A 57,671-nucleotide genomic window follows, 5' to 3' on the forward strand; every position below is an offset into this window, starting at 1 on the left:
ACCCACGTGTTACTCACCCGTCCGCCGCTAACGTCAAAGGAGCAAGCTCCTTATCTGTTCGCTCGACTTGCATGTATTAGGCACGCCGCCAGCGTTCATCCTGAGCCAGGATCAAACTCTCCATAAATGAATTATGATGTTTGATTAGCTCATAAAATACTAATTTGTGTTATCTCTAACACTGTTTTGAACCAACAATTTAATGTTGTGTTCGGAATTAACGTTGACATATTGCAATTCAGTTTTCAATGTTCATTTCTTCATTTAATTAATAGTTGCTTTACAATGTTAACATCTTGCTAGACGCTTTGTCAATAAGAAAATATTATTTTTTAACAATCAATTAACATTACTGTAACAATATTAAATTATTCTTCTTATTAATGCAAGTATATTTTTTACACTTTTTATAATTAATTTAAATAATTTGTTTGCCGTTTTTGACGACTTTTATATAATATCAATTTCATCTAGAAAAGTCAACAACAATTTTAATTTTAATATTTTTGAATTCACGTTTGTAAAATCAAATGTTTGCCACAAGAAACAATTCTACCACCATTCAGAAAAAAAGCAATAGAAAAACGAATAGAAATTAAAATAATTTCTATCCGCTAACAAAAACTCCCTATTTATTAGTCTTTTCAATGATTTGTTGTGCCATAGATTGATATATTTGACCAAGTCTATCATCTGTTTGATATATAGATGGCGCAAAGTCTTTAGGATTCCATGAGGGTTGTTCTAATGGAAGATGTCCTAATAGATCAGTTTGCAGTTCTTCTGCAAGTTTCTCTCCACCGCCAGTACCAAAGACATATTCTTTATTTCCAGTTTCTTTACTTTGGAAATAAGACATATTTTCAATCACGCCTAAAATAGAATGTTCTGTATGTTTCGCCATTGCTCCAGCTCTTGCAGCAACAAAAGCTGCTGTTGGATGTGGTGTAGTTACAATAATTTCTTTACTTGAGGGTAACATAGTATGAACATCCAATGCGATATCCCCTGTGCCAGGTGGTAAATCTAGGATAAGATAATCTAAATCACCCCATCTTACTTCAACAAAAAAGTTTGTGAGCATTTTACCGAGCATTGGCCCTCTCCATATAACTGGTGCATTTTCTTCAACAAAGAATGCCATAGATATCACTTTAACACCGTGACGTTCAACTGGTATAATTTCTTTCCCTTGAACACCTGGCTTCTCATCAATACCCATCATATCAGGAACACTAAAACCATAAATATCTGCGTCAACTAGTCCAACCTTTTTACCTTCTCTTGCTAGAGACACAGCTAGATTGACCGCTACTGTTGATTTACCGACACCACCTTTACCTGAGGCAATTGCAATAAATTCAACCGGATTATCCTTTGATAGCAATCCTTCTATTGTTTGATTTTGTTCTTCCCCTGACCCACGGTATTGTTCTACAACTTCTGGTGGTAATTCTTCAAACCGAATGCCGACTGTATTTGCACCATTTTCTTTAAGTACTTCTACAATTGCCATTTGCAAATCTAATTGCGGTTGTCCACCTAATTGAGCCATAGCTACTTTAACACTTACATGCTCTTTTTCTTCTTTAATACTTACTTCAACAATTCCATCAGTTTCTTTCAATGGTACATCTATTATTGGATCTTTCAATTCTCCAACAAGTTCTTTAACTTGCTCTATCGTTAACACAAAGCGTCCCCCTCTTATTTCATTATCAATTATATTCTAACAAATAAACTTTGACTATGCTTTAAATTATTTATACTTAGTATAAATTTAATACAGTTAATAAAAAAGCAGTTAGCTCAATTTATTCTTAATATAAGAATTATGAACTAGCTGCTTTAATCTAACAATGTTTAAATCAATCAACATATTTACTTACACAACTGTTTTGAGCTGAAGTATATGATGGAAATACTATTTGTGCTTATCATTTAGATTTTTACTATCTGGGTAGAAGATTTCCTTACATATGAACAAAATGCCAATAATTAGGACAATCACCCAAAAATCAATATTGATATACGCATAATGAATATGCACTATAAAATAAAATAGTAAGGTCGTTACCGTAAATGTGATTAAATGATATGTTGTTCCTTGAAAATACGGATTCTCAGGTATTTTTTTCCGAAAGTAATCCATTAAGTTCTCTATAATAAATAAGTTAAAGTAGCCTAACACGATATAACTACCATAATAAATTAAATTATCGTAAAAACTTTTATTATAACCAAAGTACGCCAAATGAAAATATATTAAAATCCTACTCAACCCATATAAGCCAAAACCTAGAAATGTTAAGAATATGGCGCCTGATATTATAAATACAGAAAGTACAATAAGCGTTGTAAACAAATATCTAATATATTTCATTGCTTACTGTCCTCCCTTTCTCCACATATCTATAGTATATGCAAATGATATATTCACCCTTATTATTTATATTACCATTATACCCGACTGGTACAAAAACCATATACGCAAGTAGTAATTTTCACGTAATTTCAACATTAATTTAATGTAAGTACATCACTAATTAGATGTTACTGGCTTCTCCTTATATAAGAATAACCATAACAAAATAAGTGCTATTAGTATAATAAAGCTTAAAATAATAACATTGTGTATTTGAACGCTAATAAAAGTAAACGATAAAGCATACATGTATCCCATAATTGTAGACCCTATTGAGTTGCCTAAACTTTTAGTTAATGTATACAGTGACATCATACGTTTCATGTTTGCAGGAGATGTTTCTTCTTGGGTAATTACACTGTCTTTAGTATAAACTGTTCCGAAACTAACACCAGCTAATAATAGACTAAATCCAACAAATAGTGGAGAGTCCGTTCCAATAAATACTAATATCCCACAAATTATTAATGATGTAAACGCACTGATATATAATGCCTTTCTCGACATTTTCGCTTCTATCTTATCAAGTGAAAAATTTAAAACTAGCCATGCAAACGAAATTGGAAAAATGACAAACCCACTTTGTAATGGTGATAAACCAATATCTTCTTGTAAATAGATCGGCATATACAAATTGTATCCCATCAATATAATTGCATACGCAAAATCAGTAAAGAAAATTAAGACAATCATTTTATTAAATTCTTTTACTGGTACAAATGGTGTTTTGACCCTCTTTTGATTTTTAAATAATATGGTTGCTACTACAATCGCTATAATCAAAGATAATATATTTAAATATAGATTTGACTTATTCATAACTGTAAAAATTATAAAAAAAACAAAAACATAAAATAAAGTTAAACCTTTTATATCTAACTTATTTTTAGCCCTCGTGCTTTCATTCTCAAAATGGAAAGTAAATATAACCAGTATCATTGCTATTATAGCAATCGGAATATTCACAAAGAATAACCAGTGCCAAGTTGCAAATTCTAAAATTCCGCCACCTAGTACTGGACCAATAATACTTGATATCCCCCATACGCTTCCTACAGTACCCATAATTTTATAACGTAATGGGATTTCAAATGCTAATTTAGGTACGATTTGGCTTAAAGCCATCATAACCCCAGCACCTAATCCTTGAATAAAGCGAGACACAATTAATAAAGTAAAAGTGTCACTTAGTCCAGATAGCAAACTTCCTGCCGTGAATAATAACAGTCCTAATAATGTTATGTATATAATTTTAGTGCGTTCTAGTAGTTCACCTACTATTGGATTAGCAATGACTATCGCAATAAAATAAACTGCGAATATGAGTGAAATGGATGATTCTACATTCAAATCCATTTTAATTGTTGGTAAAGCTAAAGAAACAATGGATGTTTCAATAGCAGACATAAACATTATTAAAATAAGCGCAACTACGATACCTAATGATTTTATATTCATGTACTTTTCTCAACTCTCTTATCTTTTTAATTTTATATCCATTTCTACTTAATCATTATTTATTTGTAAGTTCAATATCATTATTTTACTTTTAGTTAAAAAACTGATGATTATCGGAATTAATACTCCATTATATTTACCATTTAAATACACAAATAATTATTTGCTAAAATGACTATTTGTACAAAAATGAGGCTGCAACAAATTAATTGTCTCAGCCTCATCCGTTATATTGGTAATAACTTACTGGCTTCAAAATATAAGCCCCACTACCATATATAAATCTACATAAAATATATAATCGCTATAAAATGGAATACTGACGCAATCACAATAAAGAAATGCCAAATCATATGAAAATATGGTCGATCCTTTTGTGCATAAAACCAAGCACCTATTGTGTATGCAATTCCACCAAATAGTATAAATAGCATAAATGTAAGTGACGTATCAAAAATAATTTTAGGTAAGAACAACACACCAACCCACCCCATTACTAGATACATAATTAAACTTAATTTATGGTTAACATTTTTAGCTAGTGATTTGTATAAAATGCCCCAAATCGTTATTCCCCATAGTACAATCATTGCTGACCAGCCAATCCAACCACCAACTAAAGCTAAACAAATTGGAGTATATGTACCAGCGATTGCAACATAAATCATACTGTGGTCAATTATGCGCAAAATGAATTTATGTGATGATTTGTTTGGCATCGAATGGTAAACCGTTGATGATATAAACATTAAAAATATACTTATAACATAAACAGAAACACTAAATGCCCCCATTACACCAAAGTTTAGAAAACTTAAGATGGCAGCATAAGGTAGCGCACATAACGCTATAAAAGCTGCTACACCGTGGGATACTGCATTTCCTATTTCTTCGCCAAATGTTAAAGGTACAATATCTTTAAATGTTTTAACTACTTTATTATCATCAGCTTTTATTGATTGAGACAACAGTGTAACCACCTTTTTTATATCATATTCATACGTTTTAAATCTGCTCTAGCTGTTTCCACACTATCTTTACCTTCTTTATTTTTGAGTGGGGAAAATTCCTCATCTCTCGGAACTTGTAAAGTAATAAAGCTATTTGCATACTGGAAAATATCAAAATAAAAGAGTTCAAATTTCAACGTTGATTGTTCAATAACACCAAAATCTTCATCTAATTGTTTTAAATTTTTGATTGCTAAATGATATGGTAATTCATTGTCAACGACATTATTAATAAATAAAAGTTTGAAAGAATGGATACCTATATTAGCATTATTAAACTCATTTGCTACCTCTGGGCTTAGTTCTGAATATTCAAGTACGGTGTCCTTGTGTTTTGTATGAACTAATCGACCAACACTTTCGCCATCTTTGGGTTGTATCGATTTTGTAGTAATATCCATACTATTTTGGAATGTGTATCCCGCAAATAATGGATCAAGTACTTTAACTAGTACATTATCGATGTTATTTAAGAAAATGTATTCGACACCATTATCTAACATTTCTTGTAAATACCCAGCCTTTTTAAGCGCTTTAAATACACCGCCATTACCATTTGGTGTTTCTAATATATTATTATCTACATCTAATACTAATTTACCTTCTTCAGATAAAGCTACAATATTATCTTGCATAAAGAAATGTACATGTGATTTATCATAACCAAAATAATTATTTGACTCGAAGAATAATTGTGTTTCTTGATCATTGATTTTACTGGTCATGATATACCAATCAACAAATTCGCCTGTTTGCTCTTTTAATGCTAATAATTGTTTAGCCTGAATCTCAAATAAGCTTACGCCTTCAATTTCGAAAGAACCCTTAGGTCCTTTATACCCCAATCGAGTACCTTGCCCTCCAGCCATAAGTAGTACTGCAAATTTACCTTTACGAATAGCTTCAAATCCAACTTTTTCATATTGCTCAATCTCTTCGTCTGTAAATTCATTTTTTATATCATACTTTACTTCATTAATAGAAGTAACATCATCAATCTCTTTTTTATTTATATATAAATCCTCGTATAAATCTTGAATATCCGTTAAATTTAGTGCATCTAGTTTTTCAGATAGTTGTTCTTTCTCATTTGTGCTCATTAATTTTTCAAACTCAATGAGATGGTCTTGATTAAACTTTTCTAAAGCTTTCTTATCTAGCATGCTCTCTCTCCTTAATATCCAAATATTTAAATAAAAAATATATCTTATTTGCATTACGGATATATAATTTCACTATATGTACTTTATATTATTATGATGCTCAGTACAACCATAATTATAACCAATTCAATAATAACCTATGTATAGACGGTTGAAAAATTACATAAATTGCTCCAATCGACAACGCGCTAGCTAGAGACAAGTCAACTAGACCGCCTGTTTTAAAAACTATTGGAAATTTTACGCTTATTGGAACAGGATAAAATAATTTAACACCTCTTGGGGTTAACATGTCTAGTATAACATGTGAAAGCAAACCAAGAACAATACTACTCAAATAATAATCCGGGGTTTGAATCAAATAAAGTAAAAAGATAATAATTCCTATAAATAAAAGTGAATGTGTAAATGTCCTGTGTCCAAATACTATCCTAATTAAATAACTAATAAGTTTAAATCGTCTACCAATTTTACTTTGTGCGTGACAAATATCAGGTATCAAACTCGAAATAACTGCAAGCGTTATAACTGTAACAGATGTAAACAAATCAGTATGAAAATATTCTAGTGTTAAAGCTCCGACTAATAAGCCGCATGATGCGTGGGTTTTACCTGTCATTTTCACTACTCCTTATCGGATTATATTTTAGCACATTTACGCGTTAAATGCGAACATACTTTCGTAAAAATGAGTATAACCTATTTTAAAAAAGTATCACACAATTACTTGAAAACGTTTGCAGTTTATTGTATGATATAGCTATAAATTAATTAAAGGATGTGTTCGATATATGGCAATGACAGTAAAAAAAGATAACAGTGAAGTAAGAATTCAATGGAGAGTTGCAGACATTAAGATTCCAACAAGTGAAATAAAAAATATTTCACAGGACCAAAATATTCACGAAGTTCCTAAACTTGATAGAAATAAAGTTTCAAGAATTGGTTCTACATTTGGAAAAACAAACCGTGTTATCATCGACACTGATGACCATGAATACATTATATACACTCAAAATGATCAAAAAGTTTATAACGAATTAACTAAATAATTAATTTAAAAATATACTAAGATTAGCTATGAAGAAATCTATGACGACAGATTTCTTCATAGCTATTTTAAATTGTTTTAGAGAAGCTAAAACAATTTAAAATATGTTCCACCCTTAATATGTTTTTATCAAAGATTCAGCTAGTTATTAATATTCCACTAATTAATAAGGTTTCTCAATTATATTAATAAATTATCAATGATATACTGTGAATATATTATGGAAAGAAGGTGCGCTTTATGTATGTAGTTACAAATAGAATTGATGTAAAAAAAGGATTTGCTAAAAAGATGGCTCCAAAATTTACTCAAGGTGGGAAAATACAAGAACTTGACGGCTTTCGTAAAGTAGAAGTCTGGTTGATTGATGATGAGGAAGATTACGACCAAATGTATATAAATACTTGGTGGGAAACTGAAGACGATTTTAAAGCATGGCTTCAAAGCGATGCTTTCAAAGAAGCTCATGAAGGAAAAGCCAAATCAAGCAGCGAAGAATCACCTGTGTTAGGTAATAAAGTTGTCAAAGCTAACGTAATATCAGTATTAGATAATTAATAATAACATTTTAAATGATTATAATTACTATACCATATATAAAAAGGAACGTCCTAGGCACACATAATTGTCCGAGACGTTCCTTTTTCACTTTGAGCTAGCTTTTATTACACTTTTATATTTCTTTTTTATTACATACTTTTTAATTGAAATACAAGTGAGCCATTAACGCTATAATAGGTAAAGCAATGATTGTTCTTATTAAGAATATGATAAAGAGTTTAAAGATACTTACTGGTATTTTAGAACCTAAGATTACCCCACCAACTTCTGATAAGTAAATCAATTGCGTGATACTTAAAGCGCCAACAACAAATAATGTAATATCGTTACCAACACCTTCTATTAAAATTGATGGTAAGAACATATCGGCAAATCCAATCAATACTGTCTCTGATGCTTGAGCTGCTTCAGGTATTTGAAGTAATTCTAAATATGGAACAAATGGTTTTCCAATAATCGCAAATAATGGTGTATACGTTGCTATAATTGTTGCAAGTGTACCAACGCTCATCACTACAGGTAAAATTACAAACCACATGTCGATTACGGTCTTGAAACCTGATTTAAAAAATGCTTTAAAACCAGGTGCATTAATGCCTGTTTCAGTCGCCATATCAAAACCATGACCTAGAGCAGTTTTATTGTCAGGTAACTTCTCTGTTCTCATTTCTTCCGATACTTCTTTAGAGTATTCATCTTTAATAGATCTGAGCGGCCAAATTCTTGGCAAAATTAACGCACATACTACACAAGAGATGATTACAGTCAAATAAAAATAGAAGAAATGCTTTTGCATATGTACAGTGTCGGCAACAACAATGGCAAATGTTAGTGAAACAACACTAAACGTAGTAGCAATGACTGTCGCTTCTCTTCTAGAGTAGAATCCTTCTTGATATTGTCTACTAGTGATTAAAACCCCTACTGTTCCATCACCAATGAATGATGCAAGATTATCAACTGTCGACCGTCCTGGTAATGTAAATAACGGTCTCATAATCGGTCTGAAAATCGGTCCTAATAATTCTAATAATCCGTATTCCATAAGTAACGGTAGAAATAACGCTGCAAAGAAAAAGACAGTTACTAATGTAGGTAGTAGGCTTTCAAATACGAGGCCACCCGTATCTTCGGAATAGATAATGTCAGTACCTACTTTTAAATATGTCATCCAAACAAACACTACTGCTAATATTCTTAAAATCAACCAGACAATCTTTACATTGAATGCATTATTCATTAGCCCCTCTGGTTTAAATTTATTTTTCAATACTGTCGAACATAAAATAGATAATATACCTGATATCGTAATGATAATTACAATGACCAATGGCATTGCATTCCCAATTAGATCTTTTAGTAATCCTGCTAAAAATGCAACAGGTAGTGTTGTTTGTTTTTCACCATCTTCAGTTACAGTAATTGGTACTAAAAATAAAATGATACCAATTAATGACATGATAATGAATTTAAGCTGCCCTCGTGTGCGCTGTGATTTACTATACTGAGTCACTACATTCACCCCTTAGGTGTATTATTTGATATATACTTAAAAAACAACACCAATAATTATAACCTATGATGTATAAATATGTAAATCTATAAATTGTGTCTATTTGTTGTTATTTTTGTATAAAAAAGTAGAGTTAATCCTAATATACGGAATTAACTCTACTTTAAATGAAAGCGTTTACTTTTGCAATTTATAATTATATTTTTCTCAATAAGAATAAAAAGTAAGGTACCCCCACGATTGCTACAACAACACCTACTGGGATGTCGATAGGTGGATGTATTCCTCGAGCTAAACAATCACTTATGGATAATATTAACGCACCTATCAGTCCTGACATAATTGTAATATGGACATGCTTATGTCCAACAATTCTTCTGGCAATATGTGGAGAGATAAGCCCTAAAAAGCTTAATCCACCTACTACTGAAATAGATGCGCCTGCTAAAATAACGGCTAATAGTAACAGTATCATTTTTATTTTTTTCACTTTTGTACCTAAAGCGATTGCAATATCATCACCCAAAGTTAAAATATCGAGTTGATGACAGTAATAAAATATAATCGGTAAAGCTACGATAAACCAAGGTAATATAACTAAAACATTCGACATGCTGTGGCCATATAAACTACCTGTTAACCATACTAAAGCTGTGTTGGCATCTTGAGGGTTACGTATTAATAAATACTGTACCACCGCTGTACATATTGCACCGATTGCTAAACCTATTAATGCTAACTTAGATCCTTTAACATTAAATTTTGCTATTAACAATGTCAGAATCAAACTTACACATAAAGCACCTGCGAATGATCCAAACGGTAAAATAAATAAAGGCGCAGATGGAAACAGCATAATAATGGAAACTGCTGATAAACTCGCTCCTTTAGTTATACCAATAACATCTGGTGAAGCAAGCGCATTTCGTACCACGCCTTGAATAAGTGCACCAGAAATCGCAAGACTGCTTCCCACAATAATTGCGAGAATCATTCTTGGTATGCGATATTCATTTAATATAAAATTATCTTGTGCAAATAAACTTTTAACCGCTTCTATTGGGTTAATCCAAACTGCTCCGATAGACAATGATGCAATTGCTGAGATTAGAATTAATATTACAACGATACCATAACGAAAGGTTAATCTCCCAATCATAGTCTATCAACTCCTCTAACTGTAATGAATAGAAAGTATACTGCTCCTACAAATGAAGTAACAATTCCTACAGGTGATTCAAACGGAAATGCTATTAGACGACTTAAAACATCTGATAACAATAATAAATCTGCTCCGATAATCATTGTTAAAGGCACCATTAACCTGTAATCTGTTCTAATATAATGTTTTACAATATGTGGAACAATGAGTCCTACAAAACCGATTGGACCAGCGATTGAAACGGATGCTCCAGCTAAAATAATAACCAATAAGCCAACAGTAACACGTACAACCTTCACATTTTGTCCCAGTGATGTTGCTAAATCCTCACCTAATTCCATAATAGTTAATTGCTTAGATATAAAAATCGCTCCAATAAATGCCATCACTAACCAAGGAAATACGCCAATAACTTGAGGCCATTGAATACTTGATAAAGAACCTACTAACCAAAACATTACTGTTGAAGTTGCATCTTCATTTAATAATATAATCCCTTGCGTCATACTAGAAAAGAATAAATGAATAGCCATACCAGCTAATGCTAGTTTGATAGGGGTCATCCCTTTAGTGGAACCTGATAGTGTATATACTGTAAGCCCCCCGATAAATGCACCAATAAACGCAAGTATCGTTGAATATGCGGTTAAAGCAGGTACAATCATTGAAATAAATACAATAACAAATGAAGCACCTGAATTAACACCAAATATTTGTGGCGATGCAAGAGGGTTGCGAGTCATCGCTTGCATCAGTAACCCTGAAACACCAAGTGCTGCGCCTATTAAAAGACCAGCAAACATTCTTGGCATGCGTACATTATGTATCAAAAATGTCTGTTTTGTATCGATGTGTTTTACACTGTAATCAATAAAATCTTGGAAAGTAATATGTGAAGCTCCAACGCTAAGATTGAAGTATATAATAACAAAAAGCGCACATACACTCACAATAAATGTGAGTGCAGTACGTTTTTGAGCTTTCTTTTCATTGGATTTTGTTGGGTTAACGCTATGTGATTTAATCATTACCGTTCATCCTACTTTTGTTGTGAGTCTTTTTGCTCATTTTTAGAAATTTCAGCAAGTTGTTTTGCAATTTCTTCGGAAGATATAATACCCCTTGCGCGTGCCCAAGTATTTCTATCAACTACAGATACGCGATATTTTTTAACCGCATCTAAGTCTTGCCAAACTGGATCCTCTTCTTGTTTTTTAAGGTTTGGATCATTTTCGCCTTTATCAGCCATAATAAACATACGACCTGGGTTAATGTCTGAAAGCACTTCTGCGTTTAATTGTAAGTAAGGCCCTTTTAGATACTTAGACAAGTTATCAGTTTTTGTTTTATTTAACGCATTATCAAAACCTAACTCTTTTAAAAGTTCTCCTACATATGTATTTTCAGGATGCGCTAATAAGCCTGATTTTGCAACAACAGATGCCAATACAGGTTGTGATTTATCCATTGTAATCTCTTTACTGTATTTATCCATTAACTCATTATGCTCTTTTAATCTATCTTTACCTTTATCTTCTTTTCCTACTGCTTTTGCAATTGTTTTAAATGCTTCTAAGTTGTCTTTATAATCACTATCGAAGCTAGGAAGCATAATTGTCGGTGCAATTTTTTCTAAATCTTTTTGGATACCTTTATGTCTATTGCTATCTGCAATAATAACATCTGGTTTTTGGTTACTTATTTCTTCTAAGTTAGGTTGTTTACGTGCACCTACTGATTTATAATCCCCAATTTTTTTACGTATAGGTTCAAGAATCCTATCTTTTTTACCATCATCAGCAACGCCAACTGGTTTAACATCTAATGCTGCAAGCGCATCAACAAATGAGAATTCTAATGCTACGACACGTTTAGGGTCTTTAGCAATTTTTGTCTCACCACCATCATGCTTAATCGTTACACCATCTTTGTTGTCCTCACCTTTGCTTGATTTGTCAGAACCTTTATCACTGACACTGCCACATGCAGACAACATTACTACAGTTAAAGTTAAAAACAGGATAGCCATAATTTTATAACTATGTTTCATCGTTTTCACTCCTTAGGATATGTATAATTACATATACAATTCTATTGATAATGATTATCGGTGTCAATAAAAATTTTTAAAATATTTATTGAATTTTAAATCCGATTGGATTTTTCAATGTTAAAGTTGTGGCATAATTTTTCAATAACGTTATCATGAATATAATTTTTATCTAAGTTTGTCATATACATACTTTGCGCCAATGCCTTATAGCCTAAATTAAATTGAAGTTTATCGCCAATTTGATAGTGGTCTTGGTTCAATAAATCAATCATCACATGATCACTAGTTGCACCTATAACTTTAACGTGATGATGATGTGGCTGAATATCTTCTATAAACGTATCTAAGCTACCAATATCAACGATTGCTTGTAAATATTGCTTACCCGATGAAATATCAATACGTGGTTTAATTTCAACTATCTCCGCTTCTAAAATGATAGCGTTTTGGTACAATGACGCTATCGGTTGGTTAGTTGTAGTTTCAACACCTCTAAAAAGTGTTTCTCCTACACGTAACTCATTAATCTTACCCATATCTTGATATAACATTTGAGATATCATACTAGAATTTCCACCCGAGATTATTTTAAATCTCATATGTGTTTCTAATTCAACTGATTCTACAAATTGATTAATTAAAGACACATCTTCTTCTGTTGGAATAATTGATTGGAAGCACATAAAGTTAAATGCTAATCCAACCACACTTACATGATGCATCGACAGTATTTCATTAATAAACTCTACAACATCATATGTTAAAACACCTTCTCTTGAATCTTTCCAATCCACCATAAGTAATATATGATGTTTTACTTGTTGCTTTTGAGCTATTTCATTCAATCTGCGAATCGTCGCTATTTCTGTTTGTATACTTATATCACTATATCTAACTACATCTTCCAGTTCATGTTGACTTGCTGTTCTAATCATCATATAAGTTAAATCATAATCTTTACTCTTATTAATGTTATCAATACGTGCATCAGCAAAATGTGTTATACCAATACGTTTCAATGTCTCAACAATTTTTCTATCGCCGCCTACGCATTTAATAACTGGTGTAAATTGCATATGATTCTCTTGAAAAATAGACAATAATACTTGTGCATTATATTGTATTTTGGACAAATTTATCTTTATTTCAGCCATCTATTACACCTCTTTATATATAGGATTCCTCAAATCAATGGTCACATATTGTTTCACTTTACTTTCCATTCTCATACGTAAGAGTGCTTTTACTGTTATCGTCGCACCGAATAGTACTTCCTTTAACTTGTTAGCATGTGGTTTATTAAGATCAATTGCGTGTTCAACTACCTCACCTACTAACTCAAATAATTCGGATTCTTCTACATATTCATATTGTGAAAAATGATGAATGAGCTCTGCAATTTGATTTTGAATAACTGCATGTTGAAACTTGGCTATCACCGCTTCGATATTTTCTGCAATTAAACTCGTGTTAGTAACATCAATATTAGGAATTTTATGTTTTAATGTTGTTAAATCTATCCTTGAACCACCTAAATCTCTAACGATAAATTTCATTTGATAATTTGGTCCTAGATTAACGATTGTATTTTGCATATGTGCTTCCAAAGCAATACCATAATCTTGAATATATGCAATTAATGGATCGATTAATGCTTTACTATAATGCAATATAAATTGTTTAATCGCATCTACCGTTAAACCATCATTTACCCAATTAATATAACTGTCTACAGTTACTTGTTTATCAACAGGATTTTTATTAACTAAACTTGCAGTTACTAGAGTAGTCCCGTTATCTGAAATATAAGGTTGATGTCGTACTATACAAGCCAAATGACGTGCATCATCTGGTTCAGTTTTGGCATGTATACCAAATGGTTCCATAGCAACTTGTAACTTTGGATATATTGCTAACATGTCTTGTAATTCATAGCTCAATTTAGGTCCATCCACCGTTGTCACACTCGACACAGTCCTTACAGCGCTTGTAGCTTGTACATTAACAGGTAACTTAATATGAAACGGCTTATGAATAAGTTGCATAGTTCTAAATGATAAAGTTGCTTTAGATTCAACTTCAAAAGGTGTAGGTAGTAATCTTTTTTCTAATATCCAATCCGCAAATTTATAGACGATAACGTTCTCATATTGCCAAGGGTGTACAAATACTACACTATAATCCTTTAACTCTAAATCATGTGGTGCTAAAAATCCTTTTAATTTATACCGATATTCTGGAATAACTTCATCTACCATATAGTTTGCATCATCTTCCATAGAAGTGATTATACAATCCTCTTTATGAATGAGCATAATTTTTAATGGAATAATCTTTTCAAATTCTGGAGCATATTGTCTCACTTCGTCAGGTGTCAATGGTAGCTTAGTCTTAGATAATGGGTGTGTAGGATGGCCTTCGATAACAAGACTTTCAGAATAATTTAAATCATTTATTTGTTTTGAACCAACCATATGCTGTAACCATGAAAAGAAGTTGATTGTTTCAGGCATTTTTGAAAATTTTAGCGTTGCGTGAATCAACGACTTTCTATGTTTAAAATGTTCATAAGTAAGTGCAAAACCTTCCCTACTAGAAAACAATTCATCTGTTAATCGTTGACTAATAGGCATATTAAAGTGTGATTCTAGGACTTCTAATAGTTGTTCTAAAGTTTGGATCGTTACTTGAACCTTACCCTTGATATAAGAAATCACACCATAAAATTCATAACGCTCCATAGCGCTTTTTCTAATCTTATTTAATTGCAACACTTGGCCTTGATATTGTATTTCAACACAATGATCATATTCATTAAATAACATACCTTGCGGAAATATTTCTTCCTTAATAATTGCGTTAAAAATACGATACTGTACATTTCTATCTGCCAATTGCCATGTCTCATGCATCATACAATACTGCCTCCATTTTTTCTTTGCCTTCTTGTAATTGCACTGAATAACAATGCAATGACAAATGTACTCATTCCCATAATAATAAATGTTTCAATAATACCAATAAGTTCTGCTAAGAAACTCATTAACATGGCACCTAAAGGAATCATACCTCTATCCATCATAATGACACTGAGTATTTTCCCTCTATGTTCAGGTTCTACTCTATGTTGAAAATATATCCTATTTGTCGTTCTCGCCCATTGGCTGAACAAGCCAATAAAAAATAATGTAATAAATAATAAATAGGTGTTGCTACTAATCGTACATAATAAAGATATACCAAAAAGTACAGAACTTATGTAATACATTTTGACCATAGATACTTTTTCCAAAATATTAGGTAATACTATTGTTGCTATAATACCGCCTATCGCACAACAAGTCATAGCACTACCAAATATTGTTACTTGATTAGGGAATGTCTTGTCCGTTAACACCGGTAAAAGTGTAGTATAAGTAAAACCAGTTGCCATAATAAGTAATGATGTCACAAATATTCTTGCGCCTATTTGATTATCTTTAAAGTAATTGATTACGTACTTAAAGCTCACTTCTGGATTTGCTTTTGATAACACATTATGACTAAATGATAACGGTAAGCAAAGTATTAAAGATATGAAATAACACAATGCCTGTACACCAAAACTGATTTGCGCATTATAAGCTGCCATAATAAAACCAGCAATCGCAGGCCCAATTGAACGACATATATTTATAATAAATGAATGATACGATACTGTTTGCGTTGTTGTTAAACGCTGTGTCAAATCTGGCAATACTGCCTGACGTACTGGCGTTTCTATTGCACTCATAATGCCACGACCTAATGAATATAACAAAAATACAATTATCGGTAATTGTGGATTTTGAAATGTTAAAATACATAGTATCGTTGTTAATAAAAATGAGGAGGTTATTGTTAATTTTAATAATTTTCCTCTATCACATCTATCTGCTAAACTTCCCGCCCATACACTTATGAGTAAAATAGGTACGAGTCGGAAAAAATTTATCAGCCCTAGATAAATTGCGTTATGATATAGAGTAAATACATACCAATTTAGCGTGATTTGTCCAATCCAATTCCCTAAGAACAGTAGGAATGAACTAGGAAAAAAATACTTTGCCATAAAATTCCTCCTGTTTTTTAATTGATAATAATTATCATTATCGATATTATGGATTATACAAATATCTTATACGTTTGTAAAATAATTTTTTTAGAGGTGCATTATGAATTACAAAATAAATGACAACAATTTAATTGCAAAACTCACTAATGACGAACAATACGCTTTATCCTATTTACGTTCGGCAGATATAAGATGGGCAAATGCTTTCGAAGACGTATTATTAGAAAGTCGTGATAAAATTTCTCAAAGGTTAATCACTTCTTTACATAGAGAGAATTTAGTTCAGAGCCGAAATCATAGTGAGATTATCAACATAAAAAACTTAAACTTAGATGTTGCAATCAAGCAAACTCTTGTTTTAAAAATAAATTTTCCAGAAGCTAAAAAAACTTTATATGCACCTATTTCAGGACAACATGCTTTTGATAGAATAGATGTTGAAGGTCCATTTTATTTTGAATATAACAACCATTTAGAGCGGATATTACATCCAAATGAAATTTTAAACGCTATTTTAATAGAAGCACCTAACCTTAATAATGATGCTAGTAATCAATTTAAGGATGATATGAATAATAGTGTCGCGAATATGGCTATTTCCTTAAGTTATCAATCAATCACATTGTCTCAAAATAATGAACCATTGTTAGAATTAATTATTAATGCAGAAGATAGTTATTTAAGATCTGAACAAGCAGTTGTTGAAGGTCATCCATTACACCCAGGTGCAAAGCTACGTAAAGGCATGACACCAGAAACGGCTATAGATTATTCTTCAGAGTTTGGGAATCCCATCGCTATGAAATTTATATTAATTCATCAAGATATTGCAAAAGTGCAATCATTAACGAGACCATATAACGACACTGTATTTACATTATTTAATGGTCTATATGAAGCTGTAGCAAAATTATTAACTGATAATCAAATTGAAGACTATTACGTTATGGCTGTGCACCCATGGCAATATAACGCAGTATTAGAAAGTGATTATGCTAATGAGTTAAATGAGCAGCAGCTAATACCATTAGACTTTGATTTAAATTATTACGCCGGTCTGTCATTTAGAACATTAATGCCACAACGCCCAAATATTGAACCGCACATCAAACTATCAACGAATGTACATATTACTGGTGAAATACGTACTCTATCTGAACAAACAACATATAACGGACCACAAGTCACACGTATATTGAATCATATTAAAGCGCATGATCCTTTATTTAACCATATTCAGGCAGACACGATTGATGAAATGGCGGGTATTCATTTTTATAATCCAGAAGATTCGTCATCACAACGAACAGTAAAGAGCGAACAATTAGGTACACTCTTTAGAGAAAATATTTATAATATCAAGGACTCTGATACAATACCGCTCATCCCTTCTAGCTTAGTTGCAAATTACAGCAATAATGATGAAGCGCCTATAGTGACTTTGATCAAAACATACGCTGATAAGTTCAATATTAAAAGTTATGAAGAAGCATGTAGCAATTGGATTGCGCAATATAGCCAAGCATTAATTGATATAGCACTACCTTTATATGTGAAATACGGTATTGCATTAGAAGCACATTTACAAAACTCTATAACTACATTTAATCAAGATGGTTCAATCCATACATTATATATTCGTGATTTTGAAGGGTTGCGTATTGATAAAACTTACTTAAATCAAGCGGGCTACAGCACAGCAGACTTTCATGAAAATTCATTAATTCTTACAGATCAGGCACAGACAGTTTTCAACAAAGTGTTTTATTCTAGTATTCAAAATCATCTCGGTGAACTAATTGTAACCATCGCTCAATCTAGTCAAAGTAATGAATTAGAACAACATATTTGGTCAATCATAAGTGATATCATGTTTGAAAAATTACAAGATATTGCCTCTACAATGAACAATAACGACAGAATTACAAAAATAAAATCCGTTTTATTTGCCCCACAAATTGATTATAAATGTGTTACTACAATGAGATTAGAAGATGAAGCGGATTACTATACTTATATTAAAGTGAATAATCCTTTATATAGAAAGTTGAATTAAACAACAATAAAATTAAGCACTTTTTAGAATACAACTTTTTAATTAACTTGCCAGAGGATATCAAAGAAGCGTGATATAAAGAGTTACTTTGGCGGAAGTCTATGAGTAATATCGCCAACTTTCAAAAATGGAGTACCTGAGTTAACACTCATGTGTATATACTAATAATTTTCATAAATAAAAAATAGTAGTTAAAAAAAGGCCCGAAACATTAACTGTTTCGGACCTTTTTATTTAAATTGAATGGTTATTAATTATTGTAAACCTTTTTCTTCATTGTCTGAGTTTTGGTTTTTTTCATTTTTTTGAGACCATTCTTTTTTAGTCATAACATCTTCAACGCGCATGTTAACTTCAACTACGTCAAGACCAGTAATATATTTAACTTGTTCTTTAACTAAGTCAGTTACTTTACGGAAGATTTTTGGTGCTGATTCGCCATATTCTAATACTACTTTTAAATCAACAGCAGCTTGTTTTTCTCCAACTTCAACGCTAACACCTTGTGTAACATTGTTACTGCTACCAAATGAACTAGAAATATTGTCGACGAATCCGCCTTTCATTTCTAAGATACCGCTAACTTCACGTGCAGCAATACCTGCAATTTTTTCAATCACTTCATCTGAGAACGATAATTTATTAGTAAATTGAGGCTCTTGAGTTTGCTCCTCTTGTCTTCTTTCTTGTTCTTTTTCTTGAACTCCTGTTTGGTTGTCATAAGCTTGTTTAGCTTTATTGTTGTCTACTGCCATATTACATTCTCCTTTACCTTATATAATTTGTTTTAAAATTTTTAACTCCATTAGAATACATACAAGTTAATCGATTAACTCCATCGATTAAGGAAATTTAAAAAGTCTTGCTTACGGTCTTTAGTATACCCAACTCCAATTCCAATCAAACATAATACTAGAATTAAAATTGTACTCCAGAAACCTAAAGTTAAAAATAATATTGCTATGATTAGAAATGCTAAGAAGCCAATAATTCTCCATTTAAACATTTTGAAAAATTCAACAACTTCTTGAGTAGAATCTTGTCCATTTTGGTTATTATTGTTAGCCATGATAACCCTCCCTTACAACACACGTTTGCCTGAGGTTTTTTGATCTCTAACATTAACCTCTAATTTTGATACTGGTAATTCTGTAAAATGCTCGACATTTTGCTTGATGTCATTTCTAATCTCTTCAGTTAAAGAATTAACCTGAACATCACCAGGAACGAAGAAATCTGCTTTTAAAGCAATGTGTGATTTCTTTTTCTTGTTATAAAGTTTTGCAATCACGTTTGGTTGACGTATTTGATCATATTGCGTAAGTGTATCGTATGCAGATTTTTCAACTGCTTTTCTCGATACATAAATATGACCATCTTCGAAATCTTTATATAGTCCGGGTTTTCTATACGTAGGTTTAAACAAGCTGAATACTAATATGAGACCAATAATAATGAGTAACGCTGCTAAACCAATTAGAGTTGGTTCAAACCAGTTAAACTGATTAAAATAGTCTTGATACTGGCTAATTCTAGAATCTTGAATATACATGAAGAGTAAGAATCCAACGATTACTACAATTAATATGCCTAGGATAAAATTCTTAAGTCGTTTCACCTCGTATGACACCTCCTATGCTTTGGTAATATGTACTTGTCATACAAAACTACTACCCTTAAAAAAATTCTTAGAAACATTTTTATTGAATTTAATTTTTAATTTTTATTACAAAACAAATTTGTTAGTCCGCTTTATTGATTATCTTTTATTTCTTGGTCAGCTAGTTCTGGATGATTTGCAATGCGATATTGCAAAAGTTTGTCATCTGGCACGAGCAACTTGTTACTCGGCCTTGGTTTTTCAATTGCTAATGATTTAAAAAGTGAACATATCATAAATATAATGACAATCGAAAATGGTAAAGCAGCAATAATTAATAGGTTCTGTATAGATTGAGTGCCGCCAGTGTATATCATAATCATTGCAAATAAAGCCAATATGATACCCCAACTAACTTTTACAATACCTTTAGGATTGATACTACCTTTAGAACTTAACATGCCTAAAACGTATGTTGCTGAGTCTGCTGAAGTTACAAAGAAAATCATAATCACTATTAATGTCACTATACTTAACAAGAACCCTAATGGGAAATGTTCTAAAGTGGCAAATGTAGCAGTCTCTGTTGCCTCTTTCGCAATGTTTGCAATACCATGTTGTTGTAAATAAATGGCAGATGCTCCGAATACTGCAAAGAATAAGAAACAAACAAGGGCTGGTACAAACAACACTCCTAAAATAAATTCCTTAATTGTTCTACCTCTTGAAACACGTGCAATAAATATACCAACAAATGGGGCCCATGAAATCCACCAAGCCCAATAGAAAATAGTCCATTGTTGTAGCCATTGGAATTTTTCGCCACCTGATTGCGGAATGCGTAAACTCATATTAAAGAAATTTGCAATGTAATCACCAAGTGAATTGGTAAAAGTATTTAATATGGTTAAAGTGGGGCCAACACAAAATAATGCAATGAGTACTAGAAAAGCGAGTATCATATTAATATTACTTAGTGTTTTGATCCCCTTATTAATCCCTGACCAAGCTGACCAAGTAAATAATATCGTTGCTATAACAATAATAATTACTTGAGTTGTAAAATTTGAAGGTATATCAAATAAAAAATTCAATCCTTCATTAATCTGTAATGCCCCAAATCCAAGTGTTGCTGCTACGCCTGTTACAGTAGCAATAATCGCTAATACGTCAATCGAACCACCTATTGGTCCTCTCATCATTTTAGAACCTAATATTGGTGTTAACGTCGCACTTACTAGTCCTGGATACCCTTTGTGAAAATTAAAATAAGCAAATATTAATCCCACAATGCCATAAACTGCCCAAGCATGTACCCCCCAATGAAAAAATGAGAATTGTATAGCATCATTAATTGCAGTTTGCGTACCTGCTTTATGTAAAGGTGTTAACGTAAATGCATGACTGATTGGCTCTGCTGTAGTCCAAAAGACTAATCCTATCCCCATACCAGCACTAAATAACATGGCGAACCATGATTTCAATGAGAATTCTGGGTCCTCTCCATCTTCACCTAATGTAATCGATGAATATCTAGAGAATAATAGATAAACACACACAAGTAATATGACAAGTACCAATAATAAATAGTACCAACCAAAATTTAATGCAATAAAATTTGTAATATTTTGTGTTACTGTTTCTAGTTGTTTTGGCAATATTGCACCATATACAACAAACATAGTACAAATTGATAATGCTACCCAAAATACAACCGTTAATTTGTTTAAACGCATGTCAAAATTACACACTCCCTATACTTTTATGTAACTTACATACCCTATCTCATTACATGTATTCGTAAATTTTATAATATAATGCATATTATAAAATTTATATATATATATTACTTTAAATAAAAAAAGCATCTTCTTAGCCATCATATCATGATGAATTATAGAAGATGCTTCACTTTATATTCAATTTTAAAGTAATAATTTTGTTAGTTTTAATTTTTAAAGTTTAATTACTAGCTTACCAATCATACTTTGATTTTCTAATTTAACATGGGCATCATATAAAGTTTCAACAGTTAAGCCATCTACCACTTCATTCACGGTCGGTTTATATATACCCGCTTCTATTTTTTCAGAAATATCAGTAAGGTAATCACGATGAATTTGCATATCTTCGGTTTCATGAATAGGTCTTGATGACATAAATTCATGAGTAAATGTAATACTCTTTGGTTTCAGCAAGTTTAAATCTTGTTTATTTTTGAAAGCAACAATCGTTGCAATCATTCCTCTTGGTTTTACTAATTCAATCATTTTTTCATAATACATATCCGTATCAAAAGTACAGAAAATGTAATCTACTTCACTAATTTCATATTTCTTAAATTCTTCGGCTAAATCATTCTTATGATTTAACACGATATCTGCACCCATATCTTTAGACCATTGGTGTGTTTCCTCACGCGATGCTGTAGTGATAACATGTAAGCCATAGTGCTTAGCGATTTGTGTGGCTATACTCCCTACACCACCAGCACCATTTATGATTAAAATAGATTTACCTTTATTTTCTTCTGGATTAAATGATATTTTAAAAACATCAAATAGTGTTTCGTAAGCAGTTAAACCGGTTAATGGAAGACTTGCTGCATCCACATTAGATATATTTTTTGGCTTTTTCGCTACTAAACGCTCATCAACAATTTGATAAGATTGATTGGAACCTTGGTATTTAGGCGATCCTGAATAAAAAACTTCATCTCCAATATCAAAGTGACTAACACCATCGCCCACTGCTTCTACCACACCTACCGCATCGAAACCTAAAATTCTTGGCGCTTGTTCAACCTCTGTTTTTCTGATTTTTGTATCTACAGGGTTAACGCTAATTGTTTCAACACGTACTAATAATTCATATTGTTCAGGTTTGGGAGTATCAACAGCAAACTCATAAAATAAATTGCCATCTTCTAGATTAAAACTTTTATCTGCACCTATCGCTTTCATCGTATGCACTCCTTTCTTGATTATACATTATCTGAAACTTGAACAACTTGTTTTCCGAAATTATCGCCTGTAAATAAGTTTCTAAAGGCATTTGGTAAGCTGTCAAAACCTTTTTTAACAGATGTCTTAGTCTTAATTTTATCTTCTTGAACCCACTGTGCAAGTTCTTTACTAGCATTTGGGAAATCATCTGCATAATTAGCAACAATAAATCCTTGCATTAATGCTTGTGATTTAATAATGATTGGCTGGATTCGAGGGCCATATTCAATTTCTGTATTATTATAACCAGAAATTGCACCACAAACTGGGATTCTAGCAAACTGATTAAGATGTTTCATAACTTCATCTGCGATTGTACCGCCTACATTTTCAAAATAGACATCTACGCCGTTCGGTACTGCTTTTGCCAATTGTTCAGCAAAATCATTCGCTTGATAATCTACGCCTGCATCAAAACCTAGTTCTTCGGTTAAATAATTGGTTTTTTCACTACCGCCTGCAATACCAACTACATGTGCGCCTTTTAACTTTGCAATTTGACCTACAACTGAACCAACTGCACCAGATGCAGCTGATACTACAACTGTTTCACCTTCTTGAGGTTGGCCGATTTTTAGTAAACCATGATAAGCAGTCTGCCCAGTCATACCTAAAACACTAAGATATAAATATAAAGGAATATCAGTTTGGCTCACTTTAATAGCATGTTTGGCTTTTATATTAACTATTTTTTGCCAAGGAAACGTGCCGGTAACAATGTCATCTTTTGTAAATCCATCTACATTTGATACAGTAACTCTTCCTACTACATGACCATTCATAGGTTCGTCTAATTGGAATGGGGCTACATATGATTCACTATCATCCATACGACCACGCATGTAAGGATCTACTGATATATATAACGATTCTATTTGAATTTCATCTTGCTTCGGTTCTTCTACTTCCACAGTTTCATATCTAAATACATCATCGGATGGAATGCCTTCAGGTCTTTTTGCTAATACAATTCTTTCTGTGTTCATTATATTACCTCCATTCATTGTTTGACTTTATTCTAAAGGCATACTTTTCATCAATCAATCAAATCGCTTATTCATTATTTCAATTACGTGTTATGCTATTGCTAATTTATAAAACATATCATTCGTTTTATCACGTTAGGAGATTGTACATTGAAACTTAGTATTTTAGATTATGTACCAATATTTGAAGGACGTACCGCTACTCAAGCATTAAACCATGCTGTTGAATTAGCCCAATTAGCTGAAAGGCTAAATTACACACGTTATTGGGTTGCTGAACATCATCAAGTCTTTTCAGTAGCATCTAGTGCCCCCGAAATGATTATGATGTCATTGTTAGAAAATACTAGTTCAATTCAAATTGGAAGCGGGGGTGTTATGTTACCACATTATAGTGCTTATAAAGTGGCTGAAGTATTTAAAACTATGGAAGCTAGACACCCTGGTAGAGTGAACTTAGGTACTGGTCATTCTAAGAGTTATAAGAATGTAAATAAAGCTTTGAATGAGCACAAAACAATACCTGTTGATTATGAGAATCAAATTGATGATCTGATAACTTATTTTAATAGTGACAGTGAGAACAATATAAATCATCGCTATACAGATTTATATGTGATGCCACTTATCGACACTAAGCCAAAAATGTTTGTTTTGGGTACAAGTAAAAAAAGTGCAACTCTCGCTGCTAATACAGGCTTACCTTTTGTTATTGCCAATATGGGGCAAGATAAGGAACAAATTAAATCTGTAATAACTCATTATCGTTCTTCATTCAAAGCACAGTATCCTACAAATCATCCTTATGTCATCATGACTTCTTTTGTAATTACGGCAAATAATAAACATCAACGTCAAGATTTATCTTATGCGTTCCATTTGTGGTTATTGCGTATTGGTTATTTAGACCAACCAAAATTCTATCCCTCTGTGAACTATGTGAAACAAAAATCATTTTCTTCGAGAGAAGTTGAAAAAATGAGTCAACAGAATAATCGAGTTATAGTAGGTTCACCTAAAGAAGTCATCTCCAAATTAAAAGTAATGATGAATGACTTTGATGCTGACGAAATTATGATTCAACCACATGTTTATGGAGAAGGTAACAGAAAACACTTAATTCAATTACTCGCAACAGAGAACTTTGAATATAAATAAAATAGCACTTACACATGTACTATATTTGATGCGTAAGTGCCATTTATCAAATTGTAAAAAACAAGAGCTCTCTTATTGAATAAGCACAATTAACTCAATAAATTAAGTGATATTTTAAATTTATTTGCCCCATAAAAATTGATTCATTTTATCGGTGACATAAGTATTATCATGAAGTTCACTATGATCAGCTTTTTGTCCAATCACTTTAAATTCTTCATAACTACTTACTTTATCATCAACTAAGTACCTTAATGATTTAGATGAAACATTTGTAACTCGATTATCAGAATGTGTGCCATCTTTTATATCACCATAAATATTTAGCACTTTTGCTGTTTCTGGGTATGATGTTTTCATAGGTAACAAATCTTTATATGCTTTTAGCATTTTATTTGGTTTCCCATTTTCATCTAATTTAATATCTAAATCAAGACCATTTATATCAACTTCGCCATTAAAATTACCCGCTAAACTCACTTGTTTATTTAGTTTTGGTAAGTTTTGATTACCTCCATAATTCAGCATGTAATAACTGAAAGATTGATTACCCATAGAATGTGCGACAAAATTAAACTGGTCAAAGTGATATTGGCTCATCATAGCAATAATAACTTGTTGAATCCATTGCGCATTTTTACTTAAATCTTTATTTGTATTATCTTCTAATATAATTTCAATAACTGGATTCTTCGCTTCAGGTGACAATTCCCCCTCAAATGTCACCGTTCCCTTTTCAGAAACTTTTGCTTTAACTACTTCTTGAGTAATATCTTCTTCTATCGCCGAGTCAATTAGGAACTTTATGGAATTCTCTGTCCCACCATAACCATGTAAATAAAATGTAGGTGTATTAGTATACTTATAATTATTTTCTTTATGTTGACTATATGTTTTAAAAGCTGCAATCATAATGATGACAAATAAAATGAATGCAATCAATACTATAGTCAGATATATATTAGGTCTATGTTTACTATTTTTCATATAAATACCTCAAATTTAAAATTATCTTCTATTATTAATTATACTATGACACTTTACAAGATTAGTCATTCATTTTGATACAAATAAATATTATTAAAGTAAAACAAAAAAACTTCCCAAGAAATTGGGAAGTTTTAAACGTTTGTTCAATTGAACACAAATTACTAAGCAACTTGTGTAGCAAACCTGTATGCAAATTGAATTTGCAATAGCTTCGGCAATATTAACGTTTTGAGAATTGTGGTGAACGACGAGCTTTTTTAAGACCTGGTTTTTTACGTTCTTTCATACGAGGATCACGAGTAAGTAATCCAGCGCGTTTTAAAGAACCTCTGTATTCAGGATCAGCTTCTAATAATGCACGTGAAATTCCGTGACGGATTGCTTGAGCTTGTCCAGTAAATCCTCCACCGTGAACGTTAACTAATACATCATAGTTACCTTTAGTTTCTGTTACATCAAATGCTTGGTTAATGTCTAAAATTAATGATTCGAATGGTAAATAACTACGTACATCACGGCCGTTAACAGTAATGTTACCTTCACCTGGTACTAAACGTACACGTGCTACTGAGTTTTTACGACGGCCTGTGCCTTTATATTCAACTTGTGCCAATGTAATTTCCTCCTTTTAATTAACCACGTAACTCGTAGTTTTCTGGTTGTTGTGCAGCGTGTGGATGTTCAGCGCCACCATATACAAATAATTTTTTACCTTGTTTTTCACCTAAACGTGTGCTTGGAAGCATACCTTTAATTGAATTTTCAAGTAAACGTTCTGGGTTGTTAGCTTTTAACTCGCCAGCTGAAACTGATTTGATGCCACCTGGGTGATTTGAGTGACGATAGTACATTTTATCGCGCTCTTTATTACCAGTGAAGTGAATTTTTGAAGCGTTAACGACGATTACATAATCACCTGTATCAACGTGTGGTGTATAAGTTACTTTATTTTTACCGCGTAAAATAGCTGCTACTTCTGATGATAAACGACCAAGTGTTTTACCTTCAGCATCAATAACATACCATTTGCGCTCAATGTTTGATTCATTAGCCATAAATGTTTGACGCATATAATTGTCCTCCTAGAATAAATAAATGTTTCTTAATTTAATAGTTTATACTTGCTAAATCTTAAATTTCATCTATTTTTTTAATAGTTTGTTTCTACGTGCTTCTATATCTTGTAACACAATAAGATTCCGGGGCTTATCGTGGGTGATATAAAACAATACCGTTAGTAATCGTATAATTTTTTTGTCATTTTGTCAACGACATTTAGTAATTTCATATAGATTTTTTTCGATGTAATTTTATATCATTACCAAAATCAGTGGTTAATTCACTTGGCGTTAGATAAATCTTCTCTAAATATAACCCTTCTGCCGGTGCAGTAAACGGTACTTTATTACGATCTTTATCCTCTAATAATTTAGGTATTTCTTCTGGTTGTCGTTTTCCTTTGCCTACTTCAATTAAAAAGGCTATTAACACACGCACCATATTATATAGGAAACCTGAGCCGGTGACAATATAGTCAAAGCCATTTTCTGTTTTTTCTATACGACTTTCGTATAGCGTTCTCACTTTGCTAACAACTTCTGTTTTTTGCGAACAGAACCCTGTAAAATCATGAGTACCTATAAAGTATCGTGCAGCTGTATTCATTTTATCTATATCTAACGTTTCAGCGATATGTGTTTTTAAGCCATTAAGAAACGGATCTTTGTGTTTAGATTGATAAATTTTATATCGGTAAGATTTACCTACACAATCATATCTACAATGAAAATCATCACTAACAAAACTGACATGATTGACATATATATCACCGGGTAATGCTCGATTCATCGCATATTGCCATTGTTGTTCAGGGATGTCCAACTCTGTGTCAAAATGAAAATATTGCTCAATTGCATGTACACCTCTATCTGTTCTACTACTTGGGTGAATTCTCACATCATGCTTATGCATACGCTTTAATATCTTTTCGAATTGTTGTTGTACCGTTCTTCCATTTTGTTGTATTTGAAAACCTAGGAATTGGCTTCCTTGATAAGAAATATTTACTAAAACACGCATGATTTACTACACTCCCATGAATTTTAACACAAATAATACTACTGATATTGGCAATAATAGTAACAGCGTTAAACTGTCTTTCACTTGCCACTGTAGCTTACGATAATTTGTCCTTTGCTTTTTCGTATCATAACCTCTCACTTCCATCGCAATCGCCAAATCTTCAGCGCGTTGGAACGCAGAAATAAATAAAGGAATCAACAAAGGTACAAATGCTTTCACTCTATTAATTATACTACCCGAACTAATTTCAGAACCTCTGGATTTTTGAGCCAATATAATTTTATCTAATTCATTCATCAACGTAGGGATAAACCTTAACGCAATAGACATCATCATACTTAATTGATGTACAGGTATTTTCACTAATTTCAGTGGTGATAGTAGTTTTTCAAAAGCATCCGTTAAATCAATTGGACTTGTACTTAACGTCATAATGGTTGAAATCATAATAATAAACATAAGTCGCAAAACTATATAAATACCTTCTAAAATACCATCTGTATCAATTGAGACAAATCCTAATTCAAATAACCTTGTACCACCTTTGGTTAAGAACAAATGCATTAAAAACGTAAATATTAGAAAAATCCAAATGGGTGTTAAACCTTTAGCTAAAAACCAAAATTTAATTTGTGCTAGTTTCATAAATATAATAATTGAAATAAATAACCATAAATACGTTGTAAAAGAATGCGCAAAAAAGATTAAGATAATAAATATAAAAACAAAAATCAATTTCGCACGTGGATCTAAACGATGTATAATCGTATCTAGTGGAAGGTAACGTCCTATAATAAACTTATCTTTCATCTTGTCGCCACCCCTTATACATTTCAATAAACTCTTCTTCAGTCAAAGCAATTTTATTGAAATAATATTGATGCTTGTCTTCTAAATCACGTTGCAATTTTACAACATCTGGTACATCAAGATGCATTTGATTCACATAATTCGTATCACTAAATAGTTTGCGAGGTGGACAGGATTCTATCAGTTGACCGTGTTGCATAATTTTTATTTCATCCACGTACTTCGCCACATCATTCATTTCATGCGTCACAAGGATAATTGTCTTTTGCTGTTCAACTTGAAGTTTCTTTATCATTTTCATTATCTGTTTTCTACTTTTAGGATCAAGACCCGCTGTAGGTTCATCAAGTATAACAATGTCAGGATCCATTGCTAATATTGATGTAAGAGCTATCTTTCTCATTTGCCCACCAGACATTTGAAATGGTGACTGTTGTAATATATCTCTATTAAATCCAAATTCTATGAGCAAACGAAATGCTCTTTCCTTCACTTCATCTAATGGCATATTAAAGTTTTTTGGGCCAAATAATATCTCGCGTTCTACTGAATCTTCGAACAACTGTGACTCTGGAAATTGAAATACAACACCCACTCGCTTACGAACATCCTTCAAATACTTATCTTTCGTCTTATGACTAATTTCCACATCATTAATTTGAAGCAAACCTTCTGTTGGTTTAAGTAGTCCATTAAAATGCTGAATTAGTGTAGATTTTCCGGAACCTGTTTGACCAATAATTGCATAATACTTTCCTTGTTCAAAAGTCGTTACAATTTCACTTAATGCCTGATGCTCAAATGGTGTTCCTTTTTGATAAACATAACTTACTCGGTTGAAATTAACAGTCATAATTTTTTTACCAACCCTTCATATGTTATGAAATCAACACTACCTAGTAATTGATTATGCATTCGTATAGAGAATGGTAAGTCTAAACCGATTTGAGTGAGTTTATCACCATCACTGAAAATATCGTTTGGTAGTCCCGTTTGATATACCTCTCCTTCATTTAATACAACGAGGTAATCAGCTTCTGCAGCTTCTGATAAATCATGTGTAATAGAAATAATCGTTACGTCTTTTTCTTCTTTTATACGGTGAATTAAATCAATTAAGTCTTTTCTACCAGCAGGGTCTAACATAGATGTCGCTTCGTCCAAAATAATAATATCGGTATCTAATGCAAGTACGCCTGCAATTGCGACACGCTGCTTTTGGCCACCAGAAAGCGATTGTGGTTCATAATTTGCTCTATCTAACATATCTACATCATCTAAAGCTTTAGGCACTATCGCTCTCATATCATCATATGAGATACTATGATTTTCTAGACCAAATGCCACATCAAATTCAACAGTCGATCCTACAAATTGATTCTCTGGATTTTGAAATACAATACCAATATGCTGCCTTAAATAATCCAAATTCTGCTGGCTAACAGCTTCATTTTGAAAATAAATATTACCTTCAAACGGCTTTTCAATGCCTACCATTAATTTAGCAATCGTCGATTTGCCCGAACCATTGTGTCCAACTATGGAAGTCCATTTCCCTTTTGGAATACTAAAAGATACATCTTTCAACGCAAGTGGTTCATCACTATTATATTTAAATGAAACATGCTTAAATTTAATAATATGCTCTTGCGTCTCCATATCTATTGCCTCCAATAACTAGTAAGTCTATTTTTTTATATACCTTATCTATTTTACATGAAAATTTAAATATATACTACCATTAAAGAAGGTCTCAATATTGATTTTAACAGTATCTATATATAAGTATAAGCAACACTCTAAAACTTTGTTTAGCTAGCACTGCTTATGCATTCGCTTATCGAATGTATTCCTTTTTTATTCTGAAGAATTAAGGTTCTGCAGTTCGCTATTGCTTCGCAATTGCATAAGTCCCCCTAAATTCTGAAGAATTAAGGGGGACTAAATAAAAAAGCGCGCACCCCATCATATTTTGAGTTCACGCTTTAAATTTTATTAAGTTTTGATGGGGTACTCTGAGCTAGACAATATTTGTATGTGGCAAACATTATCGTTGCACTCATTTGCTTTATACATAGTAGTTACGTATATTTAAATTAAACTAATTCAATAATTACTGATTCAGCGCCATCGCCGCGACGAGGACCTGCTTTAAGAATACGAGTGTAACCGCCTTGACGTTCTGTATAACGTTCAGCAACTTCACCAAATAATTTTTGTAATGCAGTTTGTGTTGATTCATCATCATTTAAGATTTCAACATTGCGTAAAGTTTTAGCCGCTTGACGACGAGAAGCTAAATCTCCTTTTTTACCTAAAGTGATTAATTTTTCAACCACACTACGTAATTCTTTTGCACGTGCTTCTGTAGTTTCAATGCGTTCGCTAACGATAAGTGAAGTAGCTAAATCGCGTAACATCGCTTTACGTTGATCAGAAGTACGACCTAATTTTCTGTAACCCATGAGTTAACCTCCTTTATATTAATCTTCTTTTCTTAAACCTAAACCTAAATCTTCGAGTTTGTATTTAACTTCTTCTAAAGATTTACGACCTAAATTACGTACTTTCATCATATCTGCTTCAGATTTATCTGCTAATTCTTGAACAGAGTTAATGCCTGCACGTTTTAAACAGTTATAAGAACGCACTGATAAGTCTAATTCTTCAATAGACATTTCGAGTACTTTTTCTTTTTGATCTTCTTCTTTTTCAATCATGATTTCAGCATTTTGCGCTTCATCAGTTAATCCAACGAAGATATTCAGATGTTCAGTTAGGATTTTTGCAGCTAATGAAACAGATTCTTGTGGTGTGATTGAACCATTAGTCCAAACATCCAAAGTTAACTTATCAAAATCACTGCTTTGACCCACACGTGTATTTTCTACAGTATAGTTAACACGTTCTACTGGTGAATAAAGTGAGTCCACTGGAATTACACCAATTGGTAAATCACTAGTTTTATTTTGTTCTGCTAATGCGTAACCTCTACCCTTATTAGCAACTAGACGGATTTTTAAATGTCCACCTTTTGAGACTGTTGCAATTTTAATCTCAGGATTTAAAATTTCAACATCACTATCATGAGTAATGTCACTTGCAGTTACATCGCCTTCATCTTTAACATCAATTTCTAAAGTTTTGTCTTCTTCAGAATAGATTTTTAATGCAAGTTTTTTAATGTTCATAATAATTGTAGAAACATCTTCAACCACATTATCTATTGCTGAAAATTCGTGTAACACGCCTTCGATTTCAATGTACTTAACGGCTGCACCTGGTAATGAAGATAGTAGGATACGACGTAAGGAGTTTCCTAGTGTAGTACCGTAGCCACGTTCTAGTGGTTCAACAACGAACTTACCGAATTTAGCATCATCACTAATTTCAATTGTTTCAATTCTAGGTTTTTCGATTTCAATCATTTACAATATCCTCCTTGATTACGTCGACTTGATATATACTGTATTTCTCAGTGACCTGCGACAATAACAATAAAATTATACGCGACGACGTTTTGGTGGACGACAACCATTATGTGGTACTGGAGTAACGTCACGAATTGCAGTTACTTCTAATCCAGCTGATTGTAATGCACGGATAGCTGATTCACGACCAGGACCAGGGCCTTTTACAGTAACTTCAACAGATTTTAAACCGTGTTCCATCGCTGTTTTTGAAGCAGTTTCAGAAGCCATTTGAGCTGCAAATGGAGTTGATTTTTTTGATCCTTTAAAGCCTAGTGCACCTGCTGATGACCATGATAACGCGTTACCAAATTCATCAGTAATAGTTACGATTGTATTATTGAATGTTGAACGGATGTGAGCCACACCATTTTCAATATTCTTTTTCACTCTACGTTTACGAGATACTTGTTTACGTGCCATTTAAATTTTGCCTCCTTTACCTATTATTTTTTCTTGTTAGCTACAGTTTTAACTGGGCCTTTACGAGTACGAGCATTGTTTTTCGTTTTTTGTCCGCGAACTGGTAATCCACGACGGTGACGGATACCACGGTATGATGAGATTTCCATTAAACGTTTAATGTTTAAGTTTTGCTCACGACGTAAGTCACCTTCTACTTTATAGTTGTCAACTACTTCACGGATACGACCTAATTCATCATCAGTTAAATCTTTAACGCGTGTTTCAGGTGATACGTTAGCTTCTTCAGCAATTTTGTTTGCTGTAGTAGTACCGATACCATACACATAAGTTAAAGAAATAACAATACGTTTTTCACGTGGAATATCTACTCCTGCAATACGTGCCATAATTAATTACACCTCTCTTTATTAGCCTTGTTTTTGTTTATGTTTTGGGTTGCTACAAATTACCATTACTTTACCTTTACGTTTAATGACTTTACATTTTTCGCAAATTGGTTTTACTGATGGTCTTACTTTCATTTTAATACCTCCCTATATTATGGAGTGACGATTATTTATAACGATACGTAATTCTTCCGCGCGTTAAATCATACGGAGACATTTCAACTGTTACTTTGTCGCCAGGTAGAATGCGAATATAATTCATTCTGATTTTACCACTAACATGAGCTAAAATCTCATGACCATTTTCTAATTCTACTTTAAACATTGCATTTGGTAAAGTATCTAATACAGTACCTTCTAATTCAATTACATCTTGTTTAGCCATTAATTAACTTCCCCCTTTTTGAAATAGTTGGTTATCGTCAAAAATCAACTCTAACCATACGAGTCTATAAGTGTTGTTAATCAGTTTAACAAAATTAAATGAATTACGTTAACGCATAGTCACTCTTATTTAATTATACCTTTAGCATTACATAGACCGTACAAAGTTGACTTTATTTTAAATTTTCTAAGATATCAATTACGTCTTGTGTGACTACGTTAATATCTCTAGAACCATCAATGTTTTTTAAAACATTTTTATTATCATAGAATTCTAAGATAGGTTTAGATTGTTTAACATTGACATTTAAACGATTTGCAACTGTTTCTGGGTTGTCATCTTCACGTTGATACAATTTACCACCGTCAAGATCACAAATTCCATCAACTTTTGGAGGATTGAATACAAGATGATAAGTTGTTCCGCATTTTTCACAGATCCTACGACCAGTAAGGCGGTTCATTAATTCTTCTTCAGGTACCTCTATATTGATAACAGCATCAATTTTTCTATCTAATTCTTGCATAATATTACTTAATGCTTCAGCTTGTTCAATAGTACGAGGAAAGCCGTCAAGTAAGAATCCTTTTTTTGCATCGTCTTCAGATATTCTATCTTTGACAATACCCACAGTAACTTCATCAGGGACTAATTCTCCACGATCCATGTATGATTTAGCTTCTTTACCTAAATCAGTTTCATCTTTAATCGCTTTTCTGAACATGTCGCCAGTAGATATGTGTGGAATTGGGAATTTCTTAACAATTTCACTCGCTTGAGTTCCTTTACCTGCACCAGGTAAACCCATTAAAATGATATTCATAAGTGCCCTCCTACAATTTATCTACCACCAAAGCCTCTATAGTCTTTTTGGCTCACTTGAGCTTCTAGACTCTTCATTGTTTCAATCGCTACACCAATTACAATCAGTAAGCTAGTACCACCAACCTGAATAGATTGCGGTAAACTCATAACTTTGGTTGCAATAATTGGCAGAATCGCAATTACAGCTAAGAATATTGATCCTACAAATGTTAAACGATAGAGAACTCTAGTAATATATAGTTTTGTTTGTTCGCCAGGTCTAATACCTGGGACATAGCTTCCTTGTTTCTTAAGATTATCAGCCATCTTTTCAGGATTAACTTGGACAAATGCATAGAAATATGCGAATGCAATAATAAGCACCACATATACAATCATACCGATGTTATTCGATGGATTTGCCACATCAGATATCCGTTGCGCCCAACTAGCGTCAGGGAAAAACAATGTTAATGTTCTTGGTAACAAGAAGAACGCCATTGCAAAGATAACTGGGATAACCCCTGCAGAGTTAACTTTCAAAGGTAAATATGTTGCTTGTGAACCTAATCGTTGTGTTGATTGTTTCTTCGCATATTGAATTGGAATTTTACGAATAGCTTGTAATACAAATATTGCGCCAACCGTTAATAATATCATGCCAATAATTAATCCAATTACTTTCAACCATGCCATAGAAGTATCATCTTGACCAACGAAGGCCTGTTGATAAAACTGTATTAATGATGAAGGTAACGAAGACAAAATACCTGCGAAGATAATAATGGATATACCATTACCAACACCGAACTGAGTGATTTGTTCACCTAACCAAATTAGGAATGCAGTACCAGCTGTTAATACAACAGCGATTAATAAATAACTAAGGACTGACTGATCCATGATCAACTGACCTTTAAGGTAATTATTAAATTGGAACGCCATACCAATTGATTGGATAAAAGCAAGTACAATCGCAAAATAACGAGTTACGTTATTAAGTTTTTTCCTACCTGCCTCACCTTGTTTTGCCCACTCTGAAAACTTCGGAATAATATCCATTTGTAATAACTGCATAACAATCGATGCAGTTATATAAGGCATTATACCCATGGCAAAGATAGAAAAGTTCTTCAAGGCTCCGCCACCAAATGTATTTAACAAGTCAGTGACACCTTGAGAACCTTGTTGACTGTCAAAAGCAGCTGGGTTCACACCAGGTGCTGGAATATAAGTACCTATTTTAAAAATAACTAACATTGCGAGAGTAAAAAAGATCTTGTTACGAACTTCTTTAGTTTTAAAGAAATTCACAAGCGTTTCAAACATTAGATCACCTCGTGTGCTCCGCCTTTTGCATCAATAGCTTCTGCTGCAGATGCAGAGAATTTGTTAGCTTTAACAGTTAATTTCTTGTCAAGTGAACCTTTACCTAGTACTTTAATACCAGCTTTTTCACTCTTAACTACACCAGATTCTACTAATAAAGCAGGAGTTACTTCAGTACCATCTTCAAATTTATTAAGTTGGTCTAAGTTAACAATAGCATATTCTTTACGGTTAATGTTAGTAAAACCTCGTTTTGGTAAGCGACGGAATAATGGTAATTGACCACCTTCGAAGCCTGGTCTTACACTACCACCTGAACGTGCTTTTTGACCTTTTTGTCCACGACCACTAGTTTTACCGTTACCAGTAGCTGCACCACGACCAACGCGGTTACGAACTTTACGAGAACCTTCTGCCGGTTTTAACTCATGTAATTTCATTTCGGCACCTCCTTAAAATTATTTTTCTTCTACTGTCACTAAGTGACTTACTTTGTTGATTTGCCCACGAATAGCAGGGTTATCTTCAACGACTACTGAAGAGTTTGTTTTTTTCAAACCTAAAGCTTCAACAGTTTTACGTTGTGTTTCTGGACGACCTATAACACTACGAGTGAGGGTAATTTGTAATTTAGCCATAACTTATATTCCCTCCTTAATTGTATAATTCTTCTACTGATTTGCCACGTAATTTCGCAACGTCTTCAGCATTTTTAAGGTTTTTTAATCCATTGATTGTTGCACGAACCATGTTAATTGGTGTATTTGATCCTAAAGATTTACTTAAGATATCAGTGATACCCGCTAATTCTAATACTGCACGAACAGGGCCACCTGCAATAACACCAGTACCAGGTGCAGCTGGTTTCATAAATACACTGCCTGAACTGAAACGTCCAGTAACTGTGTGAGGTGTAGTACCTTCAACACGTGGAACAACAACTAAATCTTTTTTAGCTGCTTCTACTGCTTTTTTGATTGCTTCTGGTACCTCTTGTGCTTTACCAGTACCGAAACCAACGCGACCGTTTTTATCTCCTACTACTACTAAAGCAGTGAAACGGAAACGACGACCACCTTTTACAACTTTCGCAACACGGTTAATTGTAACAACGCGTTCTTCAAATTCTTTCGCTTCTTCTCTACGAGCCATGTAAATGTCCCTCCTTTAAATTAAAATTCTAAACCATTTTCACGAGCTGCATCTGCTAAGGCTTTAACACGGCCATGGTATAAATATCCTCCACGGTCAAATACAATTGTTTTTACGCCTTTTTCGCTAGCTCTTTTAGCTACAGTTTCGCCAACTTTAGCTGATAAGTCAACTTTTGAACCAGACTCATTAGCTAAATCTTTTTCTTGTGTTGATGCTTGAGCGATTGTTTTACCATTAACATCATCTATAACTTGTGCATAGATATGCTTGTTTGAACGATAGATATTCAAACGAGGTTTCTCAGCTGTACCAGCTAATTTGCTACGTACACGTGAATGTCTTTTTAAACGCACTTTATTTTTATCAATTTTGCTGATCATCTTAATTCTCCTTTCTATAGAAAGTTATTTATTATTTACCAGTTTTACCTTCTTTACGGCGAACGTATTCACCTTGGTAACGAATTCCTTTACCTTTATAAGGTTCTGGAGGTCTTACTGAACGAATGTTTGAAGCGATAGCTCCAACTTGTTCTTTAGAAATACCAGCAACTGTAACTGTTGTATTCTTTTCTACACCGAAAGTAATACCGTCATCAGCTTTAATTTCTACTGGGTGAGAGTAACCAACGTTTAAGATTAAGTCATTACCTTGCATTTGAGCACGGTAACCAACACCAACTAGTTCAAGTGTTTTTTGGTATCCTTCTTTAACACCTTGTATCATATTATTAATTAAAGCACGAGTTGTACCATGTACTGTTCTATCTTCTTTAGAATCAGTTGGTCTTACAACTTCTAAAGTGCTTTCGTCTTGTTTATATGTCATTCTTTCATTCATTGTTCTTGATAATTCACCTTTAGGACCTTTAACAGTAACTGTGTTACCTTCAACACTTACTGTTACGTCGCTAGGGATGTCAATAATTTTTTTACCAACACGACTCATGTTATCGCACCTCCTTATTATTTATTATTACCAAATGTAACCTAAGATTTCTCCACCGATATTACGTTTTCTAGCTTCTTTATCAGTGATAACACCTTCTGAAGTAGAAACTAATGCAATACCTAAACCATTAAGCACTTTAGGTACTTCGTTAGCTTTAGCATATACACGTAAACCTGGTTTTGAGATACGTTTTAATCCAGTGATAACACGCTCATTATTTTGACCATATTTTAGGAATAAACGAATTACCCCTTGTTTATCGTCTTCAACGTATTCTACGTTTTTAATGAAACCTTCACTTTTTAATATTTCAGCAATTTCTTTTTTAATGTTAGAAGCAGGTAATTCTAATTTATCGTGACGCACCATGTTTGCGTTTCTTACACGAGTTAGCATATCTGCAATTGGATCGTTGATTGTCATTGATTGTTGCCTCCTTTCAGACTATTTTCTATTACCAGCTAGCTTTACGAACGCCAGGGATTTGGCCTTTATAAGCTAATTCACGGAAACAAATACGGCATAATTTGAATTTACGATATACAGAATGTGGACGACCACAGCGTTCACAACGAGTATATTCACGTACTTGGAACTTTTGTTTTTTTTGTTGCTTAGCAACCATTGAAGTTTTAGCCACTTAATTAGCCTCCTTTAGAGATTATTTTTGAAATGGCATACCGAATTGTGTTAACAATTCACGAGCTTCCTCGTCAGTGTTAGCAGTAGTTACGATAACGATATCCATTCCTCGTATTTTACTTACGCGATCATAGTCGATTTCAGGGAAAATTAATTGTTCTTTAACACCTAGAGTGTAGTTACCTCTACCGTCGAATGCAGTTTTTGATACACCACGGAAGTCACGTACACGTGGAAGTGATACAGCGATTAATTTATCTAAAAAGTCATACATTCTTTCTCCACGAAGTGTTACTTTAGCTCCGATAGGCATACCTTCACGTAAACGGAAAGTTGCTACTGATTTTTTAGCTTTTGTAATTAATGGTTTTTGACCAGTGATTGACTGTAATTCTTCTACAGCGTCATCTAATACTTTTGTATTTTGAACAGCGTCACCGACACCCATATTTACTACGATTTTTTCTATTTTTGGAACTTCCATTACTGAACTATAGTCAAATTGTTTCACTAAGTTTTGAGTAACTTCAGAGTTATATTTTTCTTTTAAACGGTTCACAGTGGATCCTCCTTTCAATTAGTTATTAATTATTAGATTTAATTTCTTCGCCAGATTTTTTAGCTACACGAACTTTTTTGCCATCTTCGAATTTATAACCTACGCGAGTTGGTTCATTCGTTTTAGGGTCTAATAATTGTACGTTAGAAACATGGATTGCTGCCTCTGTTTCTAAGATTCCACCTTCAGGATTAAATTGAGTTGGTTTTTGGTGCTTTTTGATAATATTGACACCTTCCACAACGACACGGTCTTTTTTAGGTTCAGTTGAAACAACTTTGCCTTCTTTACCTTTGTCTTTACCTGCGATAACTTTAACGTTGTCACCTTTTTTGATATGCATGTGTGGCACCTCCTTAAATTTATATATTTATAAATGTTTTTATTAAAGTACTTCTGGAGCTAATGATACAATTTTCATGAAGCTTCCTTCACGTAATTCACGAGCAACAGGTCCAAAAATACGAGTACCACGTGGGCCTTTGTCATCACGAATGATAACACATGCATTTTCATCGAACTTGATATATGAACCATCGTTACGGCGTACGCCTGATTTAGTACGTACAACAACAGCTTTTACTACTTCACCTTTTTTGACAACGCCACCTGGTGTAGCATTTTTAACACTTACTACGATAACGTCACCAATATTAGCTGTTTTACGACCAGATCCACCTAATACTTTAATTGTAAGAACTTCACGTGCACCAGAGTTATCTGCTACTTTTAATCGTGTTTCTTGTTGGATCATGAGTTAAACCTCCTTTATCTTCACTATTTAATTAAATAATTACTGATTCTTCAACAATTTCTACCAAACGGAAACGTTTAGTTGCTGATAAAGGACGAGTCTCTTGTATCTTAACTGTGTCCCCTAATTTAGCTGAGTTGTTTTCATCATGAGTTTTGTATTTTTTAGAGTATTTTACTCGTTTACCATATAACTTGTGTGTTTTGTATGTTTCAACAAGTACAGTTATCGTTTTATCCATTTTATCGGAAACGACTCTACCTACATAAACTTTACGATCATTTCTTTCGCTCACTTTAGTAACCTCCTCTTTCAATTGAATTATTGATTCGCTTTACCTTGTTCAATTTCTCTTTCACGAGCAACAGTTTTTAGACGTGCAATCGTTTTTCTTACTGTGCGAATACGTGCAGTTTCCTCTAATTGACCTGTAGCTAACTGAAAGCGTAGGTTAAAAAGCTCTTCTTTTGAAGATTTGATTTGCTCTTCGATTTCTGAAGTGGTTAAGTCTCTAATTTCCTTAGCTTTCATTTGTTTCACCACCCAATTCTTCACGTTTTACAAACTTAGTTTTAACTGGAAGTTTGTGACTTGCTAAACGTAATGCTTCACGCGCAACTTCTTCGTTAACGCCTGCGATTTCAAATAAAATTCTACCTGGTTTTGCTACTGCAATCCAACCTTCTACTGCACCTTTACCAGCACCCATACGTACTTCTAAAGGTTTTTTAGTGTAAGGTGTATGTGGGAAGATTTTAATCCAAACTTTCCCGCCACGTTTCATATAACGTGTCATTGCAATACGAGCTGATTCGATTTGACGAGATGTGATCCAAGAAGTTGTAGTTGCTTGTAAACCATACTCACCAAATGTTACATAATTACCGCCTTTTGAACGACCAGTTGTTTTAGGACGATGTTGACGACGATATTTTACACGTTTTGGTAGTAACATTATTATTTTCCTCCTTCACTAGTGTTCTTAGTAGGAAGAACTTCTCCACGATAGATCCATACTTTGACACCTAACTTACCGTAAGTTGTGTCTGCTTCTGCATGTGCATAACCAATGTCAGCACGTAGAGTATGAAGTGGAACAGTTCCTTCTGAATATTGTTCAGCACGAGCGATGTCAGCTCCAGCTAGACGACCTGAAACTTGTGTCTTAATACCTTTAGCGCCAAGTTTCATTGCTCTTGTGATTGCTTGTTTTTGTACACGACGGAATGAAGCACGGTTTTCTAATTGACGTGCAATGTTTTCTGCAACAAGTTTAGCATCTAAATCAACTTTTTTGATTTCGATAACATTGATGTGTACTTTTTTGTTTGTTAATGAATTTAATTTATTACGTAATTTTTCAATTTCTGAACCGCCTTTACCGATTACCATACCAGGTTTACCAGTATGAATAGCGATGTTGATACGATTCGCAGCACGTTCGATTTCAACGTGAGAAACTGATGCTTCTGTTAATGCGTTATCAATATACTTACGGATTTTTAAATCTTCGTGTAATAATGATGCGAAGTCTTTTTCTGCATACCATTTAGCTTCCCAATCACGGATTACACCAACACGAAGTCCGATTGGATTAATTTTTTGACCCAAAGTGTTCCCTCCTTAAAAAATGTATTAAGCTTCTTTAGCTTCTTCTTTACCGTCACTTACGACGATTGTAATGTGGCTTGTACGTTTGTTGATCGCACTTGCACGGCCTTGTGCACGTGGACGGAAACGTTTTAATGTTGGTCCTTCATTAGCATAAGCTTCTTTAACTACTAGTTCATCAGTGTTCATGTCGTAGTTATGTTCAGCATTTGCTAAAGCGGACATTAATAATTTTTCAACTACTGGTGATGAAGCTTTGTTCTTTAATTTTAAAATCGCAATAGCTTCTCCAGCATTTTTGCCTCTTATTAGATCTAATACTAATCTAACTTTACGAGGTGCGATTCTTATTGTTTTAGCAACCGCTTTTGCTTCCATTGGAATTTCCTCCTCTACCTGTTAGAAATTATCTTCTAGTTTTTTTGTCGTCTGCAACGTGTCCTTTGAATGTACGAGTTGGTGCGAATTCTCCTAATTTATGACCAACCATATCTTCAGTTACGAATACAGGTACGTGTTTACGTCCGTCATATACAGCGAATGTATGTCCGATAAATTCAGGGAATATAGTTGAACGACGTGACCAAGTTTTGATTACTTGTTTTTTCTCGCTTCCGCTTTGAGCTTCAACTTTTTTCTTTAGATGATCGTCAGCGAAAGGTCCTTTTTTAATACTACGAGCCATAGTGGCGCCTCCCTTCTTATTGTGTGCGTGCGGCTTTCAAGCCACACACGCAAATAAGTTATTTTTATTTTTTCTTCTTACGTCCACGAACGATAAGTTTATCAGATGATTTTTTACCGCGACGAGTTTTCTTACCAAGCGTAGGTTTGCCCCATGGTGACATTGGAGAAGGCATACCGATAGGTGCGCGTCCTTCACCACCACCGTGTGGGTGATCGTTAGGGTTCATTACAGAACCACGAACTGTTGGGCGAACGCCTTTCCATCTAGAACGTCCTGCTTTACCAACATTTACAAGTTCATGTTGGATGTTACCAACTTGACCAATAGTAGCACGGCAAGTTGAAAGAATCATACGTACTTCACCAGATCTTAATCTGATTAAAACATATTTACCTTCTTTACCAAGCACTTGTGCACTAGTACCAGCTGAACGAGCAATTTGTCCACCTTTACCAGGTTTTAACTCGATGTTATGGATTACAGTACCTACTGGAATGAATTGTAATGGTAATGCGTTACCTAATTTAATATCTGCTTCTTCACCGCTTTCAAGTACTTGACCTACTTTAAGGTTCTTTGGAGCGATGATATAGCGTTTTTCACCATCAGCATAAACTAATAATGCAATATTAGCTGAACGGTTTGGATCATATTGGATTGAATCAACTTTAGCGTTGATACCATCTTTATTACGTTTGAAATCAATAACACGGTATTGACGTTTGTGTCCCCCACCATGATGGCGAACTGTCAATTTACCTTGGTTATTTCGTCCCGCTTTTTTCGGTAGCGGTTGTAATAATGACTTTTCAGGTGTAGTTTTCGTAATTTCAGCGAAATCTAAACTAGTCATATTACGACGACCATTAGTAATTGGCTTATATTTTTTTAGAGCCATTGTCGTTTACCTCCTTATTGGTAATCTTTTTTAGTTGAATAGATCGATTGATCCTTCTTTTAATTTAACGATTGCTACGCGTCTCTTATTTGTATAGCCTTGGTAACGGCCCATACGTTTTTTCTTTGGCTTATAGTTAATGATGTTTACATTATCAACTTTAACATCAAAGATTTCTTCAACAGCGATTTTAACTTGTGTTTTATTAGCACGAGTATCAACGTCGAATGTGTATTTATCTTCAGCCATTGCAGCAGAAGACTTTTCAGTGATTACGGGGCGCTTAAGAACGTCTCTTGCTTCCATTATCCGAGCACCTCCTCAACTTTTTTAGCAGCTGCTTCTGTAATTACTACACTGTCAGCGCTTGTGATATCTAGAACGTTTAAACCTTGAGCTGTAGTAACTTGTACACCAGGAATGTTACGTGCTGATAAAGCAACGTTCACATCTTCTGATTCTGTAACTACTAATACTTTTTTAGGTTGTTCTAAATTAGAAAGTACAGTTTTGAACTCTTTTGTTTTTGGAGCATCTAAGTTTAATGCGTCTACTACAGTTAAACCTTTTTCTTGTACTTTGAAAGATAATGCTGAGCGTAATGCTAAACGACGCATTTTCTTAGGCATTTTATATGAATAGCTTCTTGGTGTTGGTCCGAATACGACACCACCACCGCGCCATTGTGGAGCACGGATTGTACCTTGACGCGCACGCCCTGTACCTTTTTGTCTCCATGGTTTACGTCCACCACCACGTACTGCTGAACGGTTCTTAACAGCATGTGTACCTTGGCGTAATGAAGCACGTTGTAAGTTAATCGCTTCAAAAAGAACGTTGTTGTTTGGTTCGATTGCAAATACTGCATCGCTTAGTTCAACTGAACCTGATTTAGATCCATCTACTTTTAATACATCATAATTAGCCATTATGCAATTCCTCCTTTCGTATTATATTATTTATTACCTTTGATTGATGTTGTAATTTCTACAAAACCTTTTTTAGGACCAGGTACATTACCTTTTACTAAAATAACATTGTTTTCAGCGTCAATTTGAACTACTTCTAAGTTTTGAACTGTTACAGTGTTACCACCCATACGTCCAGGCATTTTTTGTCCTTTAAAGACTCTTGAAGCATCTGATGCCATACCTACAGAACCTGGGGCTCTGTGGAAATGAGAACCATGTGACATTGGACCACGTGCTTGATTATGACGTTTAATGGCACCTTGGAAACCTTTACCTTTAGATACGCCTGTTACATCAATTACGTCTCCAGCTTCAAATGTATCAACTGAGACTTCTTGACCTACTTCGTATTCATCAACGTTAACGTTTCTGAATTCACGAATGAAGCGCTTAGGTGCTGTGCCTGCTTTTTTAGCATGGCCTTCAGCTGGTTTATTTGCATATTTATTACTTTTACTATCTTTTTTGTAAGCTTGTTTGTCTTCGTAGCCTACTTGGATAGCGTTGTATCCATCAATCTCTTCAGATTTCTTTTGTAGTACAACGTTTTGACTTGCTTCTACTACTGTTACAGGGATTAGATCACCGTTTTCTCCGAAAACTTGTGTCATCCCGATTTTTCTTCCTAAGATTCCTTTGGTCATCGAAAGTCCACCTCCTAATTTTTTCTATTATAATTTGATTTCGATGTCTACGCCAGATGGTAAGTTTAAGCCCATAAGAGCATCAACTGTTTTTGGTGTAGGGTTAACAATATCGATTAAACGTTTATGAGTACGTTGTTCGAACTGCTCACGTGAATCTTTGTACTTATGCACGGCACGAATCACAGTATAAACTGATCTTTCAGTTGGTAACGGAATTGGTCCAGACACATCTGCACCAGAACGTTTTGCTGTTTCAACAATTTTTTCTGCTGATTGATCGATTACTCGATGATCATAAGCTTTTAATCTGATTCTGATTTTTTGTTTTGCCATAATTTTCCCTCCTTATTCGTCTACATTTAAGTGATAGACTTCTCCACGAAAACTATCTCACACAGCGCCATGGCAAAGCGGCCGGGTGTGTCAGTAACCTTTCGCTTCATCGCGTGTTCTTAAAGTCCAACATTAGATATGATACATGATAAACAGTGATTTATCAAGCTTTTCTATAAAAGTTTTTAAAACTTTTGTCTAACACATACTTTGTTATTGTACTTGATTACGCATTTCACTTCAACCTATTTTCTAATATTTCTACTGTAATATTTAAATTTTTTGGTTCTACGTTTCCTTATTGTTATTCTATTTTAATTATTTCCTTTATAATAGACAAATATAATAATCGTGTCAGGTGGTGAAATAAAATGAAAAGTGCAATTCGCACTACCCTTTTAATATTGAGTATAATTTTAATAATTAGTGAGCTAGTCTACGGCATCCCTTTCTTTGGAGGGAGTATCATTCTTAGTTTGGGTTGGCAACCATTACTAATAAGCATATTGCTTTATTTTGTAATGATGATTATTTTAATCGTAGATAAGCAAAACGCTATCAAACCTATGATGTTTATTCCATTATTAGGTATTATAGGAAACATTATTGCCTTTATACCTGTCGTAGGAATGATAGTACATTGGATTTTATTCTTCTTAATGTTATTTTTTGTCTTTATCTTGTTATCTACGCCACTTTATGTTCCGAATAAGCACGCTAAAGTTATTTATACAGAAGATAGACGAAATGATAAATAGCTCTAATAGTGATTTATTATTAATATAGATAATTTTTCTACCATTATAATGAAGAAACGTGTTCTTTCTATTATTTACCACTAAAAAATTTAGTTCTAATATTAGCCTTGCTTTTGTTATAGATAATTTAAAAGCGCACATTGCTCTATGTCAGACGACAAAGATAATGTGCGCTTTTCTATATTTATATTATCCGTGAACAAATACGAAATAAAGGATAAACAATATCATTAATGCATACATAATTGGGTGTACTTCTTTATGACGTTTCGAAATAAGCATCGTAATCGGGTAGAAAATAAATCCACATGCAATACCAGTAGCAATTGAATATGATAAAGGCATCATTATAATTGTTACAAAGGCAGGTACTGCTACTTCAAATTTCTTCCAATCTATTTCTGCAAAGTTTGCTGCCATCAACACGCCAACTACAACTAATGCTGGTGTGGTAACAGCACTTGTTACTACTTCCATTAATGGGCTGAAAAATATCGCTAGCAAGAAACAGAACCCGGTTATGACACTTGCAAAACCTGTTCTAGCTCCAACTGCAACACCTGAACTTGATTCAATATAAGAAGTTGTTGTTGTTGTACCAAATATTGCACCAACAATTGTCGCTAATGAATCTGAGAACAGTGCACGTCCAGCTCTTGGGAGCTTATTATCCTTCATGATACCTGCTTGTGTAGCCACAGCAACAAGTGTACCTGCAGTATCAAAGAAATCAATAAACAGGAACGTTAATATTACAATTAAGAACTGGACTGTAAGTAATTGACTTGGATCTTTGAACGCTTCAAATGCTGCTCCAAAAGTCGGCTCTATACTTGGTACTTGCCCTACAATAGCACTTGGTGTATGTATAAGCCCTGTAATCATACCTACAATAGAAGTAAGTGCCATACCAACAAAGATAGCTCCAGGTACTCTTAAAGCATACAATACAACAGTAGCTATAATACCAAATATTGTTAGTAACACTGGTCCATCAGTAATATTTCCTAATGTTACTAATGTAGAATCGTTACTCACAATTATCCCAGAACTTTGTAAACCTACAAAGGTTATGAAAAGTCCAATTCCTGCTGATACAGCCATTTTCATCTGATAGGGTATAGCATTTATAATTGTTTCTCGGAGCCCAGTCATTGTTAAAAATGCAAAGACTATTCCGGAAAACAGAACCCCTGTTAAACCAATTTGCCATGGTATGCCCATGGTTAATACAACTGTAAATGCAAAGAATGCATTTAAACCCATGCCTGGTGCTAGCCCGATAGGATACCTTGCTATTAAGCCCATAAATAATGAACCTACAAATGCCGCAAGAGCTGTAGCAACAAAGATTGCGCCTTGGTCCATCTTCATATTTTCAGACACGCCATCAACGCCTGCTAAACTAAGTACTTGAGGGTTAACAGCTAATATATATGCCATAGACAAGAAAGTTGTAAGCCCACCAAGTATCTCTCTCTTATAGTTTGTTTCGTGTTTATCAAACTTGAAATACTTTTTCACGGTTAGTTCTCCTTTTTTTAAAATACCTACATATTCTAATACCAAACGAACTTTTTTACAATAGCAAACACGAACCTTACTTTATTTTTCGTACCATTTGTTCGATAAATCTAGAACTTTAGCCCTTTTAATGCGTCTTGGAACGGGTTATTTTCTAATCCTTCGTCTTTATTCATATATTTTTTTAAATCTTTTTTATTTACTTTGTCTGATTTTTTATTTTTATGACGCTTATCCATTTGGGCTTGTGTTTCTGTATGACCACATACACAACGATATACTGCATCTTTACCTTTACCGAATAGCGTCATTTTCTTGTGGCAATTTGGGCAACGGGCATTTGTTTTTCTTTGTACATTTTTCTTCGTCTTACATTGCGGATCTTGACAGACTAACATTTGACCATTTTTTGTTTTCACTTTAATCATAAATTTACCACATGTTGGGCATTCTGTTGTTGTTAAATTATCATGTTTATAATTTTGTTCACTTTCTTTAATCTCAGCTACAACTTCATTAGTGAATGACTTCATTTCAGTTATAAATTTATTTGCATCATATTTACCTTGTTCTATAAGGGTTAGCTTTTCTTCCCATTCTGCGGTTAATAATGGTGAAGTTAGTTTCTGAGGTGCTAATTCTAATATTTGCTTCCCTTTGGATGTAATTCTTATTTTGCCATCTCTAGATTCAATTGCGTTCATATTAAAGAGTTTATCAATAATATCCGCTCTCGTAGCAACTGTACCTATACCGCCTGTTTCTTTTAATGTTTGATTATGTTTTTTATCAGTTAAATCAAAGAATTTTTGTGGGCTTTCCATCGCTTTAAGCAATGTCCCTTCATTAAAATATGGAGGTGGTGTCGTCTCATGTTGATCTATTTGTATATTACTAATACTTAGTTTTGCACCTTTTTGCAGTTGCTCCATTTGAGCATTAATTTTTACCTTATCTTCATATACTTCTTTAAAGCCTATTTTGGTAGTCACTTTATCTTTAAATGTGAATACGTAATCCTCAACACTCAACTCTATCGCCACAGCTTCGTATTCATGAGGTGGCATTAGGTTTTCTAAATATCTTTGTGCAACCATCATATATATTTTCGATTCTCTTTGGCTTAATTGCCCCATGTCTGGCCGTACCTCAGTAGGAATAATCGCATGATGATCTGAAACTTTGCTATTATTCACAAACTTTTGCTTTACTGAAAATGATTGCGATATTTGTTTTTTCGCAATATCTTTTAATGAAGTTGCCATAATTGCTTGTAATCTATCTTTTAAAGTATCTACCATATCATCAGTTAAATAATTAGAATCCGTACGCGGATACGTAACCAATTTATGACGTTCATATAACGCTTGTAATGTATTCAATGTCTCTTTTGGGCCTAAGTTAAAACGTTTATATGCATCTTGCTGAAGGTCAGTTAGACTATATAGTTGTTGTGGATATGCTTTTTTATGTGATTTAGTAATTGTTGTTATTTGAGCTGGGTGGCCTTTAATTTCTCCTCTTATGCTTTCAAACGCTGATTTATCCGGATGTGACTGTGGTTTGGCACATTGAAAAGTTAACCCCCCTGCATCGATTGACATAGTATAGTATGTTTTCGGTTTAAATTGTTTGATTTCATTCTGTCTCATCTGAACTAATTGTATTGTTGGTGTTTGCACACGCCCTAGCGATAGTTGTGCATCATACTTAGTAGTTAAAGCTCTCGTAGCATTAATACCTACAATCCAATCTGCTTCACTTCTCGCTAACGCAGCATAATATAAATTGTTAAATTTGCGACCGTCTTGAAGTTTGCTAAAACCATCTCTAATTGCTTTTTGTGTTACTGAACTAATCCACAAACGCTTAATTGGCTTTTTATTATGTGCTTTATCTAAAATTAAGCGTGCTACAAGCTCTCCTTCTCTCCCAGCATCGGTTGCAATAACAATATCTTTCACATTTTTATTATTAATCAATGATTGAACAGTTGAAAATTGTTTTCTAGTCTTACTAATAACAACTGTCTTCATTTTATTAGGTATGATTGGTAAATCATTAAGTTTCCATTCTTTATAATTCGTATCATATTGTTCTGGAGTTGCGTTAGTTACAAGATGACCTAATGCCCACGTGACAATATATTTATTATTTTCAAAGTAGCCATTACGTTTTTCGTTGATATTAAGCGTATTTGCAATGTCTCTACCTACTGAAGGTTTCTCAGCTATAATTAATGATTTCATAATTTCGCCCTTTCAAATTCAATATAATATATATTGTAACATGTATGTAGCACATCAAAACTTCCATTTATTCAAAAAAGTTCTTATAATTAAATTAAGCGATCATTCTATGGAGGTATTGTTATGAAAATTATTCAGTTAAATGACTATGATCAAATTGTAAAGTTTATTAATAACGCTGATTATCATACCGCATCTTATTTATATAAATTACCACAAGCACACGAAAATGTTGAAACTGCTATCAGACAAGCTATAGACGATCCTGGTGTATTTGCTCAAGTCGATGAACAAAATGAAATCGTTATGCTTATCTTTGCATTTAAATATGAAGATAATAAATATAAAGTTATTGGTCCTTTCATCGATAAAAAGAGTGAATTAACTACTGAGTCATTTAAAATTTTATTTGAGACTATGGCGCAAAGTAAACCTGATACAGCTAATTTTAATTTTTCCTTTGAAGAAAATGAACAAAATTATTCCTCTTTTATGAAATCAATTCAATCATCATATAGTTTTACAGATTATCATTTAATATCAACACAGGACATTGGTACTGTAGATAATATCCAAAACATAACAGACTATCATCCAGCTTATTATCGTTCGTTCAAAAAATTACACGAGCACACATTTAAACATGATGTCATGACCGCTGCAGAAATTGTTAATTCATTGGATGAGCAACATAAACTTTTTGTTTTCATGTCTGAAGGTCTTCTTAAAGGCTACTTATACTTACAAATATATGAAAAGACTAAAAATGCTGAAATTAAGTATTTCTCTTCTCATACAGATTATAGATTTATGGGAATCGCATTTGACTTATTATCGCACGCCTTAAATTTTGCATTCTCTAATTATGATATTGATAAAACATATTTCAAGATTAGAAATAAAAATCACACACTAGTAGAACGTTTTAACGAATTAGGTTTCTATATTAATTACGAATATAAAAAATTCAAATACGTAGCTGCACATCTCTAAACTATATTATTTAAAATAAAATCTTTTTAATTATACAAAAGAGAGTAATAGTCCACTATTGCTCTCTTTTTGTAATTTAATTATAAAAAAAATTGCAAATTATAAACTAATACTTTTACTAAAATAATAGTTTGGTTTAGAATGAATGTTTGTAAACAATTGTTGGTGATTGTTTTAAGGGGAGAAAAACAAATAGAGAGAGAGTGAGTAAAAGTATGGATTTATTAATTGCTTTATTACCCGCGTTATTCTGGGGTAGTGTAGTTTTAATTAATGTTCTTGTAGGTGGAGGTCCTTATAATCAAATTAGAGGGACAACTTTTGGTGCGTTAATCATCGGTATTATCTTATTACTTACAGGTAATGCTAAATTTGATGACCTTACGATTATTATCGTTGGTTTAATTTCTGGTGCTTTCTGGGCATTAGGACAAGGTTATCAATTAAAATCTGTCAGCCTTATAGGTGTTTCAAAAACAATGCCTATTTCTACAGGTTTACAATTAGTTGGTACAACGTTATTTAGTGCTATTTTCTTAGGTGAATGGAGTACTGGTGTGCAAGTTACATTAGGACTTGTTGCTATGGTATTACTTGTTATCGGTATTGCTTTAACATCTATTAAAGGTAAAAATGAAGAATCAGAAAGTACCAAAAACTTTGGTAAAGCGATGCCTATCCTTTTAATTTCTACTGTTGGTTATGTTGTCTACGTAGTAGTAGCACAAATATTCGGCGTAGATGGAATGAATGCTTTATTCTTCCAATCTATAGGTATGGCTATTGGTGGTTTAATACTATCAGCTAAACATGAAACATCAGTTAAAAGTACACTATGGAATTTAATCCCAGGTGTTGTGTGGGGTATCGGTAACTTATTTATGTTCTACTCACAACCAAAAGTTGGTGTAGCAACTAGTTTCTCATTTTCACAATTATTAGTTATTGTATCTACACTCGGCGGTATTTTCCTATTAGGCGAGAAAAAAGACAAACGTCAAATGATTGGTATTTGGGCTGGTATTGTACTTATTGTTATTGCAGCCTTTGTACTCGGAAATATTAAAGCATAATTATAATTAAGAGATATGACCATGCTTTAGATTGTTACTAATTAAGGAGGAGTTTGAATATGTTCAAAGATTTAGAAGGCAAAGTAGTAGTTATCACAGGTGGTAGTAGCGGCATTGGTAAAGCAATGGTAGAACAATTTGGTAAAGAAAAAGCTAAAGTTGTTATTAACTATCTTTCAGAAAGTTCATTAGACGATGTTGCTGAATCTATCAAATTAATTGAAGATGCAGGCGGACAAGCAATTAAAGTACATGCAGATGTATCAAAAGAGGAAGATGTAAACAATTTAATTAAAGCAGCAGTTGATACATTCGGTACATTAGATATTCTTATTAATAATGCTGGTTTCGAAAAACCAATTCCAACTCATGAAATGCCTCTAGAAGAATGGCAAAAAGTTATTGATATCAACTTAACTGGTGCATTTATCGGTTCAAAAGCAGCTGTTAATCAATTCCTTAAAGAAGATAAAAAAGGTATTATTCTTAATACATCAAGTGTTCACGATAGAATTCCTTGGCCAAACTATGTAAACTACGCTGCTAGTAAAGGTGGTTTGAAATTAATGATGGAAACAATGTCTATGGAATATGCTCAACACGGCATCCGCATTAACAATATCTCACCTGGGGCTATCGTAACAGAACATACAAGAGAAAAATTCTCTGACCCAGAAACACGCGCTGAAACATTAGAAATGATTCCAGCCAAAGAAATTGGTGAAGCTGATCAAGTTGCAAATGTTGCACGTTTCTTATGTTCAGATCTAGCTGACTACATTCATGGTACTACAATCTATGTAGATGGTGGTATGACAAACTACCCAGCATTTATGGGCGGTAAAGGCTAACTTATATTTGTCAATTAGACTTAATCTTGTCTAGCGACAAATCGTTTGTTAAGACCATTTAAACTGAAATGTCTTTTCAAAAACGATATTGTTGTCATGCCCACCAACAATATCTAAATTAACATTTATAATTAAAGTGCTCGAGACAATAAACTTTTGTCTCGAGCACTTTTTATTTTATTCATATATATATAGTGTTAAATTAAACTGAAATGTATTATTATTCTTGTTTTTCAATTAATAAAGCTAATAAATAGAGGAGAGTTTAAGCTACTGGCCATATAACGATTAAGGTTGCGGCAATTAATTGCCGCAACCTTAACATGTGTTTGATAAATAAAGTATTCATTAAAAACGTTTTATACAAATAAAGCTTGATAAATATATAAAATGACAATGCTAATGACAATCGTTAAATTAGTGACCATACCTACTAGTGGTAAAGTTTTATATTTAAATTGTATGGAGTAAGGTATGATAGCTACGCCAACTGGTAATAACCAGGCAACTTGTAGAGTTGTTTTGATCATCTCATCATCAACTGGTAAAAAGAAATGTACTAATAAACCAGCAATAATACCTAAGCCATAGTGTATAGCTAAATATTTAAGAGCAATTGGTAAGAATCTCTTATCAATACTGAAGTTTAACATCAGACCTAGTAAAATCATTGATAATGGCATATTCGCACCTGATAACACAGAGAAGAAATCAATTACTGGCTCTGGAAAATGAATATCAAGCATATTTAAGATAAACATTATAATATATGTCATGAGTGGCACCGATTTAAGCAAGTTTTTCCCTAAATATTTAAAGTCGAAACTATCCCCTGCACTACTAAAATAGCTACCGACAAAGTAAGTTACACCAAACATGATAATAGCCCCACCTATATCAGCCATACCAAAGTATATCATCCCTGTTTGTGGCCATATCGCTTCAACGAGTGGATACGCAAATAACCCTATATTTAACGAAGCCATCATCATGCCAGTGGCACCACGAATCTGATTATCATATTTTATAAATAACCAGACCACAATAATTTTGGCAAGAATACCATAAATAATCATCATTATTGGTAAAATTGAAAGTGATAAATCTAATTCTGCACCGTTCAAATTAACTATTACTAGCGAAGGCAATGTGACATTTAATACTAAGGTAGAGAATACTTGACTATCATTCGCCTTAAAGTAATTAATCCTCTTTAATGTATAACCCAATGCAATCAGTATAATAATTATGATAAATTGTTGAGTCACAATAATCCTTCTTTCATTACATTTTTTCGTTTTCAATCCATTTTCATACTTTAACATAAATGTTGGTTATTTTAGAAGCTTTCGATTTCATGTTATAATTCTAGTCAAACTCGTGTAGTCCAATGCTATATAAAAAAGGAGCGACTAGCAATGAATTTAAATGATAAATTAGCAGAACTTAAATATGATTATGTCAGATTACAAGGCGATTTGGAAAAAAGAGAATCCGTCAACCAAGATGTAGACCCATTGGTAAGACAACTTGAAGAGATAGAAGAAGAAATTGCATCTGTGCGTTCAGAAATTAGTCAAAAAGAACATAGATAACATCCTAGTCAATCTATTTTTTACATGCTAAGATTAAGAGCGAATATAGAAAGGATGTCAACGTATGCAACTATATCTTATCTTGTTACCAATACTTTATCTAATTGTGAGTTACATAAGTATATTTAAAATGAACACAATCATCACTCGCATTTTGCGAATAATTATGGCTTTATTATTATTATTCGTAGTAGCAATTACAACACTTTCATTCCCTGCAATCAACTGGTGGGTATTTATCCTACTCTTACTATTAGTTGGTAACGTGGAAATCACAAGTTTTAAAAGTGGTAAAAAAGATCAAAAAGCAGTACAAATTTTAAATATTATTACGATTATTTTATTTGTAATCTATGCTATTTTAACTTTAGTATTATATTAATATAACATTTGAATACTTATATAAATGTGAGACCGCAATCAAATTTTACATATTGATTACGGTCTCGTCTTTTATGCATTAATTGAATGTGAGCAGAAACGGCTTCTATATAAAATATTCATTCCATTAGTTAAACTTAAACAAGAGTGCTTTAACACATGAATAATCCGAGACACTTACTTATGCCTCGGACTCTCTTTATGCTTATTTAAATTATTTCTTTTTGCGTGTTACTTTGTCTTTTAAAGTAAATAATATTTCATAAATAACCGGAACGACAATCAATGTTAATAATGTAGAAGATATCAATCCTCCAACAACAGTTGCTGCCATACCCTTAGAAATAATGATTGAACTATCTTCACCAAATAACATTGGCGCAAGTGCCCCTATTGTAGCTAATGCTGTCATTAGTATTGGTCTAATACGTGTTCCACCAGCTTCTAATAGCGCCTCTTTCATTTCTAGACCCTGCTTTTGTTTATTAATCACTCTGTCTATTAACACAATAGCATTAGTAACAACAATACCTATCAACATCAACATACCAATCATACTTGGTACAGAAATGGTTTCTCCCGTAATGACTAATGCGAGTACTACACCAATTACTGTGTATGGTAAAGAGAACAATATAGTGAAAGGTGCAAGTGCCCCTTTAAATGTTAGCACTAGCACTAAATAAACAATGATAATAGCTGCTAACATGGCGAAAGCTAATTGAGTAATTGCATTACTAATATCTTCATTCGCGCCTCCTACGTTTATTTTCACATTCGTAGGCGTATCAAGGTCGTTCACTTTAGATAACACTTTTTGAGCTGTACCACCAACATCGTCGTTCGTCACTTTAGCTGAGACGGTAGCAGTATAATCACCTGCTTTTGTTTCAATCTTATTCGGTGTTTTAGTTTGTTCTAATGTAGCTATATCGCTTAATTCTATTGTTCGGCCTATCGGTGTTTGTAATTCCGTATTTTCTAACTTCTCTTTCGACCAATCTGTTTCTTTATCTTCCTTAATCTTCACATCAATGGATTTCCCTTTTTCTTTTACAGTAGTAACACTTTGTTCAGGTGTATTTTGATTTAGGGTCATCGCTAATTGTGATGCTGACAAGCCATATTTAGCGGCTTCATTCTGATCTACTTTAATATTATATTGATCATATGTCTGTGTTAAATCAGATTTGACATTAGCCATACCACTAACGTCTTTCATTTCAGCTTCAACTTTATTAACTGTACCTTTAATGGCTTCAAGCGTTGGTCCAGTCACTGAAACTTCAAGTTTATTATTACTACCACCTGTTCCCATATCTTGATTTGCCCATTCACCTGGATGTTTAAATTTTTCTATGTGTTGTAACACTTTATCTGGCTCTTCATCAAAATTCGGTGTATCTGAATCATATTCCACCATAATTGCCATACTGTTTGAGCTACCAGTTGGGTCTGTAGGTGATGCGCCCCCAACAGAATATTGTACAGTTTTCACTTTATCTTTTTTATTTAAATATTTTTGAACTTGTTCTGCATGATTTAACACACCTTTTTCCGTTTCTCCAGGTTTTGGTGTGTAGGTTAATGCCATAAATTTATCTTCACCCGTAGAAATAAAACTAGTTCCTAACTTAGCTGCACCTAATCCAATACTTGCTATTAAAATAATCGTACTAATTAAGATAACAAGCCATTTGTGATTTAATGACCATTTTAAAATTGTTTTATATTTTCTACCAATAAAACCTAGAGACTCTTCTTTATGGTTTTTAACGCCTTTTTTAAAGAATGTAGCACTTAAAGCAGGCACAATTGTAATAGAAACAAGCAACGACGCTAATAAACTAAAAGCTATCGCTAATGCGAAAGGTCTAAACATTTCACCAACAGAGCCAGTGACAAATGCTAGCGGTAAGAACACGATAATCGTTACAATCGTTGATGACATGATTGGTTTAAATACTTCACTCGTTGCACTTACAATTAATCGATCTCCTGATAATGACTCATTTCTATCTGATAATCTTCGATAAATATTTTCTACTACTACAATTGAATCGTCTATGACCCGGCCGATTGCAACCGTTAATGCGCCTAATGTTAGAATGTTTAGTGATACATCCGATAATTTTAAAGCAACCATCGCTATTAAAATAGACATCGGTATTGAAACAACGGCAATTGCTGTTGTTCTAATATTCCTTAAGAATAATAAAATAACAATAATTGCCACAATCGTACCTAATATCGCTTTTTCAATCATGGTATACAGTGCGTCTTCAATCGGTTTTGCTGTATCCATTACTTTTGTAGCAACCATATCTGGGTTTTCTTTAATAAGTTTATCTATTTCTTTTTTCGTATCTTTAGCTACTTGAACTGTGTTTGCATCTTGCGCTTTTGTAATTTGTACGTTTACAGCATCTTTACCATTTGTTTTAGATATAGATTCACGTTCATCTCCGGCTGTTACATCTGCAATATCTTTTAATTTAACTGAAGGTATTTCAGCTTCTTCAGATTGGCTACTCAATGAAGAACTGTCAGATTGTGCCTGAGCGTTAGCTGAAGTTTGTGGCTCACTTTGTCCATTAGATTCTTGCATCATTTGATCGCTTGAATCACCTTCACTTTGTGACTGCGCAGCACCTGAACTAGCACCAACAGATAATGGTATGTCTAAGTTTTTAAGTACATCTACAGATGTAAATTCACCATCAATAACAACAGATTTTTCCGTATTATTAAATTGGAATAATCCCAGTGGCGTTTCACTTGTAGCACTTTTCAAATACTGTTCAATGCTATCTTTCGTTAAACCATTACTTTCAAGTTTATCTTGATTAAATTTAATAGAAACTTCACGTGATGTTTGACCATTTAGTTGCGCATTTTGTACACCATCTATTGTTTGTAGTTTCGGTATTAATTGACGATTAATTTTGTTAGTTGTATCTTTTAAGTTATTATCTTTAGTGGTAAATGAATATGCTACAATCGGAAAAGCGTCCATTGAATTTCTTGAAAGTTCAGGTTCTTCGATACCCTCATCAAATTTG

General features: G+C 33.3%; 69 protein-coding genes and 1 rRNA gene (1 of these 70 running past the window's edge). 10 read left to right on the forward strand and 60 right to left on the reverse strand.

Going from position 1 to position 57,671, the window contains the following annotated elements; all coding sequences use genetic code 11:
* The 7 genes from ACF91D_RS00005 to ACF91D_RS00035 form a co-directional block, all read right to left on the reverse strand.
* Positions 1–127: ribosomal RNA gene (locus tag ACF91D_RS00005) — 16S ribosomal RNA — on the reverse strand; the annotation flags it as partial.
* Positions 128–628: 501 nt separating this feature from the next.
* Positions 629–1,693, reverse strand: a complete 1,065-nt coding sequence (locus ACF91D_RS00010) for a P-loop NTPase (protein WP_039069811.1) — start codon at positions 1,691–1,693, stop codon at positions 629–631.
* Between the two features lie 231 nt (positions 1,694–1,924).
* Positions 1,925–2,383: a SepA family multidrug efflux transporter gene (locus tag ACF91D_RS00015; protein WP_029378551.1), complete on the reverse strand. Its 459-nt coding sequence runs from the start codon at positions 2,381–2,383 to the stop codon at positions 1,925–1,927.
* Positions 2,384–2,542: 159 nt separating this feature from the next.
* On the reverse strand, positions 2,543–3,883 hold the full coding sequence (gene sdrM / locus ACF91D_RS00020) for a multidrug efflux MFS transporter SdrM (RefSeq protein ID WP_069792437.1): 1,341 nt from the start codon (positions 3,881–3,883) through the stop codon (positions 2,543–2,545).
* 284 nt (positions 3,884–4,167) lie between these two features.
* On the reverse strand, positions 4,168–4,851 hold the full coding sequence (trhA, locus tag ACF91D_RS00025) for a PAQR family membrane homeostasis protein TrhA (RefSeq protein ID WP_039069809.1): 684 nt from the start codon (positions 4,849–4,851) through the stop codon (positions 4,168–4,170).
* Between the two features lie 17 nt (positions 4,852–4,868).
* A complete protein-coding gene (locus ACF91D_RS00030) occupies positions 4,869–6,056 on the reverse strand; it encodes a UTP--glucose-1-phosphate uridylyltransferase (RefSeq protein WP_107548537.1) in 1,188 nt (395 codons plus the stop codon).
* A gap of 115 nt (positions 6,057–6,171) precedes the next feature.
* On the reverse strand, positions 6,172–6,675 hold the full coding sequence (locus ACF91D_RS00035) for a metal-dependent hydrolase (RefSeq protein WP_101093802.1): 504 nt from the start codon (positions 6,673–6,675) through the stop codon (positions 6,172–6,174).
* A gap of 172 nt (positions 6,676–6,847) precedes the next feature.
* Here ACF91D_RS00035 and ACF91D_RS00040 point away from each other — a divergent pair, with 172 nt between their 5' ends.
* Positions 6,848–7,108 carry a SunI/YnzG family protein gene (locus tag ACF91D_RS00040; RefSeq protein ID WP_039069806.1) on the forward strand — a complete coding sequence of 87 codons (261 nt, stop codon included), beginning with the start codon at positions 6,848–6,850 and terminating at the stop codon, positions 7,106–7,108.
* A gap of 239 nt (positions 7,109–7,347) precedes the next feature.
* The gene (locus tag ACF91D_RS00045) at positions 7,348–7,665 is read left to right on the forward strand and encodes a heme oxygenase (RefSeq protein WP_039069805.1); all 318 of its coding nucleotides are present in this window, start codon (positions 7,348–7,350) and stop codon (positions 7,663–7,665) included.
* A 142-nt stretch (positions 7,666–7,807) separates the two neighbouring features.
* Here the strand turns inward: ACF91D_RS00045 and ACF91D_RS00050 are convergent, their stop codons facing one another.
* The 7 genes from ACF91D_RS00050 to ACF91D_RS00080 form a co-directional block, all read right to left on the reverse strand.
* Positions 7,808–9,127, reverse strand: coding sequence for a YjiH family protein (locus tag ACF91D_RS00050; protein WP_172643913.1), 1,320 nt, complete (start codon positions 9,125–9,127; stop codon positions 7,808–7,810).
* 250 nt (positions 9,128–9,377) lie between these two features.
* The gene (locus ACF91D_RS00055; protein WP_101051070.1) at positions 9,378–10,340 is read right to left on the reverse strand and encodes an iron chelate uptake ABC transporter family permease subunit; all 963 of its coding nucleotides are present in this window, start codon (positions 10,338–10,340) and stop codon (positions 9,378–9,380) included.
* Positions 10,337–11,371, reverse strand: coding sequence for a FecCD family ABC transporter permease (locus tag ACF91D_RS00060; RefSeq protein ID WP_039069802.1), 1,035 nt, complete (start codon positions 11,369–11,371; stop codon positions 10,337–10,339). Before ACF91D_RS00060 ends, ACF91D_RS00055 begins: the two co-directional genes overlap by 4 nt.
* An 11-nt stretch (positions 11,372–11,382) precedes the next feature.
* Complete coding sequence (locus ACF91D_RS00065) at positions 11,383–12,393, reverse strand: ABC transporter substrate-binding protein (protein ID WP_208182121.1); 1,011 nt, start codon at positions 12,391–12,393, stop codon at positions 11,383–11,385.
* 95 nt (positions 12,394–12,488) lie between these two features.
* Positions 12,489–13,550: an alanine/ornithine racemase family PLP-dependent enzyme gene (locus ACF91D_RS00070; protein ID WP_101051072.1), complete on the reverse strand. Its 1,062-nt coding sequence runs from the start codon at positions 13,548–13,550 to the stop codon at positions 12,489–12,491.
* Positions 13,551–13,553: 3 nt separating this feature from the next.
* Positions 13,554–15,311 carry an IucA/IucC family protein gene (locus ACF91D_RS00075; protein WP_107548538.1) on the reverse strand — a complete coding sequence of 586 codons (1,758 nt, stop codon included), beginning with the start codon at positions 15,309–15,311 and terminating at the stop codon, positions 13,554–13,556.
* Positions 15,308–16,486: an MFS transporter gene (locus ACF91D_RS00080; RefSeq protein ID WP_069792431.1), complete on the reverse strand. Its 1,179-nt coding sequence runs from the start codon at positions 16,484–16,486 to the stop codon at positions 15,308–15,310. Before ACF91D_RS00080 ends, ACF91D_RS00075 begins: the two co-directional genes overlap by 4 nt.
* 103 nt (positions 16,487–16,589) lie before the next feature.
* Here ACF91D_RS00080 and ACF91D_RS00085 point away from each other — a divergent pair, with 103 nt between their 5' ends.
* Positions 16,590–18,545 carry an IucA/IucC family protein gene (locus ACF91D_RS00085; protein WP_069792430.1) on the forward strand — a complete coding sequence of 652 codons (1,956 nt, stop codon included), beginning with the start codon at positions 16,590–16,592 and terminating at the stop codon, positions 18,543–18,545.
* Positions 18,546–18,799: 254 nt separating this feature from the next.
* Here ACF91D_RS00085 and ACF91D_RS00090 read toward each other — a convergent pair whose 3' ends face one another.
* The 6 genes from ACF91D_RS00090 to ACF91D_RS00115 form a co-directional block, all read right to left on the reverse strand.
* A complete protein-coding gene (locus tag ACF91D_RS00090; RefSeq protein ID WP_069792429.1) occupies positions 18,800–19,300 on the reverse strand; it encodes an Asp23/Gls24 family envelope stress response protein in 501 nt (166 codons plus the stop codon).
* Between the two features lie 74 nt (positions 19,301–19,374).
* Complete coding sequence (locus tag ACF91D_RS00095; protein WP_327620708.1) at positions 19,375–19,614, reverse strand: DUF2273 domain-containing protein; 240 nt, start codon at positions 19,612–19,614, stop codon at positions 19,375–19,377.
* 12 nt (positions 19,615–19,626) lie between these two features.
* A complete protein-coding gene (amaP, locus tag ACF91D_RS00100; RefSeq protein WP_017722952.1) occupies positions 19,627–20,163 on the reverse strand; it encodes an alkaline shock response membrane anchor protein AmaP in 537 nt (178 codons plus the stop codon).
* A 134-nt stretch (positions 20,164–20,297) separates the two neighbouring features.
* Entirely contained in the window at positions 20,298–21,881 is a 1,584-nt protein-coding gene (locus tag ACF91D_RS00105) for a BCCT family transporter (protein WP_119584772.1), read from the reverse strand.
* Between the two features lie 219 nt (positions 21,882–22,100).
* Positions 22,101–23,108, reverse strand: a complete 1,008-nt coding sequence (locus ACF91D_RS00110) for a zinc-binding alcohol dehydrogenase family protein (RefSeq protein WP_039069482.1) — start codon at positions 23,106–23,108, stop codon at positions 22,101–22,103.
* Positions 23,109–23,128: 20 nt separating this feature from the next.
* Entirely contained in the window at positions 23,129–24,136 is a 1,008-nt protein-coding gene (locus ACF91D_RS00115) for an NADP-dependent oxidoreductase (protein WP_069792427.1), read from the reverse strand.
* 150 nt (positions 24,137–24,286) lie between these two features.
* On the opposite strand from ACF91D_RS00115, the gene ACF91D_RS00120 reads away from it, so the two are divergent.
* Positions 24,287–25,294: an LLM class flavin-dependent oxidoreductase gene (locus tag ACF91D_RS00120; RefSeq protein ID WP_327620709.1), complete on the forward strand. Its 1,008-nt coding sequence runs from the start codon at positions 24,287–24,289 to the stop codon at positions 25,292–25,294.
* 120 nt (positions 25,295–25,414) lie between these two features.
* On the opposite strand, the gene ACF91D_RS00125 is transcribed toward ACF91D_RS00120, so the two are convergent.
* From ACF91D_RS00125 to rpsJ, 36 genes are all read right to left on the reverse strand, one after another.
* Positions 25,415–26,281, reverse strand: a complete 867-nt coding sequence (locus ACF91D_RS00125; RefSeq protein ID WP_327620710.1) for an alpha/beta hydrolase — start codon at positions 26,279–26,281, stop codon at positions 25,415–25,417.
* Positions 26,282–26,504: 223 nt separating this feature from the next.
* Complete coding sequence (gene rpsI / locus ACF91D_RS00130; protein WP_017722946.1) at positions 26,505–26,897, reverse strand: 30S ribosomal protein S9; 393 nt, start codon at positions 26,895–26,897, stop codon at positions 26,505–26,507.
* A gap of 19 nt (positions 26,898–26,916) precedes the next feature.
* On the reverse strand, positions 26,917–27,354 hold the full coding sequence (gene rplM, locus ACF91D_RS00135) for a 50S ribosomal protein L13 (protein WP_017722945.1): 438 nt from the start codon (positions 27,352–27,354) through the stop codon (positions 26,917–26,919).
* A 214-nt stretch (positions 27,355–27,568) separates the two neighbouring features.
* A complete protein-coding gene (truA, locus tag ACF91D_RS00140; RefSeq protein ID WP_039069488.1) occupies positions 27,569–28,363 on the reverse strand; it encodes a tRNA pseudouridine(38-40) synthase TruA in 795 nt (264 codons plus the stop codon).
* A gap of 6 nt (positions 28,364–28,369) precedes the next feature.
* Positions 28,370–29,176 (reverse strand): energy-coupling factor transporter transmembrane component T family protein, encoded by an 807-nt coding sequence (locus ACF91D_RS00145; protein ID WP_039069489.1) that lies wholly within the window; start codon positions 29,174–29,176, stop codon positions 28,370–28,372.
* Positions 29,166–30,029, reverse strand: coding sequence for an energy-coupling factor transporter ATPase (locus ACF91D_RS00150; RefSeq protein WP_039069490.1), 864 nt, complete (start codon positions 30,027–30,029; stop codon positions 29,166–29,168). Before ACF91D_RS00150 ends, ACF91D_RS00145 begins: the two co-directional genes overlap by 11 nt.
* On the reverse strand, positions 30,026–30,835 hold the full coding sequence (locus ACF91D_RS00155; RefSeq protein ID WP_107549642.1) for an energy-coupling factor transporter ATPase: 810 nt from the start codon (positions 30,833–30,835) through the stop codon (positions 30,026–30,028). The genes ACF91D_RS00150 and ACF91D_RS00155 overlap by 4 nt, the downstream gene beginning before the upstream one ends.
* A 437-nt stretch (positions 30,836–31,272) precedes the next feature.
* A complete protein-coding gene (gene rplQ / locus ACF91D_RS00160; protein WP_017722940.1) occupies positions 31,273–31,641 on the reverse strand; it encodes a 50S ribosomal protein L17 in 369 nt (122 codons plus the stop codon).
* A gap of 18 nt (positions 31,642–31,659) precedes the next feature.
* Positions 31,660–32,604, reverse strand: coding sequence for a DNA-directed RNA polymerase subunit alpha (locus tag ACF91D_RS00165; RefSeq protein WP_017722939.1), 945 nt, complete (start codon positions 32,602–32,604; stop codon positions 31,660–31,662).
* A gap of 75 nt (positions 32,605–32,679) precedes the next feature.
* Entirely contained in the window at positions 32,680–33,069 is a 390-nt protein-coding gene (gene rpsK, locus ACF91D_RS00170; RefSeq protein ID WP_002482636.1) for a 30S ribosomal protein S11, read from the reverse strand.
* A 23-nt stretch (positions 33,070–33,092) separates the two neighbouring features.
* On the reverse strand, positions 33,093–33,458 hold the full coding sequence (gene rpsM, locus ACF91D_RS00175) for a 30S ribosomal protein S13 (RefSeq protein WP_002482635.1): 366 nt from the start codon (positions 33,456–33,458) through the stop codon (positions 33,093–33,095).
* Between the two features lie 21 nt (positions 33,459–33,479).
* Positions 33,480–33,593: a 50S ribosomal protein L36 gene (gene rpmJ / locus ACF91D_RS00180; protein ID WP_002471372.1), complete on the reverse strand. Its 114-nt coding sequence runs from the start codon at positions 33,591–33,593 to the stop codon at positions 33,480–33,482.
* A gap of 31 nt (positions 33,594–33,624) precedes the next feature.
* Positions 33,625–33,843 carry a translation initiation factor IF-1 gene (infA, locus tag ACF91D_RS00185; RefSeq protein ID WP_001118443.1) on the reverse strand — a complete coding sequence of 73 codons (219 nt, stop codon included), beginning with the start codon at positions 33,841–33,843 and terminating at the stop codon, positions 33,625–33,627.
* A gap of 172 nt (positions 33,844–34,015) precedes the next feature.
* Positions 34,016–34,666: an adenylate kinase gene (locus ACF91D_RS00190; protein ID WP_039069493.1), complete on the reverse strand. Its 651-nt coding sequence runs from the start codon at positions 34,664–34,666 to the stop codon at positions 34,016–34,018.
* A gap of 17 nt (positions 34,667–34,683) precedes the next feature.
* The gene (gene secY / locus ACF91D_RS00195; protein WP_039069495.1) at positions 34,684–35,976 is read right to left on the reverse strand and encodes a preprotein translocase subunit SecY; all 1,293 of its coding nucleotides are present in this window, start codon (positions 35,974–35,976) and stop codon (positions 34,684–34,686) included.
* A complete protein-coding gene (gene rplO, locus ACF91D_RS00200; RefSeq protein ID WP_039069496.1) occupies positions 35,976–36,416 on the reverse strand; it encodes a 50S ribosomal protein L15 in 441 nt (146 codons plus the stop codon). Before rplO ends, secY begins: the two co-directional genes overlap by 1 nt.
* Positions 36,417–36,434: 18 nt before the next feature.
* Positions 36,435–36,614 carry a 50S ribosomal protein L30 gene (gene rpmD / locus ACF91D_RS00205; RefSeq protein WP_002482630.1) on the reverse strand — a complete coding sequence of 60 codons (180 nt, stop codon included), beginning with the start codon at positions 36,612–36,614 and terminating at the stop codon, positions 36,435–36,437.
* A 16-nt stretch (positions 36,615–36,630) separates the two neighbouring features.
* A complete protein-coding gene (gene rpsE, locus ACF91D_RS00210) occupies positions 36,631–37,128 on the reverse strand; it encodes a 30S ribosomal protein S5 (protein ID WP_017722935.1) in 498 nt (165 codons plus the stop codon).
* A gap of 20 nt (positions 37,129–37,148) precedes the next feature.
* On the reverse strand, positions 37,149–37,511 hold the full coding sequence (gene rplR / locus ACF91D_RS00215; RefSeq protein ID WP_017722934.1) for a 50S ribosomal protein L18: 363 nt from the start codon (positions 37,509–37,511) through the stop codon (positions 37,149–37,151).
* Positions 37,512–37,542: 31 nt separating this feature from the next.
* Positions 37,543–38,079 (reverse strand): 50S ribosomal protein L6, encoded by a 537-nt coding sequence (gene rplF / locus ACF91D_RS00220; protein ID WP_017722933.1) that lies wholly within the window; start codon positions 38,077–38,079, stop codon positions 37,543–37,545.
* A gap of 27 nt (positions 38,080–38,106) precedes the next feature.
* The gene (gene rpsH / locus ACF91D_RS00225; protein ID WP_017722932.1) at positions 38,107–38,505 is read right to left on the reverse strand and encodes a 30S ribosomal protein S8; all 399 of its coding nucleotides are present in this window, start codon (positions 38,503–38,505) and stop codon (positions 38,107–38,109) included.
* A 31-nt stretch (positions 38,506–38,536) separates the two neighbouring features.
* Positions 38,537–38,722, reverse strand: coding sequence for a type Z 30S ribosomal protein S14 (locus ACF91D_RS00230; RefSeq protein ID WP_002482625.1), 186 nt, complete (start codon positions 38,720–38,722; stop codon positions 38,537–38,539).
* Between the two features lie 21 nt (positions 38,723–38,743).
* On the reverse strand, positions 38,744–39,283 hold the full coding sequence (gene rplE, locus ACF91D_RS00235) for a 50S ribosomal protein L5 (protein ID WP_017722931.1): 540 nt from the start codon (positions 39,281–39,283) through the stop codon (positions 38,744–38,746).
* 25 nt (positions 39,284–39,308) lie between these two features.
* Complete coding sequence (rplX, locus tag ACF91D_RS00240; protein ID WP_017722930.1) at positions 39,309–39,626, reverse strand: 50S ribosomal protein L24; 318 nt, start codon at positions 39,624–39,626, stop codon at positions 39,309–39,311.
* Between the two features lie 42 nt (positions 39,627–39,668).
* Positions 39,669–40,037, reverse strand: coding sequence for a 50S ribosomal protein L14 (gene rplN, locus ACF91D_RS00245; RefSeq protein ID WP_039069497.1), 369 nt, complete (start codon positions 40,035–40,037; stop codon positions 39,669–39,671).
* Between the two features lie 31 nt (positions 40,038–40,068).
* Positions 40,069–40,332, reverse strand: a complete 264-nt coding sequence (gene rpsQ / locus ACF91D_RS00250) for a 30S ribosomal protein S17 (protein WP_002482621.1) — start codon at positions 40,330–40,332, stop codon at positions 40,069–40,071.
* 26 nt (positions 40,333–40,358) lie between these two features.
* Positions 40,359–40,568, reverse strand: a complete 210-nt coding sequence (rpmC, locus tag ACF91D_RS00255; protein WP_002482620.1) for a 50S ribosomal protein L29 — start codon at positions 40,566–40,568, stop codon at positions 40,359–40,361.
* A complete protein-coding gene (rplP, locus tag ACF91D_RS00260) occupies positions 40,558–40,992 on the reverse strand; it encodes a 50S ribosomal protein L16 (protein ID WP_017722929.1) in 435 nt (144 codons plus the stop codon). The genes rpmC and rplP overlap by 11 nt, the downstream gene beginning before the upstream one ends.
* Before the next feature lie 2 nt (positions 40,993–40,994).
* Positions 40,995–41,648 (reverse strand): 30S ribosomal protein S3, encoded by a 654-nt coding sequence (gene rpsC, locus ACF91D_RS00265; RefSeq protein WP_017722928.1) that lies wholly within the window; start codon positions 41,646–41,648, stop codon positions 40,995–40,997.
* Between the two features lie 24 nt (positions 41,649–41,672).
* A complete protein-coding gene (gene rplV, locus ACF91D_RS00270; protein ID WP_017722927.1) occupies positions 41,673–42,026 on the reverse strand; it encodes a 50S ribosomal protein L22 in 354 nt (117 codons plus the stop codon).
* Positions 42,027–42,054: 28 nt separating this feature from the next.
* Positions 42,055–42,333, reverse strand: a complete 279-nt coding sequence (gene rpsS / locus ACF91D_RS00275; protein ID WP_017722926.1) for a 30S ribosomal protein S19 — start codon at positions 42,331–42,333, stop codon at positions 42,055–42,057.
* Positions 42,334–42,397: 64 nt separating this feature from the next.
* Complete coding sequence (gene rplB / locus ACF91D_RS00280) at positions 42,398–43,234, reverse strand: 50S ribosomal protein L2 (protein WP_039069498.1); 837 nt, start codon at positions 43,232–43,234, stop codon at positions 42,398–42,400.
* Between the two features lie 30 nt (positions 43,235–43,264).
* The gene (rplW, locus tag ACF91D_RS00285; RefSeq protein ID WP_002482614.1) at positions 43,265–43,540 is read right to left on the reverse strand and encodes a 50S ribosomal protein L23; all 276 of its coding nucleotides are present in this window, start codon (positions 43,538–43,540) and stop codon (positions 43,265–43,267) included.
* On the reverse strand, positions 43,540–44,163 hold the full coding sequence (gene rplD / locus ACF91D_RS00290; RefSeq protein ID WP_029378518.1) for a 50S ribosomal protein L4: 624 nt from the start codon (positions 44,161–44,163) through the stop codon (positions 43,540–43,542). The genes rplW and rplD overlap by 1 nt, the downstream gene beginning before the upstream one ends.
* 26 nt (positions 44,164–44,189) lie before the next feature.
* Positions 44,190–44,849, reverse strand: coding sequence for a 50S ribosomal protein L3 (gene rplC, locus ACF91D_RS00295; protein ID WP_017722923.1), 660 nt, complete (start codon positions 44,847–44,849; stop codon positions 44,190–44,192).
* A gap of 27 nt (positions 44,850–44,876) precedes the next feature.
* Positions 44,877–45,185, reverse strand: a complete 309-nt coding sequence (gene rpsJ / locus ACF91D_RS00300; protein ID WP_002482611.1) for a 30S ribosomal protein S10 — start codon at positions 45,183–45,185, stop codon at positions 44,877–44,879.
* Between the two features lie 371 nt (positions 45,186–45,556).
* On the opposite strand from rpsJ, the gene ACF91D_RS00305 reads away from it, so the two are divergent.
* The gene (locus tag ACF91D_RS00305; protein ID WP_069792423.1) at positions 45,557–45,943 is read left to right on the forward strand and encodes a hypothetical protein; all 387 of its coding nucleotides are present in this window, start codon (positions 45,557–45,559) and stop codon (positions 45,941–45,943) included.
* A gap of 189 nt (positions 45,944–46,132) precedes the next feature.
* Here the strand turns inward: ACF91D_RS00305 and ACF91D_RS00310 are convergent, their stop codons facing one another.
* Complete coding sequence (locus ACF91D_RS00310) at positions 46,133–47,467, reverse strand: NCS2 family permease (RefSeq protein ID WP_039069500.1); 1,335 nt, start codon at positions 47,465–47,467, stop codon at positions 46,133–46,135.
* 110 nt (positions 47,468–47,577) lie between these two features.
* Positions 47,578–49,716 (reverse strand): DNA topoisomerase III, encoded by a 2,139-nt coding sequence (locus ACF91D_RS00315; protein WP_107549641.1) that lies wholly within the window; start codon positions 49,714–49,716, stop codon positions 47,578–47,580.
* Positions 49,717–49,839: 123 nt separating this feature from the next.
* Between ACF91D_RS00315 and ACF91D_RS00320 the strand changes: the two genes are divergently transcribed.
* The 3 genes from ACF91D_RS00320 to ACF91D_RS00330 all read left to right on the forward strand — a co-directional run bounded on the left by ACF91D_RS00320 (position 49,840) and on the right by ACF91D_RS00330 (position 52,633).
* Positions 49,840–50,709 (forward strand): GNAT family N-acetyltransferase, encoded by an 870-nt coding sequence (locus tag ACF91D_RS00320; RefSeq protein ID WP_039069502.1) that lies wholly within the window; start codon positions 49,840–49,842, stop codon positions 50,707–50,709.
* A gap of 215 nt (positions 50,710–50,924) precedes the next feature.
* A complete protein-coding gene (locus ACF91D_RS00325) occupies positions 50,925–51,782 on the forward strand; it encodes a RhaT/GlcU family sugar-proton symporter (RefSeq protein WP_069792420.1) in 858 nt (285 codons plus the stop codon).
* 59 nt (positions 51,783–51,841) lie between these two features.
* Positions 51,842–52,633: a glucose 1-dehydrogenase gene (locus tag ACF91D_RS00330; protein WP_039068001.1), complete on the forward strand. Its 792-nt coding sequence runs from the start codon at positions 51,842–51,844 to the stop codon at positions 52,631–52,633.
* A gap of 359 nt (positions 52,634–52,992) precedes the next feature.
* Here the strand turns inward: ACF91D_RS00330 and ACF91D_RS00335 are convergent, their stop codons facing one another.
* Positions 52,993–53,901 (reverse strand): AEC family transporter, encoded by a 909-nt coding sequence (locus ACF91D_RS00335; protein ID WP_101051089.1) that lies wholly within the window; start codon positions 53,899–53,901, stop codon positions 52,993–52,995.
* A gap of 150 nt (positions 53,902–54,051) precedes the next feature.
* Here ACF91D_RS00335 and ACF91D_RS00340 point away from each other — a divergent pair, with 150 nt between their 5' ends.
* The gene (locus ACF91D_RS00340; protein WP_172643876.1) at positions 54,052–54,228 is read left to right on the forward strand and encodes an SE1832 family protein; all 177 of its coding nucleotides are present in this window, start codon (positions 54,052–54,054) and stop codon (positions 54,226–54,228) included.
* Positions 54,229–54,292: 64 nt separating this feature from the next.
* A complete protein-coding gene (gene mspA, locus ACF91D_RS00345) occupies positions 54,293–54,610 on the forward strand; it encodes a membrane stabilizing protein MspA (RefSeq protein WP_039068004.1) in 318 nt (105 codons plus the stop codon).
* Between the two features lie 213 nt (positions 54,611–54,823).
* Here the strand turns inward: mspA and ACF91D_RS00350 are convergent, their stop codons facing one another.
* Positions 54,824–57,671, reverse strand: the 3' portion of a protein-coding gene (locus ACF91D_RS00350; protein WP_327620712.1) for an efflux RND transporter permease subunit. It continues 350 nt past the right edge of the window; 2,848 of the gene's 3,198 nt are visible here — the last part of the coding sequence; its start codon lies off the right edge, out of view; its stop codon occupies positions 54,824–54,826.

This window comes from Staphylococcus sp. 231237_7MaSpsaltlick, assembly GCF_043107035.1.

Excerpts from the sequence above, each read along its gene's own strand:
- rplD (WP_029378518.1), bottom strand. The coding sequence starts at position 44,163 with ATGGCTAATTATGATGTATTAAAAGTAGATGGATCTAAATCAGGTTCA.
- ACF91D_RS00055 (WP_101051070.1), bottom strand. The coding sequence starts at position 10,340 with ATGATTGGGAGATTAACCTTTCGTTATGGTATCGTTGTAATATTAATT.
- ACF91D_RS00325 (WP_069792420.1), top strand. The coding sequence starts at position 50,925 with ATGGATTTATTAATTGCTTTATTACCCGCGTTATTCTGGGGTAGTGTA.
- ACF91D_RS00070 (WP_101051072.1), bottom strand. The coding sequence starts at position 13,550 with ATGGCTGAAATAAAGATAAATTTGTCCAAAATACAATATAATGCACAA.
- ACF91D_RS00150 (WP_039069490.1), bottom strand. The coding sequence starts at position 30,029 with ATGACTGTTAATTTCAACCGAGTAAGTTATGTTTATCAAAAAGGAACA.
- ACF91D_RS00090 (WP_069792429.1), bottom strand. The coding sequence starts at position 19,300 with ATGGCAGTAGACAACAATAAAGCTAAACAAGCTTATGACAACCAAACA.
- rpmC (WP_002482620.1), bottom strand. The coding sequence starts at position 40,568 with ATGAAAGCTAAGGAAATTAGAGACTTAACCACTTCAGAAATCGAAGAG.
- mspA (WP_039068004.1), top strand. The coding sequence starts at position 54,293 with ATGCAACTATATCTTATCTTGTTACCAATACTTTATCTAATTGTGAGT.
- rplC (WP_017722923.1), bottom strand. The coding sequence starts at position 44,849 with ATGACCAAAGGAATCTTAGGAAGAAAAATCGGGATGACACAAGTTTTC.
- rpmD (WP_002482630.1), bottom strand. The coding sequence starts at position 36,614 with ATGGCTAAATTACAAATTACCCTCACTCGTAGTGTTATAGGTCGTCCA.
- rplO (WP_039069496.1), bottom strand. The coding sequence starts at position 36,416 with ATGAAATTACATGAGTTAAAACCGGCAGAAGGTTCTCGTAAAGTTCGT.
- infA (WP_001118443.1), bottom strand. The coding sequence starts at position 33,843 with ATGGCTAAACAAGATGTAATTGAATTAGAAGGTACTGTATTAGATACT.
- ACF91D_RS00030 (WP_107548537.1), bottom strand. The coding sequence starts at position 6,056 with ATGCTAGATAAGAAAGCTTTAGAAAAGTTTAATCAAGACCATCTCATT.
- ACF91D_RS00110 (WP_039069482.1), bottom strand. The coding sequence starts at position 23,108 with ATGAAAGCGATAGGTGCAGATAAAAGTTTTAATCTAGAAGATGGCAAT.
- truA (WP_039069488.1), bottom strand. The coding sequence starts at position 28,363 with ATGCGTGTTTTAGTAAATATTTCTTATCAAGGAAGCCAATTCCTAGGT.
- rplQ (WP_017722940.1), bottom strand. The coding sequence starts at position 31,641 with ATGGGTTACAGAAAATTAGGTCGTACTTCTGATCAACGTAAAGCGATG.
- ACF91D_RS00095 (WP_327620708.1), bottom strand. The coding sequence starts at position 19,614 with ATGGCTAACAATAATAACCAAAATGGACAAGATTCTACTCAAGAAGTT.
- ACF91D_RS00065 (WP_208182121.1), bottom strand. The coding sequence starts at position 12,393 with ATGAAACATAGTTATAAAATTATGGCTATCCTGTTTTTAACTTTAACT.
- rplV (WP_017722927.1), bottom strand. The coding sequence starts at position 42,026 with ATGGAAGCAAAAGCGGTTGCTAAAACAATAAGAATCGCACCTCGTAAA.
- rplM (WP_017722945.1), bottom strand. The coding sequence starts at position 27,354 with ATGCGTCAAACATTTATGGCTAATGAATCAAACATTGAGCGCAAATGG.
- ACF91D_RS00075 (WP_107548538.1), bottom strand. The coding sequence starts at position 15,311 with ATGATGCATGAGACATGGCAATTGGCAGATAGAAATGTACAGTATCGT.
- rplX (WP_017722930.1), bottom strand. The coding sequence starts at position 39,626 with ATGCATATCAAAAAAGGTGACAACGTTAAAGTTATCGCAGGTAAAGAC.
- ACF91D_RS00155 (WP_107549642.1), bottom strand. The coding sequence starts at position 30,835 with ATGGAGACGCAAGAGCATATTATTAAATTTAAGCATGTTTCATTTAAA.
- ACF91D_RS00125 (WP_327620710.1), bottom strand. The coding sequence starts at position 26,281 with ATGAAAAATAGTAAACATAGACCTAATATATATCTGACTATAGTATTG.
- ACF91D_RS00145 (WP_039069489.1), bottom strand. The coding sequence starts at position 29,176 with ATGAAAGATAAGTTTATTATAGGACGTTACCTTCCACTAGATACGATT.
- rpsE (WP_017722935.1), bottom strand. The coding sequence starts at position 37,128 with ATGGCTCGTAGAGAAGAAGCGAAAGAATTTGAAGAACGCGTTGTTACA.
- ACF91D_RS00060 (WP_039069802.1), bottom strand. The coding sequence starts at position 11,371 with ATGATTAAATCACATAGCGTTAACCCAACAAAATCCAATGAAAAGAAA.
- sdrM (WP_069792437.1), bottom strand. The coding sequence starts at position 3,883 with ATGAATATAAAATCATTAGGTATCGTAGTTGCGCTTATTTTAATAATG.
- ACF91D_RS00305 (WP_069792423.1), top strand. The coding sequence starts at position 45,557 with ATGAAAAGTGCAATTCGCACTACCCTTTTAATATTGAGTATAATTTTA.
- ACF91D_RS00035 (WP_101093802.1), bottom strand. The coding sequence starts at position 6,675 with ATGACAGGTAAAACCCACGCATCATGCGGCTTATTAGTCGGAGCTTTA.
- ACF91D_RS00050 (WP_172643913.1), bottom strand. The coding sequence starts at position 9,127 with ATGTCATTAATTGGTATCATTTTATTTTTAGTACCAATTACTGTAACT.
- rplN (WP_039069497.1), bottom strand. The coding sequence starts at position 40,037 with ATGATCCAACAAGAAACACGATTAAAAGTAGCAGATAACTCTGGTGCA.
- rpsS (WP_017722926.1), bottom strand. The coding sequence starts at position 42,333 with ATGGCTCGTAGTATTAAAAAAGGACCTTTCGCTGACGATCATCTAAAG.
- rpsK (WP_002482636.1), bottom strand. The coding sequence starts at position 33,069 with ATGGCACGTAAACAAGTATCTCGTAAACGTAGAGTGAAAAAGAATATT.
- rplB (WP_039069498.1), bottom strand. The coding sequence starts at position 43,234 with ATGGCTCTAAAAAAATATAAGCCAATTACTAATGGTCGTCGTAATATG.
- rplW (WP_002482614.1), bottom strand. The coding sequence starts at position 43,540 with ATGGAAGCAAGAGACGTTCTTAAGCGCCCCGTAATCACTGAAAAGTCT.
- ACF91D_RS00190 (WP_039069493.1), bottom strand. The coding sequence starts at position 34,666 with ATGAATATCATTTTAATGGGTTTACCTGGTGCAGGTAAAGGAACTCAA.
- ACF91D_RS00040 (WP_039069806.1), top strand. The coding sequence starts at position 6,848 with ATGGCAATGACAGTAAAAAAAGATAACAGTGAAGTAAGAATTCAATGG.
- rplP (WP_017722929.1), bottom strand. The coding sequence starts at position 40,992 with ATGTTACTACCAAAACGTGTAAAATATCGTCGTCAACATCGTCCTAAA.
- ACF91D_RS00015 (WP_029378551.1), bottom strand. The coding sequence starts at position 2,383 with ATGAAATATATTAGATATTTGTTTACAACGCTTATTGTACTTTCTGTA.
- ACF91D_RS00165 (WP_017722939.1), bottom strand. The coding sequence starts at position 32,604 with ATGATTGAAATCGAAAAACCTAGAATTGAAACAATTGAAATTAGTGAT.
- ACF91D_RS00320 (WP_039069502.1), top strand. The coding sequence starts at position 49,840 with ATGAAAATTATTCAGTTAAATGACTATGATCAAATTGTAAAGTTTATT.
- ACF91D_RS00330 (WP_039068001.1), top strand. The coding sequence starts at position 51,842 with ATGTTCAAAGATTTAGAAGGCAAAGTAGTAGTTATCACAGGTGGTAGT.
- ACF91D_RS00315 (WP_107549641.1), bottom strand. The coding sequence starts at position 49,716 with ATGAAATCATTAATTATAGCTGAGAAACCTTCAGTAGGTAGAGACATT.
- rpsH (WP_017722932.1), bottom strand. The coding sequence starts at position 38,505 with ATGACAATCAACGATCCAATTGCAGATATGCTAACTCGTGTAAGAAAC.
- ACF91D_RS00045 (WP_039069805.1), top strand. The coding sequence starts at position 7,348 with ATGTATGTAGTTACAAATAGAATTGATGTAAAAAAAGGATTTGCTAAA.
- ACF91D_RS00115 (WP_069792427.1), bottom strand. The coding sequence starts at position 24,136 with ATGAACACAGAAAGAATTGTATTAGCAAAAAGACCTGAAGGCATTCCA.
- rplF (WP_017722933.1), bottom strand. The coding sequence starts at position 38,079 with ATGAGTCGTGTTGGTAAAAAAATTATTGACATCCCTAGCGACGTAACA.
- secY (WP_039069495.1), bottom strand. The coding sequence starts at position 35,976 with ATGTTTGAAACGCTTGTGAATTTCTTTAAAACTAAAGAAGTTCGTAAC.
- rpsJ (WP_002482611.1), bottom strand. The coding sequence starts at position 45,185 with ATGGCAAAACAAAAAATCAGAATCAGATTAAAAGCTTATGATCATCGA.
- rpsM (WP_002482635.1), bottom strand. The coding sequence starts at position 33,458 with ATGGCACGTATTGCAGGAGTAGATATTCCACGTGAAAAACGTATTGTT.
- ACF91D_RS00085 (WP_069792430.1), top strand. The coding sequence starts at position 16,590 with ATGAATTACAAAATAAATGACAACAATTTAATTGCAAAACTCACTAAT.
- ACF91D_RS00080 (WP_069792431.1), bottom strand. The coding sequence starts at position 16,486 with ATGGCAAAGTATTTTTTTCCTAGTTCATTCCTACTGTTCTTAGGGAAT.
- rplR (WP_017722934.1), bottom strand. The coding sequence starts at position 37,511 with ATGATCAGCAAAATTGATAAAAATAAAGTGCGTTTAAAAAGACATTCA.
- ACF91D_RS00105 (WP_119584772.1), bottom strand. The coding sequence starts at position 21,881 with ATGCGTTTAAACAAATTAACGGTTGTATTTTGGGTAGCATTATCAATT.
- ACF91D_RS00340 (WP_172643876.1), top strand. The coding sequence starts at position 54,052 with ATGAATTTAAATGATAAATTAGCAGAACTTAAATATGATTATGTCAGA.
- rpmJ (WP_002471372.1), bottom strand. The coding sequence starts at position 33,593 with ATGAAAGTAAGACCATCAGTAAAACCAATTTGCGAAAAATGTAAAGTC.